Source organism: Dyella sp. (assembly GCF_036746095.1).
Classification (GTDB): domain Bacteria; phylum Pseudomonadota; class Gammaproteobacteria; order Xanthomonadales; family Rhodanobacteraceae; genus Dyella_B.
The window spans coordinates 1-57,671 of record NZ_DAIOEU010000025.1 but is presented as its reverse complement, the minus strand read 5'-3'; the positions used below and the strand labels follow the sequence as shown (position 1 = coordinate 57,671).

41 protein-coding genes (1 of these 41 running past the window's edge) are annotated in these 57,671 nt (G+C 61.5%); 26 read left to right on the top strand and 15 right to left on the bottom strand.

What is annotated here, in order from left to right:
• From V7M64_RS11960 to galU, 3 genes are all read left to right on the top strand, one after another.
• A protein-coding gene (locus tag V7M64_RS11960; protein WP_333679375.1) for a glycosyltransferase family 4 protein crosses the window boundary here: on the top strand, positions 1-60 show its 3' portion. The gene continues 984 nt to the left of window position 1, outside the view; only the last 60 of its 1,044 coding nucleotides appear in the window; its start codon lies off the left edge, out of view; its stop codon occupies positions 58-60.
• Positions 47-1,942, top strand: coding sequence for a nucleoside-diphosphate sugar epimerase/dehydratase (locus tag V7M64_RS11955; RefSeq protein WP_333679374.1), 1,896 nt, complete (start codon positions 47-49; stop codon positions 1,940-1,942). Before V7M64_RS11960 ends, V7M64_RS11955 begins: the two co-directional genes overlap by 14 nt.
• A gap of 152 nt (positions 1,943-2,094) precedes the next feature.
• Positions 2,095-2,973, top strand: a complete 879-nt coding sequence (galU, locus tag V7M64_RS11950; RefSeq protein WP_333679373.1) for a UTP--glucose-1-phosphate uridylyltransferase GalU — start codon at positions 2,095-2,097, stop codon at positions 2,971-2,973.
• Between the two features lie 99 nt (positions 2,974-3,072).
• Here the strand turns inward: galU and V7M64_RS11945 are convergent, their stop codons facing one another.
• Positions 3,073-3,846: a DUF2182 domain-containing protein gene (locus V7M64_RS11945; protein WP_333679372.1), complete on the bottom strand. Its 774-nt coding sequence runs from the start codon at positions 3,844-3,846 to the stop codon at positions 3,073-3,075.
• A gap of 154 nt (positions 3,847-4,000) precedes the next feature.
• Complete coding sequence (locus tag V7M64_RS11940; protein ID WP_333679371.1) at positions 4,001-4,768, bottom strand: DUF899 domain-containing protein; 768 nt, start codon at positions 4,766-4,768, stop codon at positions 4,001-4,003.
• A 284-nt stretch (positions 4,769-5,052) separates the two neighbouring features.
• On the opposite strand from V7M64_RS11940, the gene V7M64_RS11935 reads away from it, so the two are divergent.
• The 6 genes from V7M64_RS11935 to V7M64_RS11910 all read left to right on the top strand — a co-directional run bounded on the left by V7M64_RS11935 (position 5,053) and on the right by V7M64_RS11910 (position 18,124).
• Complete coding sequence (locus V7M64_RS11935) at positions 5,053-6,273, top strand: helix-turn-helix domain-containing protein (RefSeq protein WP_333679370.1); 1,221 nt, start codon at positions 5,053-5,055, stop codon at positions 6,271-6,273.
• Between the two features lie 33 nt (positions 6,274-6,306).
• Positions 6,307-6,939 (top strand): PQQ-binding-like beta-propeller repeat protein, encoded by a 633-nt coding sequence (locus tag V7M64_RS11930; protein ID WP_333679369.1) that lies wholly within the window; start codon positions 6,307-6,309, stop codon positions 6,937-6,939.
• Between the two features lie 284 nt (positions 6,940-7,223).
• The gene (locus tag V7M64_RS11925; protein ID WP_333679368.1) at positions 7,224-13,313 is read left to right on the top strand and encodes an alpha-2-macroglobulin; all 6,090 of its coding nucleotides are present in this window, start codon (positions 7,224-7,226) and stop codon (positions 13,311-13,313) included.
• A gap of 260 nt (positions 13,314-13,573) precedes the next feature.
• The gene (pbpC, locus tag V7M64_RS11920) at positions 13,574-15,931 is read left to right on the top strand and encodes a penicillin-binding protein 1C (RefSeq protein ID WP_333679367.1); all 2,358 of its coding nucleotides are present in this window, start codon (positions 13,574-13,576) and stop codon (positions 15,929-15,931) included.
• 556 nt (positions 15,932-16,487) lie between these two features.
• Positions 16,488-17,777, top strand: a complete 1,290-nt coding sequence (locus tag V7M64_RS11915) for an FAD-binding oxidoreductase (RefSeq protein WP_333679366.1) — start codon at positions 16,488-16,490, stop codon at positions 17,775-17,777.
• Positions 17,774-18,124: a tRNA-binding protein gene (locus V7M64_RS11910; protein WP_333679365.1), complete on the top strand. Its 351-nt coding sequence runs from the start codon at positions 17,774-17,776 to the stop codon at positions 18,122-18,124. The genes V7M64_RS11915 and V7M64_RS11910 overlap by 4 nt, the downstream gene beginning before the upstream one ends.
• A 79-nt stretch (positions 18,125-18,203) precedes the next feature.
• Here V7M64_RS11910 and V7M64_RS11905 read toward each other — a convergent pair whose 3' ends face one another.
• Entirely contained in the window at positions 18,204-19,133 is a 930-nt protein-coding gene (locus tag V7M64_RS11905) for an MBL fold metallo-hydrolase (RefSeq protein ID WP_333679364.1), read from the bottom strand.
• Positions 19,134-19,270: 137 nt separating this feature from the next.
• Here V7M64_RS11905 and V7M64_RS11900 point away from each other — a divergent pair, with 137 nt between their 5' ends.
• The 9 genes from V7M64_RS11900 (at position 19,271) to V7M64_RS11860 (ending at position 27,895) form a co-directional block, all read left to right on the top strand.
• Positions 19,271-19,618: a hypothetical protein gene (locus V7M64_RS11900; RefSeq protein WP_333679363.1), complete on the top strand. Its 348-nt coding sequence runs from the start codon at positions 19,271-19,273 to the stop codon at positions 19,616-19,618.
• A gap of 367 nt (positions 19,619-19,985) precedes the next feature.
• Positions 19,986-20,375, top strand: a complete 390-nt coding sequence (locus V7M64_RS11895; RefSeq protein ID WP_333679362.1) for a hypothetical protein — start codon at positions 19,986-19,988, stop codon at positions 20,373-20,375.
• A gap of 62 nt (positions 20,376-20,437) precedes the next feature.
• Positions 20,438-22,168, top strand: a complete 1,731-nt coding sequence (locus V7M64_RS11890; RefSeq protein WP_333679361.1) for a copper resistance system multicopper oxidase — start codon at positions 20,438-20,440, stop codon at positions 22,166-22,168.
• The gene (locus V7M64_RS11885; RefSeq protein WP_333679360.1) at positions 22,165-22,944 is read left to right on the top strand and encodes a copper resistance protein B; all 780 of its coding nucleotides are present in this window, start codon (positions 22,165-22,167) and stop codon (positions 22,942-22,944) included. Before V7M64_RS11890 ends, V7M64_RS11885 begins: the two co-directional genes overlap by 4 nt.
• Positions 22,945-22,952: 8 nt before the next feature.
• Complete coding sequence (locus V7M64_RS11880) at positions 22,953-23,513, top strand: cytochrome c (RefSeq protein WP_333679359.1); 561 nt, start codon at positions 22,953-22,955, stop codon at positions 23,511-23,513.
• A gap of 310 nt (positions 23,514-23,823) precedes the next feature.
• Complete coding sequence (locus V7M64_RS11875; protein WP_333679358.1) at positions 23,824-24,576, top strand: sulfite exporter TauE/SafE family protein; 753 nt, start codon at positions 23,824-23,826, stop codon at positions 24,574-24,576.
• 432 nt (positions 24,577-25,008) lie between these two features.
• The gene (locus V7M64_RS11870) at positions 25,009-25,377 is read left to right on the top strand and encodes an HU family DNA-binding protein (RefSeq protein WP_188794801.1); all 369 of its coding nucleotides are present in this window, start codon (positions 25,009-25,011) and stop codon (positions 25,375-25,377) included.
• A 545-nt stretch (positions 25,378-25,922) separates the two neighbouring features.
• A complete protein-coding gene (gene aqpZ, locus V7M64_RS11865) occupies positions 25,923-26,666 on the top strand; it encodes an aquaporin Z (protein WP_333679357.1) in 744 nt (247 codons plus the stop codon).
• Positions 26,667-26,905: 239 nt separating this feature from the next.
• Positions 26,906-27,895: a DedA family protein/thiosulfate sulfurtransferase GlpE gene (locus V7M64_RS11860; protein WP_333679356.1), complete on the top strand. Its 990-nt coding sequence runs from the start codon at positions 26,906-26,908 to the stop codon at positions 27,893-27,895.
• A gap of 90 nt (positions 27,896-27,985) precedes the next feature.
• On the opposite strand, the gene V7M64_RS11855 is transcribed toward V7M64_RS11860, so the two are convergent.
• Positions 27,986-29,029 carry a hypothetical protein gene (locus V7M64_RS11855; protein ID WP_333679355.1) on the bottom strand — a complete coding sequence of 348 codons (1,044 nt, stop codon included), beginning with the start codon at positions 29,027-29,029 and terminating at the stop codon, positions 27,986-27,988.
• 381 nt (positions 29,030-29,410) lie between these two features.
• On the opposite strand from V7M64_RS11855, the gene V7M64_RS11850 reads away from it, so the two are divergent.
• The 4 genes from V7M64_RS11850 to pgm all read left to right on the top strand — a co-directional run bounded on the left by V7M64_RS11850 (position 29,411) and on the right by pgm (position 43,082).
• Positions 29,411-31,495 (top strand): S46 family peptidase, encoded by a 2,085-nt coding sequence (locus V7M64_RS11850; RefSeq protein WP_333679354.1) that lies wholly within the window; start codon positions 29,411-29,413, stop codon positions 31,493-31,495.
• Between the two features lie 382 nt (positions 31,496-31,877).
• The gene (locus V7M64_RS11845) at positions 31,878-40,505 is read left to right on the top strand and encodes a glucoamylase family protein (RefSeq protein ID WP_333679353.1); all 8,628 of its coding nucleotides are present in this window, start codon (positions 31,878-31,880) and stop codon (positions 40,503-40,505) included.
• Complete coding sequence (locus V7M64_RS11840) at positions 40,502-41,185, top strand: HAD family hydrolase (RefSeq protein ID WP_333679352.1); 684 nt, start codon at positions 40,502-40,504, stop codon at positions 41,183-41,185. Before V7M64_RS11845 ends, V7M64_RS11840 begins: the two co-directional genes overlap by 4 nt.
• A 247-nt stretch (positions 41,186-41,432) precedes the next feature.
• Positions 41,433-43,082, top strand: coding sequence for a phosphoglucomutase (alpha-D-glucose-1,6-bisphosphate-dependent) (pgm, locus tag V7M64_RS11835; RefSeq protein ID WP_333679351.1), 1,650 nt, complete (start codon positions 41,433-41,435; stop codon positions 43,080-43,082).
• A gap of 105 nt (positions 43,083-43,187) precedes the next feature.
• On the opposite strand, the gene V7M64_RS11830 is transcribed toward pgm, so the two are convergent.
• On the bottom strand, positions 43,188-43,679 hold the full coding sequence (locus V7M64_RS11830; RefSeq protein ID WP_333679350.1) for a DUF6496 domain-containing protein: 492 nt from the start codon (positions 43,677-43,679) through the stop codon (positions 43,188-43,190).
• 175 nt (positions 43,680-43,854) lie between these two features.
• On the opposite strand from V7M64_RS11830, the gene V7M64_RS11825 reads away from it, so the two are divergent.
• Positions 43,855-44,877, top strand: coding sequence for a cupin-like domain-containing protein (locus tag V7M64_RS11825; protein ID WP_333679349.1), 1,023 nt, complete (start codon positions 43,855-43,857; stop codon positions 44,875-44,877).
• Between the two features lie 343 nt (positions 44,878-45,220).
• Here V7M64_RS11825 and V7M64_RS11820 read toward each other — a convergent pair whose 3' ends face one another.
• The 9 genes from V7M64_RS11820 to V7M64_RS11780 form a co-directional block, all read right to left on the bottom strand.
• Complete coding sequence (locus V7M64_RS11820) at positions 45,221-45,823, bottom strand: hypothetical protein (protein ID WP_333679348.1); 603 nt, start codon at positions 45,821-45,823, stop codon at positions 45,221-45,223.
• 108 nt (positions 45,824-45,931) lie between these two features.
• Positions 45,932-46,477, bottom strand: coding sequence for a hypothetical protein (locus tag V7M64_RS11815; protein ID WP_333679347.1), 546 nt, complete (start codon positions 46,475-46,477; stop codon positions 45,932-45,934).
• 42 nt (positions 46,478-46,519) lie between these two features.
• The gene (locus V7M64_RS11810) at positions 46,520-48,100 is read right to left on the bottom strand and encodes a DUF2235 domain-containing protein (protein WP_333679346.1); all 1,581 of its coding nucleotides are present in this window, start codon (positions 48,098-48,100) and stop codon (positions 46,520-46,522) included.
• Positions 48,101-48,117: 17 nt separating this feature from the next.
• Positions 48,118-48,636: a hypothetical protein gene (locus V7M64_RS11805; RefSeq protein WP_333679345.1), complete on the bottom strand. Its 519-nt coding sequence runs from the start codon at positions 48,634-48,636 to the stop codon at positions 48,118-48,120.
• A gap of 131 nt (positions 48,637-48,767) precedes the next feature.
• The gene (locus tag V7M64_RS11800; protein ID WP_333679344.1) at positions 48,768-49,259 is read right to left on the bottom strand and encodes a DUF4189 domain-containing protein; all 492 of its coding nucleotides are present in this window, start codon (positions 49,257-49,259) and stop codon (positions 48,768-48,770) included.
• A gap of 25 nt (positions 49,260-49,284) precedes the next feature.
• Entirely contained in the window at positions 49,285-50,166 is an 882-nt protein-coding gene (locus V7M64_RS11795; RefSeq protein WP_333679379.1) for a type IV secretion system protein, read from the bottom strand.
• 184 nt (positions 50,167-50,350) lie between these two features.
• Positions 50,351-51,082 carry a hypothetical protein gene (locus V7M64_RS11790; RefSeq protein ID WP_333679343.1) on the bottom strand — a complete coding sequence of 244 codons (732 nt, stop codon included), beginning with the start codon at positions 51,080-51,082 and terminating at the stop codon, positions 50,351-50,353.
• A 320-nt stretch (positions 51,083-51,402) separates the two neighbouring features.
• Positions 51,403-51,732 (bottom strand): hypothetical protein, encoded by a 330-nt coding sequence (locus V7M64_RS11785; protein WP_333679342.1) that lies wholly within the window; start codon positions 51,730-51,732, stop codon positions 51,403-51,405.
• A 255-nt stretch (positions 51,733-51,987) separates the two neighbouring features.
• Entirely contained in the window at positions 51,988-52,185 is a 198-nt protein-coding gene (locus tag V7M64_RS11780) for a hypothetical protein (RefSeq protein WP_333679341.1), read from the bottom strand.
• Positions 52,186-52,215: 30 nt separating this feature from the next.
• Here V7M64_RS11780 and V7M64_RS11775 point away from each other — a divergent pair, with 30 nt between their 5' ends.
• Entirely contained in the window at positions 52,216-53,205 is a 990-nt protein-coding gene (locus V7M64_RS11775) for an LLM class flavin-dependent oxidoreductase (protein ID WP_333679340.1), read from the top strand.
• A gap of 347 nt (positions 53,206-53,552) precedes the next feature.
• Here the strand turns inward: V7M64_RS11775 and V7M64_RS11770 are convergent, their stop codons facing one another.
• Positions 53,553-55,025 carry an MFS transporter gene (locus V7M64_RS11770; protein WP_333679339.1) on the bottom strand — a complete coding sequence of 491 codons (1,473 nt, stop codon included), beginning with the start codon at positions 55,023-55,025 and terminating at the stop codon, positions 53,553-53,555.
• A 282-nt stretch (positions 55,026-55,307) separates the two neighbouring features.
• Here V7M64_RS11770 and V7M64_RS11765 point away from each other — a divergent pair, with 282 nt between their 5' ends.
• Entirely contained in the window at positions 55,308-55,967 is a 660-nt protein-coding gene (locus V7M64_RS11765) for a response regulator transcription factor (protein ID WP_324147485.1), read from the top strand.
• Entirely contained in the window at positions 55,964-57,364 is a 1,401-nt protein-coding gene (locus tag V7M64_RS11760) for an ATP-binding protein (protein ID WP_333679338.1), read from the top strand. The genes V7M64_RS11765 and V7M64_RS11760 overlap by 4 nt, the downstream gene beginning before the upstream one ends.
• The last annotated feature ends 307 nt before the right edge of the window (positions 57,365-57,671 follow it).

Here is a 57,671-nt window from a genome sequence, read left to right as displayed (position 1 = left end):
CAAGCCAAGCGCCGTCTGATCAAGCGGGATCGATACAAGGTTCGTCATGTCCATACGTAAATGGGTCGGCACAGTTCATCCGCGGGCGGCAGTGGTTCTGCACGACCTGCTCGTTACGGCTATCGCCTGGTGGGTCGCCAAGGAATTGCGCTACGCGCTTGATCCGAAGCTGATCATCGCGTTCGAACCGTATGAATTTCCGATCGTGCTGGCCGTGCAGGGCATGGTCTACGCCTGGACCGGCCTGTACAAAGGCGTGTGGCGTTTCGCCAGCTTGCCGGATCTATGGAACATCCTGCGTGCAGCCATCGTCGGTACGGTGGCGATCGGTGTTTCCCTATTCCTGTATGGACGTCTGGATGGCGTGCCGCGTTCGGTGCTGCTGCTGTACCCCTTCGTGCTGGCCTTGTTTCTCGGTACGCCGCGCCTGGCCTATCGCTTCTGGAAGGACAGCCGCATCGACCTTTTCATGAACGCCAAGACACAGCGCGTACTTATCGTCGGTGCGGACAGCGCCGGCGAAGCGCTGTCGCGCGACCTGCACCGCGACACCCGTTTCATGGTGGTCGGCTTCGTGGATGATCGGCGGTCGCTGCGCGGCGCACGCATCAACGGCAAGCCGGTGCTGGGTTCGCTGGAACAACTGCCGGATGTGGCGAAAGAAGCCGCCGTGCAAATGCTGCTGATCGCCTTGCCGAGCGCCAGTGCGCGCCAGATGCGACAAGTGGTCGAACTATGTGATCGCACCGGCTTGCCTTATCGCACCGTGCCGAAGCTGGAAGACGTCGTCGCCGGCCGCGCGCAGTTCAACCAGATCAAGGAAGTATCGATCGAAGACCTGCTCGGCCGCGATGCCGTCGAGCTGGACTGGACGCGCATCCGTGAAACCCTGACCAACCGCAGCGTGCTGGTCACCGGTGGCGGTGGCTCGATTGGTTCGGAGCTGTGCCGGCAGGTCGCGCGACTGGGCGTGCAAGCGCTCACGATTGTGGAATCCTGCGAATACAACCTCTATCAAATCTCGCAGGAATTGCGCGCGGCCTATCCGGAGCTGCTGCTCAATAGCGTGCTGGCCGACTGCGGCGATGCCATCGCGATGCGCCGTCTGTTTGCCGAAGCAAAACCGCAAGTGGTTTTCCACGCGGCCGCGTACAAGCATGTGCCGATGCTACAGGGGCAACTGCGTACCGCAGTGCGTAACAACGTGATGGCGACGCGCAACGTGGCAGACCTCTCCAGCGAAAGCGGCGTGGAATGCTTCGTGCTGATCTCCACCGACAAAGCCGTCAACCCGACCAGCGTGATGGGCGCGTGCAAGCGCATCGCGGAAATCTATTGCCAGAACCTCAATGCGCATTCGAACACGCACTTCATTACCGTGCGGTTCGGCAACGTGCTGGATTCGGCCGGTTCCGTCGTACCCTTGTTCCGCCAGCAGATCCAGGGCGGCGGCCCGATTACGGTCACGCATCCGGAAATCTCGCGCTACTTCATGACCATTCCGGAAGCCACCCAGCTGATCCTGCAGGCCGCGGCGATCGGGCAGGGCGGCGAAATCTTCGCGCTGGACATGGGCGAGCCGGTGAAGATCCGCGATCTCGCCGAACAGATGATCCGCCTGGCCGGCAAGAAGCCCGGCACGGAAATCCCCATCGTCTACACCGGCCTGCGCGCGGGCGAAAAATTGTTCGAAGAACTGTTCCATCCGCTGGAAAACTACAGCGCGACGACACACAACAAGATATTCCTAGCGCAGCACCGGCCGGTATCGTGGGACTTGCTGCAGGCACAGATGGCCAAGGCCACGCATGCCGTACACAGTTTCAATGAAGACGAACTGCGCCAGTGCGTATCCAGTTTGCTTCCATCATTCAGCTGGAGCGACGCTGCCCAACCCAGCAACGTGATTCCGCTACGCCGTTCTGACATTGGAGAGAAGTGAGTGAGAAAGAGCCTGTCTTCATATTCCAAGCGCCTCGCGCCGGGTCTGTTTGCCCGCAATCCTGCGTCATCACTCCGTTGCGTATCGACATACGCGCCTTCGTTCTTCCTTGACTTGCGAGCAAACAGCTCCCGGCGTGAGGTGCTCGGAATATGAAGACAGGCTCTGCATTGCGCAAGGTGGTGTTTCCGGTGGCCGGCCTCGGCACCCGTTTTCTTCCGGCCACCAAGGTGGTCGCCAAGGAAATGCTGCCGGTGCTGGACAAGCCCCTGATCCAGTACGCCGTCGATGAAGCCGTCGACGCCGGGGCCGATACGCTGATCTTCGTCACCAACCGCTACAAGCACGCCATCGCCGACTATTTCGACAAGGCCTACGAGCTGGAAGCCAAATTGCAGGAAAAGGGCAAGGACGAATTGCTCGCCCTGGTGCAAGGCACGCTGCCGCGCCATGTGCGCGCCATCTTCGTTACCCAGCCCGAAGCGCTCGGCCTTGGCCATGCCGTGCTGTGCGCCAAGCCGGTGGTGGGCGATGAACCGTTCGGCGTGGTGCTGCCGGACGACCTGATCTGGAACCAAGGCAAAGGCGCGCTGCGCCAGATGGCCGAGCTTGCCCAAGCCGAAAATGCCGGCGTCATCGCGGTGGAAGAAGTGCCGCATGACCAGACCGACAAATACGGCATCGTTGACGCCGAACCGGTCAACGAGCGCAGCGCGCGCATCCGCTACATGGTCGAAAAGCCCAAGCCGGCGGATGCCCCGTCCAACCTCGCCGTGGTCGGCCGCTATGTCTTGCCCGGCCGCATTTTCCAGTTGCTGGAACAGACCACGCCCGGCGCAGGCGGCGAAATCCAGCTCACCGACGCCATCGAGGCCTTGCTGACGGAGCAGGGCAAGGTACTGGCCTATCGCTTCGAAGGCACTCGTTTCGACTGCGGCAACAAGGCCGGCCTGGTACGCGCCACCATGCATATGGCGATGCAGGATCCGGGCCTGGCGAAGGTCGTGCGCGAAGTCGCCAAGTCGTATTGATGGCGTTTGCAGAGGTTGGGGTGAGCGAACGCGAACCCCAACGCTCCCGGTGTACGCGGTACACGTTGGGATTCGGCTGCGCCTCATCCCAACCTGCGATCAAACCAGCAGCACCATTCCCGCACCGATCGCCACGAGCCCAATGGCTTGCGCTACGAGCTTACTTGCAGGCACCAGCCGCTCGGCAGTGATTGCTACCGTCACGAACACCATCGCACGCAAATCCATCACGCCGATCACCAATTGAATCGCGGTCAGATTGGCGCAACTCAGGCAGCAATGAAGCCCCAGATACATGCCTTGCTCCCACGCTGACGTGGCGTGTGCAGGTAACGCAGCCGTGTGGCGTAGCGCTTCCCGGCAACGGGCGAGGCGGCAGGTTTTCCAGTGGGTGAATTGCACGGCGCCGGCGATCAGCACGATCGCACCGGCCATCAGTGGCACGCTGCGCGCCAGTGCTGGCCACTGCATTTCCGCTGCTGTGAGCGTGGCGCCCAAAAGAAAGACCAGCATCCCAAACGCAGTCCACACCACGAAATAGCCCGTACCCACCAACAGAGCAAGCAGCCCCGCTTGCCTGCCATCGGTTGCGCTGACGGCCTGGCGATAGCGCCGCAGCGTAGGGATCAAGGACGGCAACATCATCGCCGCCATCATCACGCACCACATGGCGATGAATGATGCTGCCGCACCACCCCATGTCTGGCCGGGCATGCGCATCCACATCATCGACATCGTCCAGCCGCCAGGCATTGGCGTGGCATCCATGGTGGACATGGACGTGCTCCCGGCAATCGTAAGCGCCGCAGTGATGGCGAAGAGCGCTGCCGAAGTGGCGAAAAAGCAGCGTTCGGATGTCTGCGAGGTGGTCATGGCTGTCTCGATGCAGCAGCTCTCATAGGGATGACGTAGCAGGTGCCGCGTTTTCGACATTCGGAGGAAGCCGTCGGGCAAACGCCGGCGAGCCATGGTCCGAAAGTCGCGGGGCCCCGGCGTTCGCCGGGGTGACGGGTTATCCCCGGGTGCCTTACCGCTTGCCGTACTCATCGTGGCGGCGCCACCAGACACCGCTTTCATTGCGGCCCTTCGGCGCACGATCCAGCCACTGGAACATGCCCCACAGCCCATCCAAGCCGCGCGCGAAAGTCGAATAGGTGTGATAGACAACGCCGTCTTCCAGCACGAACGCGCTTACGCCCGGCCTTTCACGCACATAGGTCAGCGCATCCGTTCCAGTCGCCTTGGCTTGGTCGAGCACGACTTTCGGGAACTCAGTGGTGGCATCCATCGCATGGCCACCGCGTTCGTAGTTGTATTCATGCGTGCCTTCGCGCTGTTGCTCTTCGGTGATGGAGACAGTGAAATCAAAATTGAAATCGCTACCCTGCGACGACGCCCACGGGAACGTCCATCCCAGCCGCCGCTTGTAAGCCTGTAATTTTCCCAACGGTGCGCGCGATACCGCCCACAACATCACGTCGTGGTTGGCCAGATGCGTGGCGATGCCATTGAAACCATCGGCAATCGCCGAGCAGGACGGGCAACCCGCCGCAAAATCCGGCCCGAACATGAAGTGGTAAACCAGCAATTGCGAGCGCCCGCGGAACAGGTCAGCCAGCGAAGCGCCACCCTCGTCGGTATCGAAGCGATAGCCCTTGTTGACGGGCACCCACGGCAGCGCTTGGCGCTGGCGTGCCAGCTCGTCACCCCGCTGCGTGTGTTCTTTCTCCACCTTGAGCAGCTCGATGCGCGCTGCCAGCCATTCTTCGCGTGTGCCAATCGTATGCGTGGTCATGGTCTGCTCCGTTCTCTCAGATGCGTTGGTCGTGGGTCTAGCCAGGTGCCTCGTGGCCATGGGCTATAGTTGACGCTCAGGTCCCGAACGGGCGGGAGTGACAAGTGTGGCGCGATTTTTAGAACCTGTTCACGACCTCCTCGCGGCTCGTGTTGAGCCTGAGCAGCCGACATGCGGCCGCGCGCGGCTTGACCAGGCCGTCAGTCTGGCGCTGCGCCGCGCACGACCACCTGACGGCTGCTCAGGCTCAACCCAAACCACGCCGAGCTCGTGAACAGGTTCTAATGGACTCACTGATCACAGCGGCCGCGCGCGCACTCGCTACCGGTGATCCCCTTGGCGCCCTCAAGCGGGTTGCCCTGCGTGACGACGCCCCCGCCCTTGCACTGCGAGGCATCGCCATGGCGCAGCTCGGCGATTTCGTTCGCGCCAAGGCGCTGCTGCGAAGTGCTGCACGCGGCTTCGGCTCGAAAGAGGCGGTAGCGCGAGCCCGATGCATCGTCGCCGAAGCTGAAATTGCACTCGTTTCGCGCGATTTGAACTGGCCGGTGAAGGCGCTCGAAACCGCCCGTGCCACGCTGCAATCGCATGGCGACCGCATCAATGCCGCGCATGCGCGCAATATCGAAATTCGGCGCTTGCTCCTGCTTGGCCGCATCGATGACGCGGAACACATGCTCGCGGAACTCGATCCCACCCCCTTTCCTCCGGCATCGCGCGCCGCGCACGAACTTGTCGTGGCAGGTATGGCGATTCGGCGCCTGCAAACCCAGCGTGCACGCGCTGCGTTGGCGAGGGCAGGGCTTGCTGCGCACATGGCGAAGATTCCCGCGTTGATGGCGGAAGTCGAAAGCGCATCGCGGCTTTTGGATGCCCCGGCCGCCCGCCTGATCGCAGGCGGCGAAGAACGCTTGCTGCGGCTGGAGGAAGCCGAAACGCTGCTGGCATCACCCACCTTCGTGGTGGATGCATGCCGTCGTGTCGTGCATGGCGACAACACCGTCATCTCGTTGGCAACACGCCCGGTCTTGTTCGCGCTGTTGCGTCACCTCGCGCAAGCCTGGCCAGCCGACGTATCGAGAAGCTTGCTTATCGCCGGTGCCTTTCGCGCCAGACACGCCGATGAATCGCATCGCGCACGCTTGCGCGTCGAAATGGGACGATTGCGTGCCATGTTGCGACCGATGGCCGAGGTAAGCGCAACTGCGCATGGCTTTGCACTGGTACCGCGTCGCGCCAGCGACGTCGTCGTGCTGGCGCCGCCCACCGAAGAGCGGCACGCCGCGGTGCTCGCGTTGCTCGCAGATGGTGAATCCTGGTCGAGTTCCGCCTTGTCCCTGGTATTGGGCGCCAGCCCGCGCACCGTGCAGCGGGCGCTCGAATCGCTAGCCGCAACCGGCAAGGTGCAGTCGTTCGGCCGTGGACCGGCACGTCGCTGGATGGCGCCGCCGGTACCGGATGTTCTGTCGATTTTGTTACTCCCCGGTCCGTTGCCCGGCGACTAGGATGACTGTCATCCATCGATCAGGACTCACGACATGAAACGATCCCCTGCCAAGGTCATCCATGAGTATGGCCCGTACCCCGGCATCGATCGGGTGGCCGGCGTGACCTATGACGGCGAGCACCTCTGGTTCGCCTCTGGCGACAAGCTCAACGCGCTCGATCCCGACAACGGAACGCTGGTGCGATCCATGGATGTCGCCTCGCATGCAGGCACGGCGTTCGATGGCCGGTACCTGTTTCAGATCGCCGAAGACCGCATCCAGAAAATCGATCCCAACAGCGGCCAGGTGCTCACCACCATCCCGGCGCCCGGTGGCGGCGGTGACTCCGGCCTCGCCTGGGCAGAAGGCTCGCTATGGGTTGGCGAATACCGGGAACGGAAGATCCATCGCATCGATCCGGACACCGGCGCCGTGCTCGACACCATCCAGTTCAATCGCTTCGTTACCGGCGTTACCTGGAGCGACGGCGAGTTGTGGCATGCCACGTGGGAAGGCGATGAGAGCGAAGTGCTGCGCGTCGATCCGCAAACCGGCGAAGTGCTGGAACAGCTCGACATGCCAGCCGGCATGGGCGTGTCGGGGCTGGAATCCGACGGCAGCGACCGATTTTTCTGTGGTGGCGGGAAAAGCGGAAAAGTAAGGGTTATCGCCAAACCCAAATGATGCACGTAATTCCATGGCCGTCATTCCCACGAAAACGGGAGCGAGGACCATGAGGTTGCGGTTGGTCCAGCTGTCTGCCATCGCGCCGCTGGACTGCCACGCCATCACCGAATCGTGCCAGAATCCTGACCGCAAGCTGCCATCTCCTTACGGCAGCCTATGCATGGGGAAATCCTGTTTCTCACCCGCTTTATGCGTACGGCATAAGGCCTCCCCGCGAATTTAAGAACGCCCGGCGGGCATGTCCGCCGGGTTGCCTAACGGATTGAACATGGGATGGCATTATGGATTTGCTGCGGTTTCTGCTTTTACTCCCGGTGCGTCTGCTGCGCGGTATCGTGATCGCGCTGGGATGGCTGCTCAGCCCGCTGGTCGGCCAGGTGAACTGGTCAGCGCCCGGATGGATGCATGCGGTGCGGCGCCGGCCGCTGCACTCGCTTGGCATCGTGGCCGCGGTTGCGATCGTCGCAGGCGCTGGATGGTTCGGCTGGCAGTGGTACAAGCATCGGCCGCGTCCGCATGAACCGGTGCGGATCACATGGACGGTCAATGCGCCGGAGATCACCGACTACACCAGGCAACCGCCAAGCATCCGTCCGCTGGAGCTGGTCTTTTCCGCCTCTGCCGCGCCGATCGAGCTGGTCGGCAAGCAGGTAACTGATGGCATCACCATGCAACCGCAGGCGAATGGCCAGTGGACGTGGGTGGATGACAAGACGCTGCGCTTCACACCTGCCACCGACTGGCCGGTTGGGCAGCACTACAAAATTCGCTTCGATATCCCGAAAGCCTTCGCCCATCACGTGCTGATGGCGGACGACCAGGTCCAATTCGATACCCAGCCGTTCAAGGCGCAGTTGGGCAAAGGCGAGTTCTATCAGGATCCGCAGGATCCCACCGCCAAGAAAACCATCATCCAGGTGGATTTCAATTATCCGGTGGACCCCGCCCAATTTGAAAAGCGTATCGCGCTGAGCCTGGCCGGGCGGGGCGATACCTCATCGACACCACTGAAATTCAGCGTTACCTACGATCCCAACAAGCTGCATGCATGGATTCACTCGCAGCCGCTCGCGTTGCCGCGCGATGACGGTGCGGTGTCGCTTGCGCTCGACAGCGGCGTGCGCAGCTCGCGCGGCGGCAACGGTACGGACGACAAGCTGCAAACCAGCGTGCGCGTGCCGGGCCTGTACAGCCTTGCCGTCAACGACGTCAGTCCCACCCTGGTCGACAACGACAAATACGAACCCGAACAGGTGATGGTGATCAATCTCAGCGGCGCGGTGCGCGATAGCGACGTGGCGTCGCTGGTGCATGCCTGGGTGTTGCCGGCGCGCAAGCCGCACGTCGCCAAGCAAGAAGGCGACGACGACAACAACGAAAGCGACGACAACCCGGATCAAGGCAATTATCCCTGGAGTGCAGATGAGGTCGGTGAAGACACTCTGCGCAGCGCCAAGCCGTTGCCGCTCGAAATGGTGCCGACGGAAAACGACTATCAGGAACTGCAAAGCTTCAAGTTCCACGCCGATCCCGGCCAGCGCATCTACGTACGCATCGGCAAGGGCCTGAAATCCTTCGGCGGCTACGTATTGGGCAAACCGGCGAGCGCGGTGGTCACCGTGCCGGATTACCCGAAGCTGCTCCGTTTCATGGCCGATGGCTCGCTGCTTTCCATGAGCGGCAGCAAGCGCGTTTCCGTGGTATCGCGCAACATGACGGGCATGCGCCTGGTGATTGGCCGCGTGCTGCCGGATCAACTGCAGCATCTGGTCAGCCTCAACCAGGGCGATTACAAGCATCCGCAATTGCCGTATGACTTCGGCGAAGAACATATCGTCGATCGCTTCGAAATGAAGCGTGCCTTCCCCTCCGGCGATCCCGCGCATGCCCACTACGAAGGCGTCGACCTCGGGCAGTACCTGCAATCCGGCAAGCGCGGCGTGTTCCTGCTGCATCTGTATGGCTTCGATCCGGCCCAGGCCAAGAAGCAGGCCGAGCAGGAAGCCAAGGCCAAGGCGCTGGCAAAACAGGGCATCGCGCCGCCGCCGGCCGGTGCAAAGCCGGATGACGATGCCGACAACAGCTCTTCCAGCGACGGTTCGAACGATGCATCCGACAGCGAAGATGTCTCCAACGCGCAAGACAGCCGCCTGATCGTCGTCACCGACCTGGGCATGCTGGTGAAGCGCGCACTGGACGGCAGCCAGGACGTGTTCGTGCAGTCGATCCGCACCGGCCAGCCGGTGGCGGGCGCCACCGTGTCCGTATTGGCGGTCAATGGCCAGACGCTGTTTACGCAGGACACCGGCGCCGACGGCGCCGTGCATTTCCCCACCTTCAAGGGATTGGATCGCGACAAGCGCCCCGCTATGTACGTGGTGAGGAAGGCGGATGATCTGTCGTTCCTGCCGATCGGTGGCAGCGACCGGCAACTGGACTACTCGCGCTTCGATATCGGTGGCGATGCCAGTTCGGTCAATCCCGGCACGCTTTCCGCTTATCTGTTCTCCGATCGGGGTATTTATCGTCCGGGCGACGATATCCATATCGGCCTGATCGTGAGGGCGGCAAGCTGGCTGCGCAACGTCGCAGGCATCCCGCTGCAGGCCCAGGTGGTCGATCCGCGCGGCGTGACGGTGAAGCAGCTGCCGTTGACGATGGACAATTCCGGCTTCGGCGAACTCACCTATACGACGGCGGAAACCGCACCGACCGGCACGTGGACGGTGAACCTCTACATCGTGCGCGACGGCAACGCCGATACGCAGATCGGCAGCACCACCGTGCAAGTGAAGGAATTCCAGCCAGACCGCATGAAGGTCAGCGCCAAGCTGTCCAGCCAGGTCGCCGAAGGTTGGGTGAAGCCTGATGGCCTCAAAGGCCTGGTCGATGCGCAGAACCTGTTCGGCACGCCAGCCGCAGACCGCCGCGTGGAAGCTTCGCTTACCTTGCGTCCTGCGTGGCCCTCATTCCATAGCTGGCCCGACTATCACTTCTACGACGTCCGCCGCGCCAAGGACGGCTATGAGGAAAACCTGCAGGACGGCAAGACCGACGACAAAGGCCATACCGAATTCGACCTGGATCTGAAGAAATACGCCGATGCCACCTATCAGCTGTACTTCCTGGTCAAGGCGCATGAGCCCGAAGGCGGCCGCAGCGTGGCTGCTGCCACCCAATCGCTGGTATCGAGCAATGACTGGCTGATCGGCTATCGCAGCGACGACGACCTGGATTACGTCAGCCGCAACGCGGTGCGCAAAGTGCGCCTGGTGGCGATCGATCCACAAGCCAAATCGATCAAGCTCGATGGCCTCAAGGCGCAGTTGATCGAACGGCGCTACGTCTCCGTGCTGACCAAGCAGGATTCAGGCGTCTACAAATACGAATCCAAGCTCAAGGAAATTCCGATCACCGAGCAGCCGCTGAGCATTGCTAGTGGCGGCATGGATTACACGCTGCCCACCGACAAGCCGGGCAATTACGCGTTGGTGATCCTGCGCGGCAGTGATCGCGTGGAAGTCAATCGCGTCAGTTACTCCGTGGCCGGCGACGCCAACGTGTCGCGCTCGCTCGATCGCAACGCGGAACTGCAACTCACGCTGGACAAGCCCGACTACAACCCCGGCGACACGGTCAGCATTTCCGTGCATGCGCCGTACGTGGGCAGCGGCCTGATCACCATCGAGCGCGACAAGGTGTACGCGCATGCATGGTTCCATGCCGACACCACCAGCTCGGTGCAGCAGATCACCATTCCGAAGGACTTCGAAGGCAACGGCTACATCAACGTGCAATTCATCCGCGACCCCTCGTCGGATGAAATCTTCATGAGCCCGCTGAGCTATGGCGTGGTGCCATTCTCGGTCAACCTGGATGCGCGCCGCGATGCGATCAAGGTCGACTCGCCCGCGCTGGTGAAACCCGGCGACAACGTCACCTTCCACCTGCACGCCGACCATCCCGCCAAGGCGGTGGTGTTTGCGGTGGACGAAGGCATTCTGCAGGTGGCGCGCTACAAGCTGGGCGATCCGCTGAAGTTCTTCTTCCGCAAGAAGATGCTTGAGGTGCAGACCTCGCAGATTCTCGACCTGATCCTGCCGGATTTCGAGAAGCTCATGGCCTTGGCGGCAGCACCGGGTGGCGATGCGGATGCGGCGATCAGCCGCCAGCTCAATCCGTTCAAGCGAAAGCGCGACAAGCCGGTGGTGTATTGGTCGGGCATTGTCGACGTCGACGGCGACAAGGACTTCACCTATACCGTGCCCGATTACTTCAACGGCAAGCTGCGCGTGATGGCGGTGGCGGTGTCGCCGGATCGCGTCGGCACGTTTGAAGGCGCCACCACGGTGCGCGGCGATTTCGTGCTCTCGCCCAACGTGCCCACTACGTTGGCGCCCGGCGACGAAGTGGAAGTGAGCGTCGGTGTTGCCAACAACCTCACCGGCCTGGGCGGCAAGCAAGTGCCGATAGCGGTGAGCCTTGAGACTGGTCCGCAACTGCAAGTGGTTGGCGCGGCGACACAGAACATCAACTTGGCGGACATGCACGAAGGCGTGGTGAAGTTCCGCGTCAAGGCGACCGACAAGCTGGGCTCCGGCCATCTCGCGTTCACCGCCGCGTATGCCGGTAAATCGGCGCATCAGGCCGTCGATGTATCGGTGCGGCCGGCCGCGGCGTATCGCACCCAGGTCGACGTCGGCCAGGTGTTCACGCGCAGCCGGGCGGAGGTCTCGCCCTTGCGGCAGATGTTCGATGCCTATGCGGCGCGTGATGCGGCGATCTCGCCGTTGCCGATCGTGCTTGCGCAGGGCATCACCAGCTACCTGGTCAACTACCAGCACTACTGCAGCGAGCAGGTGGTGAGCATGGCCATGCCGCGCCTGATCGTCAGCAAGTGGCCGCAGGTGCCAGTGTTCGCGCATGCCTTGCAACCGGCCTTCGGCGGCGAGGATGCGAAGAAGATCAGCAACCAGGATGCGCTCGGCAAATGGGTGGACGTGCTGCACTCGCGCCAGAACAGCGAAGGCGGTTTCGGCCGGTGGGCGGCCACGCCTGATTCGCAGCCGTTCGTTTCCGCTTACGCGATGAACTTCCTGCTCGAAGCGCGTGACCGTGGCACCGCCGTGCCGCAGGACATGCTCGATGCCGGCAACAAGTACCTGCAGCAGCTGGCCGCCAACGACGGCATGGATTCGCTGGAGCTGCTGCGCCAGCGCGCCTATGCGGCGTACCTGCTGACGCGCCAGGGCAACGTCACCACCAATGCCCTCGCCGCGATCCAGAAGCGCCTGCAGGAGGCATATCCCAAGGCATGGAAGAACGACCTCGCCGCGGCGTGGCTGGCTGCGTCGTACAAGCTGCTCAAGCAGGACGACGAGGCCAATCGCTTGATGGCCGGCCCGGAGCAGGTACTGACGCGCTCCAAGCCTGACCAGGCTTTCAGCTACGGCTATTACTACGATCCGCTGGTGCGCGATGCGAGCGTGCTGTACCTGCTGTCCAAGCACTTCCCCGAACGCGCCAAGGCGTTGCCGGCGCGCGTGTTCGAGAACATCGCCTGGCCGCTGGCGCACGACGACTACAACACGCTGTCGTCGTCGATGACGATCCTGGCATTGGACAGCTACGCCGGCCAAACCGGCGGCGAGCTGGATAAGCTGGGCATCCAGGAAGTGCATGCCGATGGCAGCGTCAAGGCCATCTCCAGCATCCAGGGCAACCTGCTGCAGGCCGGCAGCTGGGATGCCGCCGCCACCAAGCTGCGCTTCGTCAACCAGAGTGACCTGCCGGCATGGCGCGTCGCCAGCCAGAGCGGCTACGACCGCGTGCAGCCGGACAAGGCGATCGCCAACGGCCTGGAAATCATTCGCGAGTACACCGATGCGCAAGGCAAGCCGCTCGACACGGTGAACCTCGGCGAAGAGATCGACGTGCACGTGAAGATCCGCGCCACCGGCAGCGATGCCGTCGGCAACGTCGCGATCGTGGATCTGCTACCCGGCGGCTTCGAGCCGGTAATCGAACCGCCGCCGGCCGTGGACGCTGCACAGAACAGCGACAGTTCCGGCGCCGACAATGCCAGCGACGACAACAGCCAGGACAGCAACACCAGCGCGCCGCCGGCCTGGCGTTCGCCGATCGGTCTGTCGCAATCGACCTGGCAACCGGAGTACGCGGATATTCGCGAGGATCGCGTGGTGATCTATGGCGAAGCCACGCCGGACGTGCGCGAGTTCGTGTATCGCATCCGGGCCACCAATGCGGGTACGTTCGTGGTGCCGCCGGCGTATGCCGAGTCGATGTACGAGCGCACGTTGCAGGCGCGCTCGGCGGGCGGGAAGTCGGTGAAGGTGGTGGAGACGCCTTGACGGCACAGAGCATGTCCCACTTCCGCGATATCGCTCCCTCTCCCCTCCGGGGAGAGGGCCGGGGTGAGGGGAAAGGCTTGCCGGAAAACTCATTGATGCGTGCAAAACATTCTTTGGTTTTTGCCCTGAATAGGCATTACGCGAGATTCGCCCCTCACCCCAACCCTCTCCCCGGAGGGGAGAGGGAGCTGGTCTTCGCGGTTGCATAGCTCCTTTTTTTATTCGTGAATCAAAAATTTTCCAATGTTCGCATCGCACTGTTGCACTGGCTCCACCGCTGGCAGAACTGGCTCGTCGCCGCCGCACTCTTGTTGATTGTGCTGTTCGGCTGTCGGCTGTGGCCACACCCGCCATTGCGCAGCTGGCAGCCTTCCTCCACCGCCGTCTACGACAGCAAAGGCCATCTGCTGCGCCTCACCCTCGCCAGCGACCAGCAATATCGCCTGTGGGTGCCGCTGAAAGACATTTCCCCGCAACTGGTCGATGGCGTGCTGCTGCACGAGGATCGCTGGTATGCGTGGCATCCCGGCTTCAATCCCTATGGATTGTTGCGCGGCGCCTGGATCACCTATGCAAGGCGCGGCTCGCCGCAAGGCGGTTCCACCGTCACGATGCAATTGGCGCGCCTGCTGTGGAAGCTCAACACACGCACGCCGCTGGGCAAGCTGCGCCAGATCGCGCGCGCGGTGCAGTTGGAGCTGTTCTATTCCAAGCACGACATTCTCGAGGCGTATCTCAACTTCGCGCCGTATGGTGCCAACGTGCAGGGCGTCGCCACCGCGAGCCTGGTGTATTTCGGTAAGCCGGCCAGCCAACTTACCTTGCCCGAAGCCTTGACGCTGGCGGTCATTCCGCAAAACCCCTCGCGCCGCTTGCTTACCGGCGAGGGAGCAAACAACACCTTGATCAGCCATGGTCTGGCGGATGCACGCAATCGCCTGTACCGGGCATGGCTGTCCAAGCACCCGCAGGACGCCAGCCTGACATCACTGTTCGCACTGCCGCTTGCACTTCGCCCGCGCAGTCGTTTGCCGTTCGAAGCGCCGCATGCCGTCGACCAGATCCTGGCCGCGCAACAGTTGAACGACAACACGCGCAGCGCGGTGGTAACCACCACGCTCGATCTCGGTCTGCAACGCATCCTGGAACGGCAGATCGCGCTGTACGTGCAGCGCAAGGCATCCGTCGGCATCACCAACGCGGCGGCGGTGCTGGTCGATACCCGCGACATGGGTATCAAGGCCATGGTCGGTTCGGCCGACTACCGCAATGCCGCCATTCAAGGGCAGGTCAACGGCACCTTGGCGAAACGCTCGCCGGGTTCCACACTGAAGCCTTTCATCTACGCGTTGGGTTTCGATCAAAGCGTGCTGCATCCGCAAACCGTGCTGCGCGACGTGCCGACCTCATTCGGTCCCTATACACCGGAAAACTTCGACGGCAATTTCCTAGGTCCGATCACGGCCACGCAAGCGTTGATCCGCAGCCGCAACATCCCAGCCGTGTGGGTCGCTTCGCAATTACACCAGCCCACCCTCTACGATTTCCTGCAGCAGGCAGGCGTCAGCCGCCTGGCCAGCGAGCAGCATTACGGCCTGTCGCTGGTGCTTGGCGGCGGCGAGGTCAGCATGCAGGAGCTGGCCGGTCTTTACGCCATGCTCGCCAATCGCGGCGTGCTGCGTCCCTTGCGCCTGCGCACCGACGATCCGCAGCAAGAAGGCACGCGGTTATTGAGTGATGCAGCCAGCTACATGGTCACGGATATCCTGCGCCAGAATCCGCGGCCGGACGAGGTGATCGGATCGCAAGCACTGCGCATGCCGGTGGCGTGGAAAACCGGTACCTCATGGGCCTTTCGCGATGCGTGGACGGCCGGCAATGTCGGACCGTACGTGCTGGTGGTATGGATCGGCAATTTCGACGGCAGCGGCAATCCCGCGTTCGTCGGCGTGGAAGCGGCCGCGCCGTTGTTTTTCCAGATCATCGACGCGCTGCGTGCCGAGCACGTGCCGCTGAACGAACCGATCCGCGCCATGCCGGCCAACCTCAAGCGCGTGCAGATCTGCCTGGCCAGCGGCAACCTGCCGACGCAATGGTGCCCGCAAACCGGCATGACCTGGTTCATTCCCGGCAAATCGCCCATCCGGGTCGACAGCATCTATCGCCCCGTAGTGATGGACGATGCGACCGGCAAGCCGGCTTGCCCGCCGTTCGACGAAAAGCACACGCACGTCGAGGTCTACGAGTTCTGGCCCTCCGATCTGCAGCGCGTATTCGAACAAGCCGGCATGCCACGCCGCCGCCCACCGGTAAATCCCGAATGCAACGGCAGCGAACGCATCAGCGGCTTGCCGCCAAGCATCACATCACCCTTGCGCAGCAGCGCCTACACCTTGCGCCTGAAACAACTCGCCGAAGAGCGCATTCCGTTTACCGCGACCAATGATGCGGACGTGCGTGGTTTGTACTGGTTCGTGGACGATGCGTATGTCGGCCGCAGCACGCCCGGCGAGCCGTTGTATTGGCAGCCGCATGGAGCAGGACGCTACACCGTGCGCGTAGTGGACGATCATGGGCAGGCGGATCAGCGCATCCTGGATATAACGCTGGTCGAATAGCGCCGTACGTAACCTCTTGGCCGTCATTCCCGCGAAAGCGGGAATCCATTTGCCCTGATGCAAGAGCGAAGATGGATTCCCGCTTTCGCGGGAATGACGGCCATGGAGTTACATGCTTGGTTTGGAGTAATCCTGCCGACGCAGCAACTTGGCGTCGCTAAGGCGTCAAAATTTCTTGTCGATGCCCGCTTGCTTGAGAATGCCGTTGGCGGTGTGCAGCCGCATGGTCGCAACATCAATGCCTGGTTGGTTGTGTTTCGCCAATTCCGGAGGCAATTTCCCAAACGCGCTCGATCAGGCCGTCGTAGCTGGAATGCTCAGTAACCAAATGCAAGCCATCGCATATTGCCACCTACATGGTCTGCTCGTTTTCGTCTTGAGCGAGTGCATGAATGACCTCGACATGGAACACCGCATTTGGGCGTTTGGCTTGGATGACGTTTGGCATAGAGTTAACCTACCACAGGCCATTTTCAGTGCGTAAATCCGCAAGTCCCAGGACAGCTGTCAAACTGCGTTATCCTCAACGCCTTAACCGCCCGGTTTTTCATCACTCATGAAGCAACGCCCGGTGCAGTCCTACTACCGCGCCACGGCCACGCCGTATGAACCTTATGCGCCGCTGCAAGGGCGCGAAGAAACGCGCGTGGCGATCATCGGCGGCGGTTTTGCCGGCCTGAATACCGCGCTTGGGCTGGCCGAGCGCGGCGTGCGCGACGTGGTGCTATTGGAACGCGAGCAGATCGGTTTCGGTGCATCGGGACGCAATGGCGGTTTCGTATTCGGCGGTTATTCGCTGGGCGAGGAGGCTTTGCACCAGCAACTGGGTGCGGAGCGCGCCAGGCGCATCTTCGATCTCACCACCGCCGCAGTGCAGCGCATACGCGAACGCGTCGCCCGTTATGCCGTCGACTGCGACATGGTCGATCAGGGTGTGATCTGGGCCAACTGGTTTCGCGATCCCAGCGTATTGCGCAAACGGCAGCGCCTGTTGGCCGAGCACTACGGCGTGCACTGGGAGTGGCTGCCGCAGGAAGAGCTGCGCGAAATCGTGCGCAGCGAGCGCTATTACGACGGACTTTACGAACGCAATGCACTGCACCTGCATCCCCTGAATTACGCCATCGGGCTCGCGGCGGCGGCAACCGGGCAGGGCGTGCGCATACACGAAAACAGCGATGTCTGGCGACTGCGGCGCGAAGGCAGCCATTGGCAGATCAGCACGCCGCAAGGCGAGTTGCAGGCGGAGCACGTGGTGCTTGCCTGCGGTGGCTACCTCGCCGGCTTGCACCGGCCGATCGATCGTGCCGTGTTGCCCATCGCCACCTACGTAATGGTGACCGAGCCCTTGGGCGACAGATTGGACGAATGCCTGCAAACACGCGCCGCCATCTATGACTCCCGCTTTGCTTTCGATTACTACCGGCCCTTGCGCGATACGCGATTGCTGTGGGGCGGACGCATATCGATCCGCAACCGTTCCGCTTCCGCCGTGCAGCGCGTGCTGACGCGCGACCTGCTACGCGTTTTCCCGGCCGTCAAAGGCACCCGCGTCGACTACGCCTGGTCTGGCTTGATGAGCTATGCCCGCCACCAGATGCCGCAGATCGGCACCGATGGCGAGGGCTTATGGTGGGCGCAGGCATTCGGCGGCCACGGCTTGGCCCCTACCTGCGCCGCGGGCGAATTGCTGGCGGCGGCCGTCGCCGAAAGTAGTGAAGATTGGCAGCAGTTTGCCGTCTATGGGCTTGCGCATGCCTACAAGCCCTTCGGTTTACTGGCAGCGCAAGCCAGCTATTGGTGGCAGGAATTCAACGATTGGTTCAAGACGAGTCTGGAAGGATGAGCGAACAAGCAGCCGCGCAAGACATCAGCTGGGCAGATTTTGAAAAAGTGCTGATCGTGGCAGGCACGATCACCCGCGTCGAACCTTTCCCTGAAGCACGCAAACCGGCGCTTAAAGTGTGGGCGGATTTCGGCCCCTATGGCGAGCGTAAAACCAGTGCGCAAATTGCGGCGCTCTACACACCGGAAGAGCTGGTCGGCCGGCAGATCGTGGGCGTGATCAATTTTCCGGAAAAGCAGATCGGACCATTTCGTTCGCAGTTCCTGCTGACCGGATTTCACACCGAACAGGGTGTAGTGATTACCAGCATCGAGCGCCCGGTGCCCAATGGTACGAGGCTGGCCTGAAGCGATCGCGTACGGGGTGATATGCAGCTGAACCTCAACGTGGCCTGCAAGCACCTGCAATGTCGGGTGCGCGTTCCGCTCACCCGGACCTGCGATCCAACCAAACACCCAAGCCCTGCGCATTGAGCTCAATATCCGTCCCCAGCCAATGCACCAGCGCCTCGCGATCGCCCTGCCAGCCATGTTCCGCCGTACGCTCCGCATACAGCTGCGTCAATGCATGCACCAGTTGCGCATGCCGATCGGTTGACTCCCGCGCATCAAGCGCAATCGCCACCATCGCGTCGATCATCGCGTGCAGCTTGCCGGCAAGTCGTTCGACATGTTCGACCCGCCCGAAGTGCGTGAGATACATCGCTTGTGGCTTCAGCGCCAGCAACCGATCGATTGATGCATGCAAGGCTTGCGGGTCAAACTGCACCGGCGTGGTGGTGGGAAGGATGAACGGACCTTGCGGTGTATCGAATTCGCGATAGGAGAGACCAAACGTATCGCCGGTAAAACACACGTTGGCCTGCTCGTCGTACATCGCCATGTGATGCCTGGCATGTCCCGGCGTATCCAGGCAGCGCAATGGGCGTCCCCGCAAATCCACGATGTGCCCATCCGGCGCTTCCACGATGCGTTCTGCCGGCACCGGACGGAGTCGCCCGTACGCCCGCTCCATGACCTCCTCGCCATACACCGCCATCGCGCCGGCCCACAACTGCGACGGGTCGGCCATATGCCGCGCGCCGCGTGGATGCACCACCAGCCTGGCCTTCGGCAACCGCGCCATCAGTTCACCCGCGCCGCCCGCGTGATCCAGATGCACGTGGGTAAGAATGAGCCAGTCGACGTGCGACGCATCCAGTTCGGCATCAGCAAGCGCGCCCAGCAGGCGCGGCACGGAATGGTTGGTGCCGCAGTCGATAAAGGCGCCATGGCCGTTGTGAACCAGCAAATAGGCCGCGTCGAACTTTGGCCGCACAAAACCGGTGTCGATGGTATGGATGCCGTGGGAAGTCATGATGGGCGTTGAAGTCGAAAGGCCAACTATACGGCGCTTGCGCTCAAGCCATGGCGCGAAACCGGAATTTCAGTTTCCCTGAACGTTCTCGTTCGGATAATGGCAAGGCCAGGTAGCCGCCATGAGGAGAAACCATCATGCATGCGAGTTCGATCCTGCTTTCAGCCTGTTTGTTGAGCATGGGTGGCATGGCCACCGCCACGGCGCAAGATCAGCCGCCGCCTGGTTCGACGCCTGGCCAAGGGCAGGATGCCGGCGTCAGCATGACGCATGCCGCCAAGACCCATGACATGGTCAACATGCATGGCATGCACAATATGCCGGCGACGGTCACGCATGCCGATCCCAAGACCGGCATCGTGGATGTGACGGCTGAGGGCATGGCGCTGCGCGTGCATTTTCCGCCGGCGTCGATGGTGAATCTGAAAGCGGGCGACAAGATCGGGCTGTACATGGGCTACAGCCAGGCGAATGTCGTGAAGTAGAGGATCCATACCCATGGCCGTCATTCCCGCGAAAGAGCACCGCTGTCCGGGGAAAATGAAGTTCTTCAGAAATGCGCGGGCATAGCACCCTGCATCGAAAATTTCCCATGGAAATTCAGTGCCATCAGCTCGTCATTCCAGCGAAAGCTGGAATCCAGTGCCTTTGCAGATTTTCAAGTCGCTGGATTCCAGCTTTCGCTGGAATGACGTCGTTTTTAGGTTTCCCGCAAGAACGGTGAAAAATTTCCCCGGACAGCAGTGCGCGAAAGCGGGAATGACGGCCATGGGTTACGAGAACAACACCAAGCGAAGCCCGGACCTGCTCCAGAGTTGCAGCCGCCAACGTGCCAACCCTAAGCTTGCACCCATGTCCGCATCATTCTGCCTGCACCGCTTCGCCACTTCGCGCCTTTTGCGCGTCGTGGCCATGTTCGCATGGTTGCTGATGGCGATATCCTTGCCAGCCGTGTCGGCGCACACGATGGCTGGCGAAGGCAACAACGCAGCAGCCATGGCATCGATGATGGCGGACCACGACATGCATGCCGACGCAACGGACGGCCATCACGCTGATCAGTGCTGCGGTAACACCACGCATGCTACATGCCATTGCGATGCCATGTGCAGCGCCGCGTTGCTTCCTGGCGTGCCAGCATTGCATGGCCCGGCGCGATTGGCTGCACTTCCCATTCCTCTGCGCGGCAGTGCCGCGCCCACGCTCCAATTCGCTCCTCCCTTGCGGCCACCCGCGGTCTGACGGCGTTGATGCCATCGCTTGGCGCATGCGCCGGGCCGTCTTATTAGCTTGGGAGTCATCACATGAACAGGTATTACCCGCCGCCAGCGGTCGACGTAGCGCGGCGCCGATTCGTCCAGGGCCTCGCCGTGGGAGGCGCCGCGGCTGCGTTGGGCGTGCTGCGGCCCGCACGCGCGACGGTTGCCGACTCCGCAGTGCTGGCCGGCACGGACTTCGCCTTGCACGTCGGCGAGATGCCGGTGAACTTCACCGGCACGCGCAGCATCGCCACGACCGTCAACGGCAGCCTGCCGGGGCCGATCCTGCGCTGGAAAGAAGGCAGCCAGGTTCGCCTGCGCGTGACCAACCGTCTGCGCGTGCCAACGTCCATCCATTGGCACGGCATCATTCTGCCGTTCGACATGGACGGTGTGCCGGGCATCAGTTTCGACGGCATTGCGCCGGGCGAAACCTTCGTCTATCGCTTCGACGTGCGGCAGTCCGGTACGTACTGGTATCACGCGCATTCGGGCTACCAGGAGCAAACCGGCCTGCTGGGTGCGCTGATCATCGATCCCGCCGGCGGCGAACGTTTCCCTGCCGACCGTGAGCACGTCATCGTGCTCAACGACTGGAGCGACGATGACCCCGCCAGCATCTACGCGCGCCTTAAGAAAAGCAGCGACTACTACAACACTGCCCAGCCAACCGTGGCGGACCTGATTCGCGACGCGCAGCACATGGGCCTGCGCGAAGCCTTGGCCAAGCGCCGCATGTGGAATGCGATGCGCATGAATCCTTCCGATCTCAGCGACGTCACCGCCTACACCTATACGTATCTGATGAACGGGCAGGCGCCGGCCGGCAACTGGACTGGCTTGTTCCGTCCCGGTGAAAAAGTGCGGCTGCGCATCATCAACGGCTCGGGCATGACGATCTTCGACGTGCGCATTCCCGGCCTGAAAATGACCGTAGTCAGCGCCGATGGGCAGGACGTGGAGCCGGTGCCGGTCGACGAATTCCGCATCGCTCCCGCCGAAACCTACGACGTGATCGTCGAACCGCATGCAGACCGGGCCTACACCGTCTTCGCGCAAAGCATCGACCGCAGCGGCTATGCGCGCGGCACGCTGGCGCCGCGTCCCGGCATGGAAGGCGAGCTACCGGCGATGGACCGGCGAGTGTGGCTGGGCATGCAAGACATGATGGGTGACATGTCATCGCATGATGACCACGCGAATCACGACATGCAGGGCATGGATCACATGCAGGACATGCCGGGCATGGCCATGCATGATCAGCCCCAAGGCAAGCTGAAAACCGGACCCGGCGTCGACATGCGCGTACCCACGCCACGCACCAACCTGGACGATCCCGGCGTTGGCCTGCGCAACAACGGCCGGCGAGTACTGACCTATGCCGACCTGCACACCATTGGCGGCCCGATCGACCAGCGCGAACCGGAACGCGACATCACGCTGCGCCTGACCGGCAACATGGAACGCTACATGTGGTCGTTCGATGGCGTGAAGTTCTCGGATGCCAGGCCGATCCGCTTCAACCATGGCGAAAGGCTGCGCATCGTATTGATCAACGACACCATGATGCATCACCCGATCCATCTGCATGGCATGTGGAGCGAGGTGGAAAATGCCGATGGCGATTTCCAGGTGCGCAAGCACACGGTGTCCGTGCAGCCCGCGCAGCAGATCAGTTATGCGGTCACGGCCGATAATCCGGGGCGCTGGGCCTATCACTGCCACATGCTGTTCCACATGGAATCGGGCATGTTCCGCGAGGTGGTGGTGGCATGAACGCGCGCGCATCCATCAGCAAGCGAGCGGCATGGCTGGCATGCGTGGCGCTCGCCATGCCGGGCATCGGCAAGGCGCAGGATGCCTTGTCGATGGCCCACCACGACGAGCCGTCGCCGACCATGCAGGACATGGACATGAACGACAGCGCCAGCTACGGCATGCTGCTGGTCGACCAGCTGGAATACACGCACGGTCGTGGCGGTAATGGTCTCCAATGGGAAGCCGAGGCGTGGTATGGCAATGACAGCGACAAACTGTGGCTGCGCAGCGAAGGGGAGGGCAGCCGTAGGCGCATCGAGCAAGGCGACCTGGAAGCGTTATGGAGCCATGCGGCGTCCGCCTTCTGGAATACGCAACTCGGCATCCGCCACGACCTGGGCGTGGGCCCGCAGCGCAACTGGGCGGCGTTCGGCGTGGAAGGGCTGGCGCCTTACTGGCTTGAGCTGGAAGCCACCGGCTATGCCAGCGACGGGGGCCGCCTTGCGGGACGCCTGCGCGCAGAGTACACCTTGCGCTTCACCCAGCGCCTCATGGTGCAACCGGAGTTCGAGGTCAATCTCTACAGCAAGGCCGACCCCGCACGACACCTCGGCAGCGGCGTGTCGGATACGCAACTTGGGCTACGCCTTCGCTACGAGATAACGCGGCAATTTGCACCGTATGCCGGTGTAGTGTGGTCCCGCCGCTTCGGTACTACGGCTGGGTTCGCCCGCATGGAACGCGAGCCTGTGTTCGACCGGCAATTCGTGGCCGGCATCCGTTTCTGGTTTTAGGAATCTCCATGAAAACAGCCATCAGCACGTTTATCGTCCTCGTGATTCTGGCCCTGCTGGCGTACGCCTATGCCTGGTCCGGCCACTACGACATCGGCGCGGATGTGCCGCATTCGCCGGCGACTTACCGCTTTTTGAGCATGGCAAGAAACCGGTCAATAGCGCAGCACGCGCAATCGATCAGCGTGCCCAACCTGGACGACCAGGCGTTGATCCTCAAAGGCGCCGGCCAGTACGCCGCCATGTGTACCGAGTGCCATCTAGCGCCAGGCATGAGCCACTCGGAACTGCGTGCAGGCCTTTATCCGCAACCGCCGGTGCTCGGCAAGGAGCCGATCGATCCGCGCGAGGCGTTCTGGATCATCAAGCACGGCATCAAGCTGACCGCGATGCCGGCGTGGGGCGCCACGCACGATGATCAAACCCTCTGGAGCATTGTGGCTTTCGTGCGCAAGCTGCATGGCATGACGCCGGCGCAATACAAGGACATCGTAGCCAAGGCGCCACCGGATGAAGACATGGACATGGACCACGACAAGGGCGACATGCAGGACATGCATGCGCATTGACGCATTTGCAGACTCGGTTACCTGGGACTTGGTTCCTGCCTCCTGATCACTTTTTTGCGCGCTGCCGGTGCCACGCAGGAGAGCCAGCAAACCCGTGGAGCCAGTTCCCTCTCCCCTTCGGGGAGGGGGCTAGGGTGAGGGGACGTGCAGCCCTCTTCCCGAAAGGGAGAGGGGGCTGTCTTCAGCGGGCATGACATTACGAAAAAAAATGTAATCAAGAGACAGGACTTGATCCGGGGGCAATCCAACGTTGTCGAGCAGCATGGTTGGGTTACGCTGCGCCAACCCAATCTACGGGATGAGGTCCGCCTTGTTACTTCCGCACGACGTGCTTGCCGTGGCATGCGGATCGCTGGTCGGCTTTTCGCTCGCCTTGGTCGGCGGTGGCGGTTCGATTATCGCCATGCCGCTGCTGCTTTACGTGGTTGGCCTCAAGGATCCGCATCTGGCAATCGGTACCAGTGCGCTGGCGGTGTCGCTCAACGCTTTCGCCAACCTGATTCCGCATGCCCGTGCGGGCCATGTGCGTTGGCGCATCGCCTTTGCGTTTGCGGCGGCGGGCGTGATTGGCGCCTATCTGGGTTCGAGCCTGGGCAAGATCATCGATGGGCGGCGCTTGCTCATCCTGTTTGCCTTGCTGATGCTGGCGATCGCAGCGCTGATGCTGCGTGGCAGGCATCGCTACGACAGCGCCAGCCAACCGCGTCGCCACATGTTCCAGCGCCTGGGCGCGATCGGTTTTGGCGCCGGTGGGCTGGCCGGCTTCTTCGGCATTGGCGGTGGTTTTCTGATCGTGCCGGGACTGTTGTTCGGCAGCGGCATATCCATCCTCGAAGCCGTCGGCACGTCGCTGTTCTGCGTGGGTGCGTTCGGCATGACGGCTGCTTTGAACTATGCCTTGTCCGGATGGGTGGCGTGGCCGGTCGCATGGGAATTCGTTGCCGGAGGCATCGCCGGTGGATGGCTTGGCTCGTGGGGTGCGCATAAATTGGCCAGCATGCGCGGTGCGCTTAGCATGCTTTTTGCCCTCGTGATCGTGGCGGTGGCCATAGGGATGCTCTGATCTATTCCACGTACCCGTCCCGCACTGTATGCGCGCCTCGGTTTGCCGCGACGTGGTTGTATGTCTAGACGGCGTGGCAAACCGAGGCGCATACAGTGCGGCCCCAACGTTTTGAATTTGATGATGGGGTGACGTCCAGAAGGCCCGCAGGGCGTGCCGCGTGGCTTGCCAAGACAGTCAGCCTTCCCTGCGCCACGCAGCACGTCCTGCGAGCCTTCTGGACGTCATGCCGGGCACGTGGAATAGATCAGAGCATCCCTACATGCTGGCAAAAAGCTTGCTTCTATAGGCGTTTTGCGCTGGGCGGACTGACCGGAAGCATCTTTTTGGGCTTTTTTTGCGCTTGCTAGTTGGCGAGAGCGAAAATTTCGCCTACATTTCGCTCGCCGAGAGGCAAACATTTCAACAACTCAATAAACGATGGGGTAGTCCATGGCAAAGAAGGCAGCAAAAGGCAAGTCGGCGTCCAAGGCCGCCGCCGCTCCGAAGCCGATCAAGGATGCGCTGAGCAAGTCGGGTCTGGTTGCTCACCTGGCAGAAACCACCGGCCTCGCTTCGAAGGACGTGCGTGGCGTTCTGTCCGCACTGGAAGGTGTGGTGCACGCCTCGGTTCACAAGAAGGGCGCCGGCATGTTCACCCTGCCTGGCCTGCTGAAGATCACCGCTGTCAATGTGCCGGCCAAGCCGCGGCGCAAGGGTGTCAACCCCTTCACGAAGGAAGAGCAGTGGTTCGCGGCCAAGCCCGCCACGGTGAAGGTGAAGATCCGTCCGCTGAAGAAGCTCAAGGACGCGGCGCTCTGATCCACGCCTGAAAGCCGTTGTGCCAAGCAGCGGCTTCGTAAACCAACGGGATGCGTTGCTGCGAAGTGGCGCATCCCGTTTTACGTTTGGCCTTCCGAAACGCCGTGGCGTTCCGCGATGAAAACCACGGATACCGGCCGCCCGGTTTGCGGATGCACGGGCTCGTGCAGTTCGCACACGCGCCCACCATCCTAATGAACCATCCAGCACGGCACCGATGATGGCCTGGCCGGTGACCCGCCGCAGGCTTTCCAGCAACCCATCGCGCACCACGTGCGTCCAGCCTCGGCATTGCGATGCCAGTTGTGCAAAAGCCGTGCTTCGTCGGATTCATGCATGTTCGGTGGACTCACGGGAAGCAATGCGCAGGCAGCGCCATCGCAGAGTGGATATCAACGGTGTCTTTCATTCAACCGGGATGCATGGTATTTACGCGCTATCCACGTTGAAAGCAGGGATGTGCTTGCGGGGAAGCAGGGGACGTAAGGCGTCGCAAAAAACCGGTGGCAATGTTGCTGCCGTTTCATTCATGGGAGACGACGATTATGTTCAAACGACTTTGCGCGGAATTGTTCGGCACATTCTGGCTGGTGTTCGGGGGATGTGGCAGTGCGGTACTGGCCGCGGCGTTTCCGAATCTGGGTATTGGTTTCGCCGGCGTGGCGCTGGCGTTCGGTCTTACCGTGGTCACCATGGCCTATGCCGTGGGCGGTATTTCCGGCGGGCATTTCAATCCCGCCATCACCGTGGGCTTGTTCTTCGGCGGGCGTTTCAGCGGCAAGGATGTGGTGCCTTACATCGTCGCGCAGCTGATCGGCGCCATTGCCGCTGCCGCGGTGCTGTACGTCATCGCCAGCGGCAAGCCGGGGTTCGATGCCACGGCCAGCGGTTTTGCGTCCAATGGCTACGGCGAGCATTCACCGGGCGGCTATTCGCTGCATGCCTGCATCGTGAGCGAGTTCGTGCTCACCGCGATGTTCCTGATCGTGATCCACGGCGCTACCGACCGCCGCGCCCCCGCCGGCTTCGGCCCGCTCGCGATCGGCCTGGCGCTGACGCTGATCCACCTGATCAGCATCCCGGTCACCAATACTTCGGTGAACCCCGCGCGCAGCACCGGCGTGGCGATTTTCCAGGGCACCTGGGCGCTGCACCAGCTGTGGATGTTCTGGGTGGTGCCGTTGCTCGGCGGCGCAGCAGGCGGCCTGATCTTCCGCTTCCTGCTGGGTGAGGAAGTGGCCAAGCCAAGCCTGACCGCGGGTGCACAGCCGGGTGTGAGCAACGCCTGATTCGTTTCCGGCGCAGGCACGCAACCCTATTCACGGTCGTCATCTCCCGAAAGCGGGAATCCAAGTTTGCGTCTCGCATCAGAGCAAATGGATTCCCGCTTTCGCGGGAATGACGGCCATGGGATTGCGCTCCGTTCGCGTCAAAATCCCATTTTTTGGCCGCAATACCCCCGCTCGCCACCTTGCATTTCACCCCGCCAACCCCAACGATGCGTGCATCCGACCCGAGGTGATTTCCGGTGACGCACGCAATCATCGAACTGATTGCCGAATACGGCTTGCTGCTGGTTTTCATCAACGTGTTGGTGGAACAGGCAGGATTGCCGTTGCCGGCCGTGCCGACCCTGGTCGTAGCCGGCGCATTGTCTTCGCTTGGCAGGCTTCCGCTCACCGCCGTGGTCTTGGTCGCCTTGCTTGCCTGCCTGGTCAGCGACTTCGCCTGGTACCTTGCGGGCCGCCGGTACGGCGCGTCCGTCATGCGCACGCTATGCCGCATTTCGCTGTCGCCGGATTCCTGCGTCAAGCAATCGGAACTGCGCTTCCAGCGCTGGCGCGGGCAGATCCTCCTGATCGCGAAATTCGTGCCCGGCCTTTCCACCATCGCCCCGCCATTGATGGGCGCCATGCGATTGCGGCCGCAGATATTCATGCTGCTCGACGCCCTCGGCTCGCTGCTCTGGATCGGCCTGATCGTTGGCTTGGGCTATGCCTTTTCGCAGCAGATCGATCGCGTGTTGTTTGCACTGGCCAGCGCCGGCACCGTCGCGGTGGAAGTGCTGTTCGCGCTGCTGCTTGCCTATGTCGTCGTGAAATGGTGGCAACGCAAGCGGCTGTTGCTGTCGCTACGGCTGGCGCGCATCAGCGTGGATGAACTGCACCAGTTGATGGAAGACGGCAGGCAGCCGGTAGTGGTCGACGTGCGCTCACAAGCGGCGCGCCTGGTCGACAGCCGCATCATTCCCGGTTCGTTGATGGCCAATCTCAGCGGCATCGACCAGGACCTCCACCAGGTGCCGATCGATCAGGAAGTGGTGATCTATTGCAGCTGCCCCAACGAGATCTCCGCCGCCAAGGCGGCGAAGGGGCTGATGATGCAGGGCTACCGCAAAGTGCGCCCGTTGCTCGGCGGACTCGATGCGTGGGCGGATGCGGGATATGAGATCGAGCTTCTGGCAGTGCAGCCCGCAGCGGTTGCCGATGCGGTCGTCGCGTCAGGCCACGCGCACTAGATATGCGGTAATTCAACCGTGGAATGAATTCCCCTGGCCGGCATTCCCGCTTTCGCGGGAATGCCGGCCAGGGGCCATGCGCCTTACCCATTAACCACCGAAATCATCATCACCGCGCACAATGGCAATACCATTCGTCGCCGTGTTGTTGATCGTCACACTGCTCTTCAAATTGAAATTGCCATCGCCATCCACGTTGAAGATGGAAACGTGCGATACCGTGCCGTTCGCATCCACTACCGCCGCAAGACCGTCGCCATAGGTGATATCAGTGGGACTGCCGTTGAAGTTCGCCACCACTGCGGCATCCTGCACGATCTTCTGGCCATACACCGCATAGCGCGACACGGAGTGGCTGGGCGAATTGGCCGAGAACAGGAACGGACCATCCAGCGTCACCCAGCATGGCGCCATCTGCGTGCCCGAGCCGGTCACCGTCAGCACGGCATTGTTGCGCACCAGGCTGATCTCGTTGGCGTGCGCAATCGTCACGTACGCATCGTTGCCGCGCGTGGCGAGCCCGAACGGTGCGTTCACGTTGGCGGGAATATTCGCCACCAGCCTGGTCGCACCGGTCACGACGCCATCGTGCGTCAAACCGATCGTCTCGATCGCGTTGCTCTTTTCCGTGATGACCAACTGGCCATCCAGCACGCCCACTTGTGCCGCCGATCCATCGGCAATCGCCAGCTGCGCTTCGCCATCGGCGCTGGAAGCCACGCCGTAGCGATCGATGCGGTGCGATTCGATATGCGTGGCGGTGAGGATATACAAATGGTCACGCCCGAACGCGACGCTTACTGGATTGGTGATGGCCGGCACCAGTTTTTCCAGTTGCAGGCCTTCGCGTGATTTCCTGAAGACCGAGACATTGCCCGAACCGAAATTCACCACCGCAAGCAGACGGTGGTTCTGGGCGATGCCGCCGGCGTTACCGCTGACCCCGCCCGCTCCGTTCGTATGAATTTGCTCGACCAGCGCGCCGTGCGTGTTGTAGACCAGCAACTGATTGCTGGCCGTATTGGATGCCGTGACGATCAGGTCATCGTCATGCCAGCCGGCATTGCCCTGTGCCTGGACCGCACCTGCCACCATCAGCGCCAGCAGCGCTGAACCATAGACTGCCTTTTTCATGCGTATTCCTCGAAGGGTAGGTAGGAATCACGGCACCCCTGCATGCCGGACAGTCGTCGACGACCCGCACACGTTACGGGCGTGGAAGCGCGGCCACTATGTCCGCCTATCCGGCATTTGTTGCCGTGCGTCGGGTGGCTGAAAACGGGCGCTAAGCCGCGTTGTATCCAACAAGTAAGGCCAGATGCAGTCCCTCCCCTGCGCCGGTAGGGGAGGGCTAGGGTGGGGTGCGAGCGGCGGGAGCCGAATGACGTCGCAAATGGGTATGCCCGCATGCCAGCGGGCGAGCCCCAAACATGCCAACGGTCCTATTGTTGGCCCATCCCTACACTCCGATACTCGCCATCTCGGGCGCCGTGCGCCTGCATCGGGGAGCGGACCGTGAAGCGAATACTCGGTGTGGCATTGACCGGCCTGCTCGTTGCCGTTGCAGGTACGGCGATGGCGGACGAAGGCATGTGGACGCTGGATCATCTGCCGGTCAAGCAGATGCAGCAGCGCTACGGCTTTACGCCCAGCCCGCAATGGACGGACCTGGTGCAGCACGCCGCGCTGCGCCTGGCCGAAGGCTGTACCGGCTCGTTCGTGTCGGCCAATGGCCTGGTGATGACCAACCACCACTGCGCCAACAGCTGCCTCTCGCAGCTCTCCAAGGGCCACGAAGATTACATGTCCAACGGCTACATGGCGCTCAAGCAGGAAGACGAGCCCAAGTGCCCCGACGTCGAACTCAATCAACTTGAAACCATCAGCGACGTCACCGCGCAGGTGAATGCGGCGACAACTGGCAAGAGCGGTGCAGACCGGGTGAAAGCCGAGCGCGCCATCGACAGCAAGCTGGAGCAGGCCTGCGTCAACGGCGATGCCAAAACCTGGCGTTGCGACGTGGTCACGCTCTACAACGGCGGCCGCTACGCGCTCTATAAATACCGGCGCTACCAGGATGTACGCCTGGTGTTCGCGCCCGAACAGAGCATCGCTTTTTTCGGTGGTGATCCGGACAACTTCAACTTCCCGCGCTACGACCTGGACGTCACGTTCTTCCGCGCCTACGTCAACGACAAGCCGGCGAGCACGCCGCAGTTCTTCAGGTTCTCGCCGACGGGACCCAAGGCTGGCGACATGACCTTCGTCATCGGCAATCCAGGGTCGACCCAGCGCGGTATTCCATGGATTCAATTGGCAGCCATGCGCGATGTGCGCCTGGTGCCGTTCTTCGGCCTGCTATCCGAGCTGCGCGGCGTGCTGTGGCAATACGGCCGCGCCGGTGCCGAGGAAACGAAAGAAGCCCAGGAACCGCGCTTCTACATCGAAAACAGCATCAAGGTCTTCAATGGATGGCTGCAGACCTTGGCCGATGAAACCTTCATCGAGCATAAGAAAAAACAGGACGCAGCCCTGCGCGACTGGATGGCGGCCACGCCGGAACGCCGCAGCAAATACGGCGATCCCTGGGCAGACTTGCAACGCGCACAAACCCGCAGCAAAGAATTGAGAACGCGCTACGACATGCTCGAAGGCGGTTACGGCTTTGCCGAGCGAACCGGCGAACTGTTCGGCTATGCACGCACCCTGGTGCGCGCCGCGGCCGAGCGCAGCAAGCCCGACGCCGAGCGCTTGCCGCCATACCGCGATGCGAATCTCCCCGCCGTGCAGCAGACCGTGGAATCGAACGCACCGGTCTATCCGCACTACGAACAGACCATGCTGTCGTGGTCGCTGGAAAAACTGCGGCAAGTGCTTGGCGCAGACGATGCCACCGTGCATGAAGTGCTCGGCAAGCAATCGCCCGACCAGCTCGCGCAACAACTGGTGAGCGGCAGCAAACTGGCCGATCCCGCCGTGCGCAAGCAATTGTGGGATGGCGGCGAAAAGGCGATACAAGCATCCAGCGATCCCTTGATCAAACTCGCCATCCAGGTCGATCCGGAATCGCGCCAGGTACGCAAGGCATACGAGGACGACGTCACCGCACCCACCCAGAAAGCCGACGAAACCATCGCCAAGGCACGCTTCGACCGCGACGGCATGTCCAGCTACCCCGATGCCACGTTCACCCTGCGGCTTTCCTACGGCAAGGTGGTCGGCTGGAACGAGAACGGCAAACCCGTTCCGCCCTTTACCTACGTCCGCGGACTGTACAAACGTGCCACCGGCGCCGACCCATTCAAGCTGCCCGACAGCTGGGCCAATGCGCAAAACAAGCTCGATGCAAACACACCGATGAACTTCGTCACCGACAACGACATCATCGGCGGCAACTCCGGCAGCGCCGTGATCGATCGCGAAGGCCACGCCGTGGGATTGATCTTCGACGGCAACATCCACTCGCTCGGCGGCGATTTCGTCTACGACGGCAGCAACAACCGCGCCGTTGCCGTCGACACCGCCGTGTTGCTCGAATCCATTCGCAAGGTCTACAACCTGCCACGTCTGGCGGATGAATTGACGCAAGGCCACCTGTAAGCGCCGCACATTCCTTGCCGTAAATTTGGCTCTCGCGATGACCGCTCCCTCCCCTACGACAGTAGGGGAGGGCTGGGGTGGGGTTGCTTGGGCTTTAGCGCGCTGCCAAATGTCGCCAGTTTGTAGGCTGGAATGACAATCCCAGCATCAGGACCCATGAAGAATGTTGGGATTGCATCCTAAGCTGCGAACCTGCAAACGGCACGAGGCGCTTTGCGGCAAGCCATGTAACGCCCACATACGCCTCCGCGTACCAGAATTTCACGCTTCGCCAGCTATTTTTTAATTTCAGCGCACCGTGACGCATGCCTCGTCGGCCTGCGAAAAACGCTTGGGGCTACCAGGCTCCGGCGGAGGTCGTGACCTAGCCGGAGCGGGAGCGATGTACAAGACCAGCCCATCCACGCTGTTGCAGGCGGCACTTCATACCCATGCGGCGGCGCAGTACGCCGAATCGCTGGCGGCGGGTGGGACGTCGATGGAGCCGGCGCTGCGGGCTGAGTTGTTCAGTGCCGAGCAGATGGAGCAGCACGGCATGGCGCTGGCCAGGCAGCACAAGCTCAGCCCACGCTCGTCGTCGGACCGGCTGCTCAAGCGGCTGGACGAAAACGCGACCCTGCTGCTGCAGGCGTGCGAAGCGTTGACAGCGGTGGCCAAGAGCAACCGGCGTATTTCGCCGGCGGCCGAATGGCTGCTCGACAACTATTACCTGATCGAAGAGCAGATCCGCATTGCGCGCAAGCACTTGCCGCGGCAGTACAACCGCGAGTTGCCGTGCCTGGTGCAGGAAGGCGAGGGCAAGGGCCTGCCGCGCGTGTACGTGCTGGCGCTGGAGACCATTTCGCACGGCGATGGCCGCGTGGATGATGAAAGCCTGAGCCGCTTCATGACTGCCTACCAGAACGTGCAGCCGCTGAAGCTGGGCGAGCTGTGGGCGATTCCGATCATGCTGCGCCTGGCGCTGATCGAGAACCTGCGCCGCGCCGCGGTACGTGTGTTGTCGGATTGGCGTTACCGCGACCAGGCCAGCAAGTGGGCCGATCTGCTGGTGGAGATCGCCGAGCACGATCCGAAGAGCGTGGTGATCGGCGTGGCCGACATGGCGCGTTCCGATCCGCCGATGACCAGTGCTTTCGTGGCGGAACTTGCGCGCCGCCTGCAAGGGCAAAGCCCGATACTGGCGATGCCGTTGACGTGGGTGGAGCAACGCCTGGCCGAAACCGGCTCCAGCATCGAGCACGAGTTGCAGCGCGAAGCACAGGAGCAGGCGGCCAACCAGGTTTCAGTCGGCAACAGCATCGGCAGCCTGCGTCATCTTTCGGCGATCGACTGGCATGCGTTCGTCGAGCGCCTGAGCATCGTCGAGCAGACACTGCAGAACGATCCAGCCGGCGTGCATCCGCGCATGGATTTCGCCACGCGCGATCAATATCGCCACGTGATCGAACGGCTGGCCCGTTCCAGCAAGTTGACGGAAGGGGAGATCGCGCAGCAAGCCATCGAATTGGCGACGACCCATGCGACGGAACATGTAATTACCGGCATCGGCGCGCACGTGGGCTATTACCTGATCGACGAGGGCCTGCCTGCGCTGGAGCGAAAGGCCGGCTACCGCTATCACGCATGGGCGAACCTGCGGCGCGTATTGCTGCGTCACGCGCTGGCGTTGTACCTGGGCATGATGGTGTTGCTGACGCTGCTGTTGGCCGCGCCGATCGTACGCGCCGCAAGTATCAGCGGTTTTCCGGATTGGGCCTTGGCGCTGGTCGCCGTCCCGGCCTTGCTTGCCGCCAGCCAATTCGCGCTGGGGCTGGTGAACTGGATCGTCACCGTTACTACCTCGCCCAGCATGTTGCCGCGCATGGATTACACGCTCGGCGTAGCGCCTGCCGCGCGCACGCTGGTGGCAGTGCCGACCTTGCTGGGCAGTGTGCAGGATGTGGAAGACATGATCGAGGCGCTGGAGGTGCACTTCCTCGCCAACCGCGACCAGAACGTGCACTTCGCCTTGCTCAGCGATTTCAAGGACGCCGACGAGGAATGGCTGGAAAACGACCAGTCCATCCTGCGGCTTGCACGCCAGCATGTCGAAGCCTTGAACGCCAAGTACGCACCCGGTTCCGGCGATCGTTTCTTCCTGCTGCATCGCCCGCGACGCTTCAACGCGGCAGACAAAGTGTGGATGGGCTACGAGCGTAAGCGTGGCAAGCTCGCCGACCTCAACAACCTGTTGCGCACCGGCCATGCGGAAGCGTTCATGCTTACCGTGGGGCCATTGGAATCGTTGCGCGGCATCCGTTACGTGATTACGTTGGATGCGGATACACAGCTGCCACGCGACGCTGCGCAGGCGTTGGCCAGCGTGATGGCGCATCCGCTCAATCAACCTGTTTACGACGCCTCGACGGGCCGCGTGTTGCGCGGTCACGGCATCCTGCAGCCGCGGCTCGGCATCAGCTTGCCCAGCAGCGGGCGTTCGCGCTACGCCATGTTGTTTGGCAGCGAAGTGGGCATCGATCCGTACACGCGCATGGTGTCGGACGTCTATCAGGATCTGTTCGGCGAAGGCTCGTTCATCGGCAAGGGCATCTATGACGTGGAAGCCATTGCGCAGTCGCTGGATAACCGCTTTCCCGACAATACGATTCTCAGCCACGACCTGATCGAAGGCTGCTATGCGCGCTCGGGCCTGCTCAGCGACGTGCCGCTGTATGAGGAATATCCCGCCGGCTACGTCGGCGATTACCAGCGCCGCCATCGCTGGCTGCGTGGCGATTGGCAGTTGCTGCCATGGATCTTGCCGCGCGTACCCAATGCCCAAGGCGCGCGCGTAAAGAACACGCTGGATGGTCTGTCGCGCTGGAAGATTTTCGACAATCTGCGCCGCAGCCTGGTGCCGCCTTCGTTCGTCGCCTTGTTGCTGATCGCCTGGATCGGCTTCGCGCAGCCGATTACCTGGACCATCGCGGTGCTGGCCTTGTTGTTCACGCTGCCGCTGTTGTCCGCGCTGCTGGCGATCGTGCAGAAGCAGGAAGACATCGCGTTGACGTCGCACCTGAAATCCGCATTGAGCCCGGCCAGCCAGCATCTTGCGCGTGCACTGTTCAACCTGGCCACCTTGCCGCATGAGGCGTACTACACGCTGGATGCCATTGCGCGCACGCGCTGGCGCATGCTGGTGAGCCGCCGCAACCTGCTGCAGTGGCGCACCTCGCGCGACGTGGCGCAGGAAGGCACGCAATCGGTCGCGCGCACCTATCGCATGATGTGGATCAATCCGCTGCTGGCCGTGGTGGGCGCCGTGGCGGTGTGGTCGCAACAGCCGCTGGCGCTCGCGCCGGCCGTGCCGATTCTGTTGCTGTGGTTCGTCGGTCCGGTGGTGGTGCGTTGGTCGAGCGAGCGGCGCAAGGACGCGTCGTTTGCACCGTCGCGGCGACAGAAGCGCTTCCTGCGTGCGCTGTCGCGCCGCATCTGGGCTTTCTTCGAAACCTACGTGGGCGCGGAGGACAACTGGCTGCCACCGGATAACGTGCAGGAAGTGCCGGCCACGGTGGTGGCGCATCGCACCTCGCCGACCAATATCGGCTTGTCGTTATTGTCTTGCCTGGCCGCCTATGATTTTGGCTATATCACGGCCGGCCGAATGCTGGAGCGCGTGGCAAAAACCGTGCAGACCCTGCAAGGCATGTCACGCTATCGCGGCCATCTGTACAACTGGTACGACACGGTCACGCTGCAACCGTTGGCGCCTCATTACGTGTCTTCGGTCGACAGCGGCAACCTTGCCGCGCATCTGCTGGTGTTGCGTCCCGGCCTGCTCGCCTTGTTCGACGAGCCGGTGTTCCATCCACGGTTGCTGGAAGGCTTGCGCGACTCGCTTACGCTGATGCGCGATGCCATGCCGGACGGCCATGCCAACGCCGCCATCTCCAGTCTGCGCCAATTGCTGCGCGACCACGTGCAGCAACCGCCGGCATCGTTGGATCGTGTGCTGGTTCACCTGGTGGACCTGCAGATGCGCTTGGACAATCTCGGCACCGTGGTCCCGCATGACGATGCCGGCGAAGCACAGTTCTGGTATCAGCGCTTGCGCGAGCAACTGGCCGATATCCGTCGCGAGGTGGACCAAGTCTCCGCATGGATGGCGCATTTGCCGGAGCAGGAAGGCATTCCCAGTTTGCGCCAGGCGTTGCTCGCATCGAACAACAACGGCGATAGCGATGCATCCAGCCCCAAGGCGCGCCGCGATGACATCCTGCGCCTGGCTGCGGCCATTTCAGAGCTGGCGACGATGGATTTCCGCTTTCTGTTCGATCCGCGCAAGAAGCTATTGTCCATCGGTTACAACGTCGACGAACGACGGCTGGATGCCAGTTGCTATGACCTGCTTGCCTCCGAAGCGCGCCTGGCGAGCTACCTCGCCATCGCCCAAGGCCAGTTGCCGCAAGAGAGCTGGTTCGCGCTCGGTCGACTGCTCACCAGCGCGGGCGGCAAGCCGGTGCTGCTGTCGTGGTCCGGCTCGATGTTCGAATACCTGATGCCGATGCTGGTGATGCCTACCTACGAAGGCACGCTGCTGGACCAGACGTGCCGCGCCGCCGTGCAGCGTCAGATCCAATACGGCCAGCAGACTGGCGTGCCGTGGGGCGTTTCCGAATCCGGCTACAACACCGTCGACGTGCATCTGAATTACCAGTACCGCGCGTTCGGCGTGCCGGGTCTGGGACTGAAACGCGGGCTCGGCGAGGATGTGGTGATCGCGCCGTATGCCAGCGTGATGGCCTTGATGGTGGCGCCGTCCGAGGCCTACACCAATCTGGAACGATTGGCAGCGGAGGGCAGGCGCGGGCGGTTCGGTTTTTTCGAAGCGGTCGACTACACCCCGGCACGCGTGCCGCATGGGCAAAATGCCGTGACGGTGTCCTCGTTCATGGCGCATCACCAGGGCATGAGCCTGCTGTCGCTCGCTTATCTGCTGCTCGATCAACCGATGCAGAAGCGCTTCGACAACGATCCGCAATTCCGCGCCGTGTCGCTGCTGTTGCAGGAACGCGTGCCGAAGAACGCCACCGAGTATCTGCACAGCATCGGCTTCGAGACCTGGCAGACCGGCCTGGCCACGGCTGACAATCCGCTGCGCGTGTTCACCGACCCGAACATGCCGCGCCCCGCGGTGCAACTGCTGTCGAACGGCCGCTACCACGTGATGATGAGCAGCGCGGGCGGCGGCTACAGCCGATGTCGCGATCTATCCGTGCATCGCTGGCATGAAGACATCACGCGCGACAACTGGGGGCAGTTCTGCTACCTGCGCGATGTTGAAACCGGTGAATACTGGTCCACCGCCTACCAGCCCACCTTGGCCAAGCCCGATCACTACGAGGCGATCTTCTCCGATGCGCGCGCGGAATTCCGCGTGCGCAAGCATCACTACGATGCGCATACCGAGATCGTGGTGTCGCCGGAAGACGATATCGAATTGCGCCGCGTGCGCCTGACCAATCGCGGCCGGCGTCCGCGTACCATCGAAATCACCACCTTCGCCGAACTGGTGATCGCGCCGCCGATGGCCGACGCCTCGCACCCGGCTTTCAGCAACCTGTTCGTGCAGACCGAATGGGTCGCCGCGACACAAGCCTTGATCGGTACGCGCCGCCCGCGTGCGAATGACGAACGCGTGCCATGGATGTGCCATGTGATGGCTGTGCACGATGCGGCGATCGATGAGATTTCCTACGAGACCGACCGCGCAAGATTTATTGGCCGCGGCCGCAACATCATGCGACCGCTGGCGTTGAGCAAGCTGGTATCGAATGCGCAGCTTTCCAATACGGCCGGTTCGGTGCTCGATCCGATCGTCTCGATTCGCGTGCGCATCACCCTGCCGCCGGAAGCGTCGGCCACCGTCGACGTGGTGACTGGCGTGGCGGAAAACCGTGACGCCTGCCTGCATCTGGCCGACAAGTACCGCGACCGCCACCTGGCCGATCGCGTGTTCGACCTGGCATGGACGCATAGCCAGGTATTGCTGCAGCAACTCAACGCGACGCATGCCGATGCGCGGCTGTACGAGCGCATGGCCGCGTCCATTTTGTACGCCAACACCTTGCTGCGCGCCGAGGCGAGCGTGCTGCTGGCCAATCGGCGCGGGCAATCGGGATTGTGGGGACAGGCGATTTCAGGCGATCTGCCGATCGTGCTGTTGCGCATCGGCGACATCGCCAATATCGAACTGGTGCGCCAGTTGGTGCAGGCGCATGCATATTGGCGCTTGAAAGGCTTGGCGGTGGACCTGGTGATCTGGAACGAAGACCAGGCTGGCTATCGCCAGGAGTTGCAGGACCTGATCCTGGGCTTGATCGCTTCCGGCACGGAGGCGAGCCTGATCGATCGCCCCGGTGGCATTTTTGTGCGTCCCTTGCAGCAGTTGTCGGCGGAAGATCGGGTGCTGGTGCAATCGGTGGCGCGCATCGTGCTTCACGACAGCCGCGGTACGCTGGGCGAACAGATCGAGCGCCGGCGGGTGGAATCGCAGTTGCCGGCGCTATCGATCAGCAGGCAGGGCGGGGCGGAAACGGCCACGATCGAAGATGGCACGCAGGAGCTGTTCGATACGCTGCAGTTGAGCAATCGCTACGGCGGTTTCTCGCCCGACCTCAGCGAGTACGTGATCATCCAGCGCCCCGGCCGGCACACGCCGGCGCCATGGGCCAACGTATTGGCCAATCCCGATTTCGGTTGTGTGGTATCCGAAGCAGGCAGCGCCTACACCTGGGCCGAGAACTCGCATGAGTACCGCCTGACACCCTGGCACAACGATCCGGTCAGTGACAGTTGCGGCGAAGCACTATACGTGCGCGACGAGGAAACCGGCCGCTATTGGTCGCCCACGCCGCTGCCGCATCGTGGCAGGGGTGCGTATGTCACGCGGCATGGTTTTGGCTATTCGGTGTTCGAGCACGTCGAGGATGGCATCCATACCGAGTTGTGGATGTACGTGGCCTTGCATGCGCCGGTGAAATTCTGGGTGCTGCGCATGCGCAATCGCTCGGGACGTACGCGGCGCCTGTCGGCCACGGGCTATGTGGAATGGGTGCTGGGCGACATGCGCAACAAGTACGCCATGCATATCGTCTCCGAATCCGATCCCGTCACGGGCGCCTTGCTCGCGCGCAATGCGTACAACACCGAGTTCCAGGGTCGCGTGGCGTTCTTCGACACCGACGCCACCGCGCGCAGCGTGACCTGCGACCGCATGGAATTCATCGGCCGCAACGGCCATCCGCGCGCGCCCGCGGCGATGAGCCGTGCCGGTTTGTCCGGACGCATCGGTGCCGGCCTTGATCCGTGTGCTGCGATCCAGGTGCCGTTCGAACTGGGCAAGGACGAAACGCGCGAAGTGATCTTCCGTCTAGGCGCCGCGCACGATGCCAAGGGCGCGAGCGATCTGGCGCATCGCCATCGCGGTTCAAACGTGGCGATGTCGGCGCTGGAAGAAGTGCGCATGCATTGGCGCTGGACGCTTGGCCGCGTGCAGGTGAAAACGCCGGACATGGCGGTGAACGCGCTCGCCAACGGCTGGTTGATGTACCAGGTGATCGCCGCACGCTTCTGGGGCCGCAGCGGCTATTACCAATCCGGCGGTGCGTTCGGTTTCCGCGACCAGTTGCAGGATTCCATGGCGATGGTGCACGCTAGCGGTTACAGCGCGCGGCAGCATCTGTTGCTGTGCGCGGCGCATCAATTTGTGGAGGGCGATGTGCAGCACTGGTGGCATCCGCCTTCCGACCGCGGCGTGCGCACGCATTGCTCGGATGATTACCTGTGGCTGCCCTTGGCGCTGAGCCGCTATGTGCACACCACCCACGACACCGGCGTGATGGATGAGCAGATCGGCTTTATCGAAGGCCGGCCTGTGCGGCCGGATGAGGAATCCTATTACGACCTGCCGATACGTTCGCAGCAGGGCGGCACGCTGTACGAGCACTGCGTGCAGGCGATCGAGCGCGGCATCAAGGCGCGCGGCCCGCACGGCTTGCCATTGATCGGCACCGGCGACTGGAACGACGGCATGAACAAGGTCGGCGAGAAAGGCACCGGCGAAAGCGTGTGGCTGGGCTTTTTCATGTATCAGGTGCTGACCTCGTTCGCCGAGACCGCGCGGCGCCACGATGACGAAGCCTATGCCAGGCGCTGCGAAGAAGAGGCTCGCAAGCTGGCCGATGCACTCAACGAACATGCCTGGGACGGCGAATGGTATCGCCGCGCATATTTCGACGATGGCACGCCGCTGGGCTCCAGGCAGAACGAAGAGTGCCGCATCGATTCCATCGCGCAGAGCTGGTCGGTGCTGTCGGGCGCCGCGCCGATGGAACGCCGCCAGCAGGCGCTGGAATCGCTGGACAAGCATCTGGTGAAGCGCGATGCCGGCATCATCCAATTGCTCGATCCGCCGTTCGACCGCTCGTCGCTGGACCCGGGTTACATCAAGGGCTATGTGCCCGGCGTGCGCGAAAATGGCGGCCAGTACACGCATGCGGCGATCTGGGCGACGATGGCCTTTGCCGCGATGGGCGATGCGCGTCGCGCCTGGGACATGCTGCGCATGATCAACCCGATCAGCCATGGCAGCGGCGAGCGCATCGACGTGTACAAGGTAGAGCCCTATGTGGTTGCTGCCGATGTGTATTACGGCGGCGTGCACGACGGCCGCGGCGGCTGGACCTGGTACACCGGTTCGGCCGGGTGGATGTACCGCCTGATCGTGGAGTCCCTGCTGGGCCTGCGCGTGGAAGGCGAAAGCCTGTACATCGACCCCGTGCTTCCGCCAGACTGGCCGGACTATCGCCTGAGCTACCGGCATCGCGAGACCGATTACCAGATCGTGGTGCACGCGGCGCAGGGCAGGGCGGAACCGCGCCGCATCCTGTTCAACGGCCAACCGGTCCAAGGCGACCGTTTGGCATTGATCGACGATGGCGGCGAGCACCAAGTGGATGTTTATTTGTGAACCAAGCCAACGCTTCGCACATCTTTTTGCTGGACGTCGACAACACCCTGCTCGACAACGACCGCTTCGGCGCCGACCTGCGCGCGCACCTTACGCGTGAATTCGGGCAGGAGGAATGTGACCGCTATTGGGCGATCTACGAACAGCTGCGCGATTCGCTGGGCTATGTCGATTATCTCGGGGCACTGCAGCATTTCCGCCTGGAAAACGATACGCGTCCCGGCATCTTCACCTTGTCGTACTGGCTGCTCGATTACCCGTTCGAGCAGCGGCTGTATGCCGGTGCGCTGGAAACCATCGACCAGCTCAACCAGCTCGGTCGCGCGGTGATTCTTTCCGATGGCGACGTGGTGTTCCAGCCGCACAAGATCGAGCGCGCAGGCATCCGCGGCGCGGTGCGTGGCGAGGTGTTGATCTTCGTGCACAAGGAACTGGCGCTGGATGAAATGCTGGCGCGCTATCCCGCCGCGCACTACGTGATGACGGACGACAAGCCCAACCTCTTGACCAAGATGAAGCGCAAGCTCGGCGACCGCCTTACCACCGTGTTCGTGCGCCAGGGCCATTACGCTTCGATCGCCAACCTGGATGAGCTTGATCCCGCACCGGACTACATCATCGATGCCATTGGCGAGCTGCCGGCGCTGGCGGCCGAGTTGGTCGGGGCGGCTGCGGCCTGAATGGACCGCGACTGCTGACGCGGCGCAGACGAAGGATTGATGCTTCGTCGCCGATAATTCGCCGCTGCCTTGAACCAGCCCCGCCCTGAATCATTCCAGGGCCCAAAGGTCGTCATTCCCGCGCAAGCGGGAATCCATTTTCAAGGGAGCATCAAAGCAAGATGGATTCCCGCGTGCGCGGGAATGACGGCCCGGGGCGGGCAACAGGCGTTTATTCCCATCGTTCTCCTTCGAGGAACCTCCATCCGTGAGCCCCAACATCGACGCGCTTGCCGGAAAACCCGCCCCGGAATCCATGCTGGTAGACGTAGCCAAGCTGCTGGACGCCTATACGGCGCTGCGCCCCGACCCCGCCGAACCCACCCAGCGCGTGAGCTTCGGTACCTCCGGCCACCGCGGCTCCTCGCTCGACCGCAGTTTCAATGAATGGCACGTGCTGGCTATCACCCAGGCCATCTGCGATTACCGCCGCCAGAAGAACATCACCGGCCCGCTCTACATCGGCATCGACACGCATGCGCTGTCCCAGCCGGCGTTCCAAAGCGCGGTCGAAGTGCTGGTGGCCAACGAGGTGGCGGTGGCCGTTTCCGCCGGCGGCGAATTCACGCCGACGCCTGCGGTGTCGCACGCCATCCTCACCTACAACCGCCAGCGCGTGGATGGGCTGGCCGACGGCATCGTGGTGACGCCGTCGCACAATCCGCCGGCCGACGGTGGCTTCAAGTACAACCCGCCCAACGGCGGCCCGGCCGACACCGACGTCACCAGCTGGATCCAGCAGCGCGCCAATGCCTTGCTCGAAAGCCGCCTGGATGGCGTGAAGCGAGTCGGCTATCCCACGGCGCGGCGTTCCAGCCTGGTGCAGGAATACGACTATCTCGGCCGCTATGTCGACGACCTAAAAAACATCATCGACTTCGACGTGATCCGCAGCGCCGGCGTGCGCATGGCGGTCGATCCGCTCGGTGGCGCCGGCGTGCATTACTGGCAGCCGATTGCACAGCGCTATGGCATCGACCTGGCTGTCGTCAGCGACGCGGTCGATCCCACTTTTCGCTTCATGTCGGTCGATTGGGACGGCAAGATCCGCATGGATCCTTCGTCGCAATACGCCATGCAGCGCCTGATCGGCTTGAAGGACCGCTACGACGTGGCGTTCGCCTGCGATACCGACCACGACCGCCATGGCGTCGTCTCGCGCAGTGCCGGCTTGATGCCGTCGAATCATTACCTGTCGGTGATGGTGGATTATCTGTTCCGCCATCGCCCCCAGTGGAACGACAAGGCCAGCGTCGGCAAGACGGTAGTGAGCAGTTCGCTGATCGACCGCGTGACGGAGCGCCTGGGGCGCCGCCTCTACGAGGTACCCGTCGGTTTCAAATGGTTCGCCGACGGCCTGTTCAATGGCGTGCTCGGCTTCGGCTGCGAGGAAAGTGCCGGCGCCTCCATGCTGCGCCACGACGGCAAGGTGTGGACCACCGACAAGGACGGCATCGTCCCCTCGCTGCTCGCCGCGGAAATGACCGCGCGCATGGGCAAGGACCCCGGCGTGCTGTATGCCGACCTCACCGAAGCACTGGGCAAGCCATATTCCAGCCGCGTCGACGCCGTCGCCAACGCACAGCAGAAGGCCAGGCTGGCCAAGCTCTCCCCGCAGCAATTGCAGAGCAAGGAGCTGGCCGGCGAGAAGATCACCGAAGTGCTCGACCGCGCGCCCGGCAACAACGCACCCATCGGCGGCATCAAGGTGATGTCGGAAAGCGGCTGGTTCGCGGCGCGCCCGTCGGGTACCGAGGAGATCTACAAGATCTACGGCGAGAGCTTCCGCAGCGAGGAACACCTCAAGGCGATTTTGCGCGAGGCGCAGGGCATCGTGGATGCCGCGCTGGCCGGCTAACGCCAACCACGCAATCACGCGTAGGTTCGGGTGAGCTGAACGCGAACCCCAACATTCCTGCATTCCTGCAGGCCACGTTGGCGTTCGGCAGCGCCTCACCCGAGCCTACGATTTTCGCGCTCTGGTCCTGGCGGCTTTCTTCGCCGCTGCCGACCGCTTGCTCGCCCCTTTGGTGCGCGCCGCCTTCTTGGCGGCAGCCGAACGCGCGCCACTGCTGCGCTTTGCCGCTGCCTTCTTCGCCTGCTTCGACAGCGCGCTCTTCGATACCGGCTCCCGGCTCTCTCGCTTCAAGGCATTCTCGGTGGCGCGTGCGCGCCGTGGTGATTTGCGGCGGTGGCTCGCGCCCGCTTCCAGATCCTGCTCGGCTTTTTTCTGTACGCGCTTGCTGGCGTTCTTCTTCGGTGCCGGCAATTCAACGCCGGCGCGGCGGGCCTTGGACAAGCCGATGGCAATGGCCTGCCTGGTCGAGCGCACGCCGTGCTTGCCTTCGCGGACGTGCTCGATTTCCTCTTTCACGAATTCGCCGGCCTGCGTGCTGGGCGATTTGCCTTCGCGCCGATCCTCTTCAGCCGCGCGGAGAGTGCGTTCGTCGGGCATGGCGATGCTCCTGGCCGGGATGGATTTGGCACCATGTTCCACCTGGCGGGTCGACCCGGCGTCAAAAGGACTAGACATCGTTGTCATTTCGTCGACACAATCGCATTGCTGCAGGCGGGCCTGCGCTAGGCTCGCTTTCCGATGGCTGCTGCCGCGCAACGCGTGAGGGGATGTCATGGCGAACGTCGAGTTGAGGCCGGTGGTCCACGTCGACAACGAGTGGCGCCGATGGATAGCCGAAAACCTGTTATTGGACGGTCCACCGCAGAGCATCTACGAACAGATGCTGCGCGCAGGCATTGCGCACGACGAAGCCCTGCAGGAAATCCAGCAGGCCATGACCAGCCCCTACATCGCCGGCGCGCAGCGCCTGCGCAATCGCCTGGCGAAACATGATTGGGTGCTGGAAACGCAGCGCCGCATGAATCGCCTGCGCGATACGGAAGTGCCGCGCCGGCACAAGCTGTCGCGTGATGAATTCCTCGATGCGTACTACAGCGCCGGTCGCCCGGTGATCATCACCGGCATGTTGGACGACTGGCCCGCGAGACGTAAATGGAGCCTGGATTACTTCAAACAACGCTGCGGCGAGCGCGAAGTGGAAATCCAGTTCGGCCGCGACGCGGATGCGCAATACGAACTGCGCAAGACCGCGCATCGCAAGACGATGCTGTTCGGCGATTACGTCGAGATGGTGCGCCACGCCGAACGTAGCAACGATTTCTACATGACCGCCTACAACGAGGGCAAGAATCGCGCGGCGCTCGATGCGTTGTGGCAGGACATCGTGCAGATTCCCGAGTACCTGGATGGCAACGGATCCACGCAAGGTTTTCTATGGTTCGGGCCGGCGGGCACCATCACGCCGTTCCATCACGACCTCACCAACAATTTCATGGCGCAGGTGCTCGGCCGCAAGCGCATCCTGTTGATGCCCGCGTGCGAGATCGCGCACGTCTACAACCACGAACACTGCTTCACTCACGTGGATGGCCGTACCATCGATCTGCAGCGCTATCCGCGCATGGCGGGCGTGCAGGTGCTGTCGTGCACGTTGAACCCTGGCGAAGTGCTGTTCCTGCCGGTGGGTTGCTGGCACTTCGTGGAAGGCTTGGATATCTCGGTAACGGTGTCTTTTACCAATTTTCTTTGGGATAACGATTTTACCGGCGAGTATCCGCAACAGCAGGTGTTTTGATTCGGCAGCCGTCGTCGGTTGGGTTGCTCCGGACTTGATCACATCTTTCCTGCGCCCCTTGCAAGCCAATCACCGCAAGTCGCGCCAAATGCGCTTCCTCCTCTGCTTGCAGGGGAGCGTTTTGGCTGAGGTATCCCCACGTTTTTTGCTCTGAAATTTCAAAGAAATGGGAACGCTAGCCACTTTGCGGTGATCGTCTACGTTACTTGGCCGTCATTCCCGCGAAAGCGGGAATCCATCTTCGCGAAGCCTGGTTCTGACGCCGCGTCGGATTTTGTGATTGAGAGACAGGCATCAAGTCCGGGCTAACCCAACCTGCGCATCAGCCTGGCTATGCACAGGTTCATACCTTGCAGTGCAGCTCGGTCAGAATGGTCCGCCAAGTCTGCTTTGGATCGAAGTCGGTTTTGAGCAAAGGGCCGTTCGCCCGGGTGGAATCAGGGAGACGGAAATGAGACAGATAGTGGGGATAGTACGTTGGTGGTCCGATGTGATTCATTTTCATACAAAATGCTTGCCACATCCCTGGCTCGCTTCTCAGTGCATTTTGGCTGGCGGCGTACTGCATGCGTTGTTCTTCGCTCATCAACCGCTGAAACCAGCGCAGTGAATCGATGGCGATATAGGCTTCCTTGGAGCCATCCTGCAGACGATATGCGTCGAAGCTGAGATAGGCAGCGGCCATAATCGCGATGGGCACAGCATCGTCGGGACGCTGTTCGGCCATGCAGCTAAAGGCATCCCATAGCAGGACGTGGGGCGTGGTAATGGTGTCGGCCGCGCCTATCGGCTTGCAGTGATTCTTGGCAATCGTCGTAGCGATGCGGTTTATAGCGGGCTGAGGCAAATTCAGGACAATCAGCAATACAGCCATCATGGTGACCGTAAAATAGATTGGCCATATAAAAAAATGCTTCACTGTCGATCTCGTCGTCGATACTTCCATAGGCCACCGTATGCGATTGACAAAGGCCATGCCGTGGCGCGGCCCGAAGAGGTGCGAGCGGGAACATGGCTGCTGCCGGCTCAGGCCCGCGTTTGAGGGGTGGGGTTGCTATTTGCCGTTCAGCCGCACCCATTTGTTGTTCACCTGCACGCAAAGCCCGCCCTCCGGACAGGGCGCCAAGTGCCCGGCCTCGACGGCTGCGTTGATCTGCTGCACCCATTCCGAGCGCTTGATGTCGGCATGCGCCTGAAAGCTGGCGTAGGTAGCCACCGCGATGATCGCAAGGGAGCCGACTGCACTGGCGGTAAAGGTTTTCCAAGCGTGCGCAGTGTTCAATCGCCTGACGGATTGCAAACGCAATTGGAGCTTCGCAAGGGCCTGCTCGAATTGCTGCGTACCTTCCTGCATCGTGCGGCCGATATCCTGCATGGCATCGCGAACGCCCTCGGCGATGGCCTGCCCGGTGCCCTGGCGAATTTCCGCCAAGGCTTGTTGAACCGACTTGTGGGATGTTTCCAGCGATTGCTTCGCCTGCCGATCGAGCGCCTGCGTGGCTTGTAGCGATTGCCGTGTGGCGCGGTCGATGCGTTCTTGAAGCACTTGGATGGCGGAACTGAGTTGTAGTGCGAGTGCTTTGACTTCCAACGCGGACATGGAGGCATTCCTTTGACGTAGAGAGTGGGTGGCGCGGCAAGATCAGCGACTCATCGATGGCCCTCTGCGAACCATCTGCTGTTCAAGAGCCTGCCGCTCCAATTGTTCGTTGTAATCCCGGCCCATCTGCAGCCACGCCTGACCATGGTCCGATTGCAGATATGCCTGCGAGACGACACTGATGGCGTCGTGATCCTTCACGACGCTGGCTTGGTACAAGGCTTCGAACATCTCGTCGATGGAACTGTGCGGGGTGATGGCGGAGACGTCGACGCGCGATGCGGTGGCTGCCTCGCGCTCTTGTACAGGCTGCTCTTGCTCACGTTGTTGCGGCACGGTGTGTTCGGGCATGTACTGGGATTGCAGCCGGTGCAATTGTTCTTGGAGACGTTGCAAGTCTTGCCGAATCTGTTCTTCCAGCGACGGCTCCGCCAAGGTTTGTGTAGATGGCGGTATCGTTGGCGATGGAGCAGGGAGTGACGCAATCGCCACGGGGTGGCGATCCGTCACTTTCGATGCGATGGCGGCATCCACCGGTTCCGGTGGCAAGCAGGCCAAGGTGGCGCGGCAATCGGGGGCGCCGGCTTGTGCACCACGTTCGGCGCGTACGCCGTGTTCGCGTACATAGCGGGTGCTGTAGAAGATCTGGTGATCTTCCGAGCGATGAATCATGTAGCGCTGCAAGTCCTCGGGCTCGGCTTGCTTTTTCAGCAGTGGCGTATCGCTGAGCGCATTGAGGAAATCCACCGCCAGGTTGCGGTTGAGAATCGCCAGGCCGTCATGGTGATAGCTGCCGGCAAGATCGCAATGCGCACCGGGCAAGGTAACGTCGAGAAAGCGACCATCATCGGAAGCGCCCAGGGGAATAATGGGTGTAGAAGGGAACGCAGTGCGCCGTTCGTCGCGCGCGGTGAGCTGAAAGCCGGAAACGACCGAGGGGGGCAGCTGGCGATCACGGCTATGCGGACGACCGGTGCCGACCGGGTCTATCAGCATTACGGCCTGGGGAATTTGGGCGGGAGCCACCAAGGGTGGATTGTTGTAGGTGACGGTGTCGTGGCCGAAGAAGTGATGGTGGATCTTTTCGCCCGCGGGGTCTTGAATGCCGCGCTCGTGAACGACGCGGGTGAAGCCAGCGGCTTGTTCGGCTCCTCGGCTGAAGCCAGTGGCAACGACGCGAATTTGGGCTTCGGGGTCTTCTTGGAGCCATTTATCGGCCTGGCGGACAAACCACGCGTACATGGTTTCGATTCGCTTGTCATAAGTGTAACCAGAGATGCTGTCCGTAGTTCGGGGGACAAAATGGGCTTGAGTGCCGGGACCCGAGATATATTGGGATGCTATGCGGGAATGGTCATAGGAAAGACTATCAAGCTGTTCTTTAAATACACCAATGGTGGTGATGTGTTCGGGGTCATGTTGGGCATCATTTCCGGTGCCATCGAAGTTGGCAATGAACAGGCGCTCATGCGGATTGCCGGTATGTAGAAGCACCGGTACAGAGAGGCGGCTAAGGGACTGCTGCGCCTGATCGTACAAATGAAAATCTTGGCGTGTGACGGGGATTAGTCGGGTGCCATCCTCGAGAACTCCATCGGGACCCACTTTGTGCTTCTCAGACATCCTGGTGTTCCTTGAGGTCAGTAGGTACGGGTGTAGGCCAAGGTCATCTCATGCACTCTCGTGCTGCGAGGATTCGATGGATCGCGCGGCTTTTTGAGGTAAATCGTTGTCTTCATATAAACATTGATGGTGCGGTCATCTACCACGAGAATGATGCTCGCCCCGTCGAATGCTGCCGTTTCCGTTGGAATTTGGTCTTCCGGTACGTGGTGCAAAATGCGCTGATCTTTGAAAATCGCTCCAATATCCACCTTGGCCTCGTGGGGCTTGCCGTCCAATGAGTGCCAAGTGACGACGGCGGCGGGTGGAAAATTGTCAATGCCAATAGTTGAGGCGCTTACCCTATTGAGATAGTCGGGAAGAGGTGGCGGAGAAATCTCATTTTCGTTCTTCCTGACGTGATACATGTTTGCGTAGAGCACCTTGCAACCAACAGCGTTGAAGCAATAGGCGCCAAAGGCGTGACTCTTGAACTTCAGCGGAAATGTGTTGCGAACAACGTCGCCTTCGCCAAGTTTAGAAAGGTGGTTTGTCATGGCGGTTGAGCATCCTGTCATAAGTGTCAATGCGAACAGCACGCTTGGCATGCTCCACGGATGAGTGTGCCGAATGGTCCGAAGTGATTGGGATGAAGATTTGCGCATGGCTTATTTCCTTATCACCAAAATTAATCGCCAGCCCATTTGGCTTGACTGCATTCGACACGAAAGATCTCGCAATTCTTTTCGCCCGCTCTGTTGCATGACTTCATCGCATTTTTTATCACTTTCTCACGTGTTGAATCGCGAGATGAGTAGCCGATGTTGTTGCCATTGACAAGAGCAATACATCCGTTTCGATAGGTGCTCGTAGTTTTGCAATTTTTGCCACCTCGCAATGCGCAATTCTCGACAGCAATCTCTTTTGCGGCGTTTTCGGTGGATTGATTTGAAGACAGACCGATAGTTCCATCCTCGCCGGCTGCAAGCGCCCCCCACTGATCTTGCCAGCGTCCCTGTGGTTGATCGTAATCGGAACGGAGTGGACCACATGATGGAATCCCATTGCGACCTGGGTACTCGCTCATGCCGAGGGGGCAGAGTCCTACCTGAGCTTCTGCAATATTGCAGAAAAACAATAGAGTGACCCCGAGAAGCCAGGTGTTTATTCGCTTTCTCATGGTTACCTCAAACGGTGGTTAATAGTTATTTCCACTTATTTCCCGAGGAGTCGTCTTGACGTTGCTGAAGGTTGCCCGGCATCCCGCCCCCTCCCTTCCGATTATTCCCAAACGCCGAGTAGTGCATAAAACTCCCCACCGCCCGCTGGAAGAAACTTCCAGCCATTGGCGGCACCGTGATGATCAGCATGGTGAGAATCAACCCGATGCCGCCTTGTTCCATGGAGATTTGCATCAAGCCTTGTTTCATCGCGTCGGGCAGGAATCCGCCGAGCAGGTCGACCGCCCATACGCCGGCTGCCACACGGATGCTTATATCCAACACCATGGCGCTGACCACGTTGAGCATGGCCATGGAGAACAAGGTGTTGAGGCAGGACATCAGCCATCCATGGAACAGTGGCTTGGTGGGTTCGTACATCAGGCACAGAATGAAGATGGGGGCCAGGCCGATCACCAGCGCCATGGCGAAGCGGTACATCAGAAGCATGACGGCGGCGGTGATGGGCGGAGCGGCCACGCCGAAGACGGCGTAGTTCTCGGCTTTTTCCTGATGGTTGGCGGTGAGCGGGTCGGCCGCCTCGCCCTTACCCATCTGCACGGCGCTGATGGTGCCCATGACGCCGCCGGTCAAGGCGAGGTTTTTGTCGATGGTGGCGGGAATGCTGGTGTCTTTGCCGCTGATGAGCTGGTTGACGCCCTTGCCCAGATCGTTGCCAATGAGCTGGCTCAGATGGGTGCCGAACAAGGACATGGAGCAGGCGGTGCTGATGATGAACACGATCTTGGCCATATCGATCATCACGGCCATCAACGGCTCGCGCAGCGTCCCGGTGAGGACGCGGTAGCCGATGAACATCAGCCATAGCGTGACCAAGGCATAGGCCACAAGACCGACCCAATCCATGGCGCGGCCCAGGAGGCCGTCGGTGAATGTGTTGATCATCTTGTCGATCTTGACGTAGATATCGACGAAGTAAACGAAACCGCCATCTATGGGCATGAGGCTGGTCCTTTCGGGCGTTGTAGGCGGCAGGGGGCTGAGGGACGTTCGACGTTCGCTGCCATTGGCGCATGGTTGGCCATGACGTTTACAAGCCGCCGAGCACGCTACCTAGAGCGCTGCCGGTTGCGCTGCTGCCGCCGCCATTCAATGCGGTACGCGCCAACATGCTTTGCTGCTCTTCCAGCGTACGGATGATGGCGTCGTCGGCTTCGATTTGCGCCCGCCAGTTGGCCATCTCGGTAGTGAGCGCGTTGCTGTAGGTTTGCGTTTGGGTAGCGGCGCGGCCGGAGTCCGCCAAGGTATTGACGTTGTCGATGATGTCGGAGACTTGATCAAACGCGGAGTGATAGCCCTGCACCTTGTTGAGCATGCCCACGGTGAGGTTGTACTTATTGATCTGGGCCATCACGATCTGCGCGCAGATTTGTTGCTGGCTTTCGCGGATGGAGTGAGAGGCCAGAGAGGACGTCAAAGCGTTCACCGCACTGCCGATGATGCCGCCGTTATTGTTCTGGCAATTCACTTCAACGAGGTTGTCGCGGTCCGCATCGCTGACGGGCTGCAAGGACTGCTTGCCCAGGTCGACGTGGAAGCGCAGGCCGGAGATCTTTGAAATCAGTTGCTCCAGTTGCAGTTTTTCGGTTTCCAGTTGATGGATGGTCTGCTGCAGCTGGCTGTAGAAACCTTCCTTGTTGGCTTCGAGATTCGCCCCGTCGATGACCGCCCATTGCGCGCAAGCGGATGAGGTGGTCAGGGTGAGGGCCAATGCCAGGCCACATCGGCGAAGACGGGTGGAATAGCGGTAAAACGAAAGCATGCGTGATTCTCCTGGTGGGGCGTGCCAACCGCGTGGCGTGCAAGATGGGTTGCTCGCTCGTCTCACCGCACCCCATGCGGCGTGCTTGAGGCGCCGCCATTCGGTGTCGAGCTCAGATCGAGAAGTCAACCCTGACGCGAACTATCCGATGGGAACGCGCGCTTGGTATAGGCGGCATGCGCCGATGGTTTTGTAGCGAATATCTGCGGTTTGTAGGGCGGTGCTGTAAGGCCAAGCCTCACCGCCTTGTCAGCACCCAAAGGCGGCACGCCGTTCCTCAATCGGCATGCCGCGAAGGGACCGTACGTCGCACAAACGCGTTATCCACCCGGTTCCGGGTACAGCGTGTCCGCGTATTGCTGCAGCAGATAGACGGCTGCGTGCAAGCCGGTGGTTTGTACCGGGTTGAGCGGCAGGACGAGCCGTGTGCTGTGCGGGGCACTGGGTTGTTGGCTGGATTCGCTACGCGCCAGCACACCTTGGACCACGTTGATGGCCAGCGAGATGCCAGCGAGTCTTACGGTGTCGTTGTCGAAGTTTTCCAGCCCTACGCCCGGCGGATTGCGCGGGTCGATGAACGGATCGGGAGGGGATTTGGGTTCTTTGCGAACCGATGGGCGTGCGTGTGCCGTATGATCCGTGGAGGTCATAGTCAACTCTCTGCTAGTTGGTTGTGGCTTAGCAGATCGTGGGAGTTGCTGCTCTCACGGTCTGCGCTTCTCCAAGCATTGCTGCATGGGTCGTCGACGTTGCACGGATTAGGATGGCGTCGACGACGGGGCGAACGTAGCAAATGTGTATGGGTCTGTCTGTAAGGATTGCATGACAGGCTATGTGCGCAGGTTGTATGCACGACATCAGGGTCTTTTCAAGTGACTCCCCTCCCCAAAATAAAAAGGGTCTCTTCATGCCGGGGTCTGCAGGGTGGCCGCCAGCGATGAACCGAATTCCTGCAGGCCACCGGTGATGCGCCCTTGTGCCCATGACGTGGGATCGATCGGTACCGGCGTGTCGTAGGCCACGTAGTTGTTTGCATCGATGTGCGAAACAGACAGCCGCGCGGTTGAAGCACGCGCCCTGGCAATGCGCACAACCGTCCCCACCTAGTGAGTTTCCTTGCATGGGGCGTACGCATGATCCCTTTTTCTGTACTCGACCTCGCTCCCGTTACTGAAGGCCATACACCTGCACAAGCCTTCGCCAACACGCTGGATCTCGCACGCTGGGCGGAGCAGCTTGGCTACACGCGTTACTGGCTGGCCGAGCATCACAACATGCCCGGTATCGCCAGTGCGGCCACGGCGGTGTTGATTGGCCACGTGGCGGGTGGCACCTCGACCATCCGCGTCGGGGCGGGGGGCATCATGTTGCCCAATCACGCACCGCTGCAGGTGGCCGAACAATTCGGCACGCTGGCTTCGCTGTATCCGGGGCGCATCGACCTGGGCCTGGGACGTGCGCCCGGCACGGATCAGGCGACTGCGCGCGCACTACGCCGTTATTACGAAGCAGCGGAAACCTTTCCCGCCGACGTGCAGGAATTGCTGGCCTATTTCGAGCCTGCCGCGCCAGCGCAAGCGGTGCGTGCCGTGCCTGGCGCGGGTATCGACGTGCCGGTGTGGTTGCTGGGATCAAGCTTGTTCAGCGCGCAACTCGCTGCCGCGCTCGGCCTTCCGTTCGCATTCGCCTCTCACTTTGCACCGGATGCGATGGATGAGGCGTTGGTGCTCTATCGCCGTGACTTCAAGCCCTCTGCGCGCCTGGACAAGCCGTACGCAATGCTTGGCGTCAACGTGGTGGCGGCCCAAACCGATGCCGAAGCACGGCGGTTGTTCACTTCGCAGCAGCAGAGCTTCGTCAACTTGCGTCGTGGACGCCCTGGCTTGATTCCACCGCCGATCGACGACATGGATGCGTATTGGGCGCCGCACGAAAAGGCGATGGTGGAGCGTGCGCTGGCGTGTGCCGTGGTGGGCGATCCGCAGTCGGTGCGGGAAGGTTTGGCGGCGTTTGTCGCGCGGCATCGGCCGGATGAGTTGATGATTACCGCGAACATCTTTGACCACGCCGCGCGCAAGCGTTCATTCGAATGGGCGATGCAGGCGCGCAAGGTATTCCCTTAATGCCGGAACTTGATGTTTGCGGCGGCTAGCTCCCTCCCCTGCGTGGAGTAGGGGAGGGTTGGGGCCGAGCATCCTTTTTTTTGCGAGCTACTCCAGAAAAACCTTGGGGTTACATCAAGCCAATTGCGAAGCGAATCGTCATTCCGGCGAAGGCCGGAATCCAGTGAAATACATGGTGCGCAGCACACATTACTTTTTATGTTGAGTGCTTCGCACATCATATTTCACTGGATTCCGGCCTTCGCCGGAATGACGAGCGAAAAACGCGGGGATACCTCCACCCCAACCCTCCCTCCAGGCAGCAAGATGGCAAGCAGCAAAGCGCGGGCGCTAATCCCGTAGCGCGCTCAATGGCTGATGCGCTCCAATGCGATGCCCTTCGTCGACGGCCCGAACACACCAATCACCGCAATACCCACGACCATCGCAATCGCAATGAAGGTGGCAACAGCAAGCGCACCGCCGAGGTTGAGGAAATACCCAATCGCAAGGCCCGCAAAAGCGGCAGCAAAGCGGCTCCATGAATAAACGAAGCCGACGGCGCGTGCACGTATGCGCGTGGGATACAGCTCGGCCTGATAGCTGTGGTACGCGTAGGACATGATGTTCGCGGCAAGGGTAAACACGACGCCCAGCGCAATCAGCAGCACCGGCGAGGTGGCATGTGCGAAGCCGAGCATCGCCGCACCCATCACGCTCAATCCAAGGATGATCTGCGTTTTCCGTTCCAGGTAGTCGGCGAAATAGGTGCCGACCAAGGGGCCGAACGGATTGGCGATGGCGATGATGAAGGAATACTGCAGGCTGTGCGTGATGTTGATGCCGCGTGCGATCAACAGCGTCGGCACCCATGCTGCGAAGCCGTAGAAGCCGATCACCTGCGCCATGTTGAACACCGACAGCATCACCGTGCGGCGCCCATAGCGCGAAGCGAAGATTTCACGGAACTGGCCTGTGCTTTCTTCCTCCGGCGCTTCCACGTGAAACGCAGGCAGTGCCTTGCCGGTTTCCGCTTCGATCCGGCGTTCGATATCGGTAGTGATGGTATTGGCTTCCTCGGCGCGTCCATGCAGGGCGAGCCAGCGCGGGCTCTCGGGTACTTGACGGATCAACAGCCACGCCAGTACGGCGCCGGCCGAACCGATCAAGACCACCCAGCGCCAGCCATCCAGTCCGAGCGGCGCGGCCGGTACCAGCAGCCAGGCCAGCAAGGCCACTACCGGTACGCTGCAAAACGAGACGAACTGGTTCAGCGAAAAGGCACGCCCGCGCAGCGCGAGTGGCGTGAGCTCGGAAATATAAGCATCGATGGTGACCAGCTGCACACCAAAGCCGACGCCTGCAATGAACCGCCAGATGTTGACCATTTCCCCCGTGTGCTGGAATGCCATGATGGTGGTGCTGCAGGCATACCAGACCAATGAACCGTTGAACACGGGACGGCGGCCATAGCGGTCGGCAAGCTGGCCGAACAACACCACGCCCAGCCAGAGTCCGGCAAAGGTGCTGAACACGAAGGTGCCGAAGCCCGCCACCTTGATGCCGGCGAGGCTGGCGAACAAGCCGAGGGAATCCGGCGTAAACAAACCGGATCTGGCCATGCCCGGTGCGACGTAGCCGGTAAAGAACAGATCGTAATATTCGAACAGTCCACCCAGCGAAATCAGCGCGATGATTTTCCACAGCGCGCGCGATGTCGGCAGTCGATCGAGGCGCGCGGCAATCGTGGCCGAGGCGCCGGCGGCGGGCAGGGTGGTCGGCTGTGCATCCACGCCAGCGGCAGGATCGGTGGGCGTGGATGTGCCTGCAGATAACTTCATGAGGGTCTCGATGCGGTGGTTTGAGGTATCACTGTGCATTAAAAAACATTCCGGGTGGGCGTGGAATTTCAGCATCGTCTTAGGGCCGTGGCTCACCGGGATAAACGCGTACTGCGCCAAGTTACGGTACGACCATAGAACGGCTTCCTGTCGTGCTCATGAAAGCTCCCTTAAAAAATTTTCAGGTAAGCGCGGCTTTCCAAATGAGCTTGTGCGTCGCATCAAGCATGCTTTGTCGTTTGGCGTAGACTCAATCACCGTACGGGGTGGCGGGTCTTGTCCATGAAAGTCCTGATCGTCGAAGACCAGTACAAACTTGGTCAATTCTTGAAGCGTGGTTTCAGCGAGCGCTCCTACACCGCAGAATGGGCGCAGAGTTGCCATGCCGCACGGGACGCGCTGGCGGACGATAACTTCGACGTCATCATTCTCGATCTGGGTCTGCCGGATGGCGATGGCCTGGAACTCCTGTGCGAATGGCGCCGGTGCGGGTTCAACGAGCCGGTATTGATCTTGAGCGCACGCGATACGGTGGACGACCGCATCACCGGCTTGAACCTCGGCGCCGACGATTATCTGCCCAAGCCTTTCAGCTTCGAGGAACTGCTCGCGCACGTGCGTTCGCTGATGCGCAGGCAAAGCGCGGTCAAGCAGACCATGCTGGAGCACAAAAGCATCAAGCTCGATCTGTTGAGCCGCACCGTGCGCCTGCGCGGCCAGCCGGTGGAGTTGACCAGCCGGGAATTCGCCTTGCTGGAGATCTTCATGCAAAACGCAGGGCGTACCTTGACCCGCTCCTACATCTCCGAGCGCATCTGGCCAGGGCTGGTCGAAGACAATCTTTTGGACGTCTACATGAGCCGGCTGCGCACCAAGCTCGAGGATGGCGCCGGCACGTCGCTGTTCAAGACGCTGCGCGGAATAGGCTATCAACTGGTATGAAATCCCTGCGGGCACGCATCAGCCTGTGGTTTGCGCTGAGTGCCACGATCACGCTGGCCGTGCTCTTTGGGGTCGGCTACGTGCTGCTGGAAAGCCACATGCAGGGCGATCTGGACCTTCTCAACAAAACCGAATTCGAGCAGATCCGGGCGCGCCTTGGCACCAATTATGCGGCACTGACGCCGCAAATCGTCGACCAGCGCATTCACGAAACCGCCGACTACGCCTCGGTGCTGTTCTACATCAACATTGATGAGCCGCCGCACGACATGTTGTTCTATTCGAACAACCTGGAAGGCAAGCCGATTCCCGACGTGCCGGGCAAGCACGTCTACAACGCCTTCGTGCCGGGCGTGGGTGAATTGCGCGTCGGCGAATTCATCATGCGGCCGTTCGATGTGACGATCGGTACGCCGATGCGGCAGATGCGGCAGGACCTGACCGCGTATGTCGAAGTGTGTATTGCCTTGCTGGCAATCATGCTGCTGGCCAGCGGCTTGATCGGCATCGTTACCAGCCGCCTGATCCTGCGTCCGGTGCGGTTGATCGGCGAAACCGCAAATCGCATACGCTCGGATAACCTGGCCGAACGTATCGCTGTTCCCGCCGGCAAGGACGAGCTCTTCGATCTGGTGCGGCTACTCAACCAGATGTTCGATCGCCTGGAAGTCTCGTTCAAACAATCGCGCCAGTTTTCCGAAGAGGTATCGCATGAATTGAAGACGCCACTGTCGCTGGTGCGCCTGCATGCCGAACGGTTGCTTGTCGAAGGCAAGCTCGAACGGCGGCAAGAGGACGCCGTGCTGGTGCAACTGGATGAATTGGCGCGCATCAATCAGCTGATCGACGAACTGTTGTTCATATCGCGAGCGGAAGTGAACGGCGTCAAGCTCAGTCTCGTCAACCAACATCCAGGCCATTTCGTGCGCAGCGTCGAACCGGACGTGCATGCCCTGGTCGAACATCGCGGACGGCGCCTGCGTTGCGTGCAGCAAGGCGATGGCGTGGTGGCGATGGATGAGAAATGGCTGCGCCAGGTGGTTTTCAACCTGCTGACCAACGCGCTGCGCGTTTCGCCACCGAACAGCTTGATCACCATGACCTCCACGGTCGCCGATGGCAACTGGTGCCTCAGCATCGAAGACGAAGGCCCTGGCTTGACAAAAGAACAGTGCGAGCGCGCGTTTGACCGTTTCGTGCGCTTCAACGTGCGGGAAGGGGAGGATCAGGGCAGCGGGTTGGGCCTGACCATCTGCCGCAGCATCATCGAGCTGCATGGCGGCAGCATCCGCGCGCACATGCGCGATAGCGGGCAGGGCTTGCGGGTGAGTTTTGCGCTGCCGGTGGCCCCGACGGCGGTGGAGCCGTTGCATGCCGTGGTGCAGCCCGTGCTTTGAACTTGAGGCGTAAGTTGGGGGAGCGGAACGCGAACCCCAACATCCTCCGATGCCTGCAACTTACCGATTCGTCACCCCGGCGAATTAGTGCTCTTCTATCGAGGGCAAGACTCAAAAATCGCCGTATCCCTTAGGGCCGTCATTTCCGCGAAAGCGCACTGCTGTCCGGCATGCGTTTTGCGAAATCCATGGCGACATGATGGATCACAAGCACTTAGCGTCGCCTGTCGATTCCGCGACTCGAAAAGCGCGAGAAGCTCTATGGCCGTCATTCCCGCGAAAGCGGGAATCCATTTTAAGGATGCAT

Bases quoted from the DNA above. Each gene is read 5' to 3' on its own strand.
- V7M64_RS11955 (WP_333679374.1), top strand. From the start codon at position 47: ATGTCCATACGTAAATGGGTCGGCACAGTTCATCCGCGGGCGGCAGTG.
- galU (WP_333679373.1), top strand. From the start codon at position 2,095: ATGAAGACAGGCTCTGCATTGCGCAAGGTGGTGTTTCCGGTGGCCGGC.
- V7M64_RS11945 (WP_333679372.1), bottom strand. From the start codon at position 3,846: ATGACCACCTCGCAGACATCCGAACGCTGCTTTTTCGCCACTTCGGCA.
- V7M64_RS11940 (WP_333679371.1), bottom strand. From the start codon at position 4,768: ATGACCACGCATACGATTGGCACACGCGAAGAATGGCTGGCAGCGCGC.
- V7M64_RS11935 (WP_333679370.1), top strand. From the start codon at position 5,053: ATGGACTCACTGATCACAGCGGCCGCGCGCGCACTCGCTACCGGTGAT.
- V7M64_RS11930 (WP_333679369.1), top strand. From the start codon at position 6,307: ATGAAACGATCCCCTGCCAAGGTCATCCATGAGTATGGCCCGTACCCC.
- V7M64_RS11925 (WP_333679368.1), top strand. From the start codon at position 7,224: ATGGATTTGCTGCGGTTTCTGCTTTTACTCCCGGTGCGTCTGCTGCGC.
- V7M64_RS11915 (WP_333679366.1), top strand. From the start codon at position 16,488: ATGAAGCAACGCCCGGTGCAGTCCTACTACCGCGCCACGGCCACGCCG.
- V7M64_RS11910 (WP_333679365.1), top strand. From the start codon at position 17,774: ATGAGCGAACAAGCAGCCGCGCAAGACATCAGCTGGGCAGATTTTGAA.
- V7M64_RS11905 (WP_333679364.1), bottom strand. From the start codon at position 19,133: ATGACTTCCCACGGCATCCATACCATCGACACCGGTTTTGTGCGGCCA.
- V7M64_RS11900 (WP_333679363.1), top strand. From the start codon at position 19,271: ATGCATGCGAGTTCGATCCTGCTTTCAGCCTGTTTGTTGAGCATGGGT.
- V7M64_RS11895 (WP_333679362.1), top strand. From the start codon at position 19,986: ATGTCCGCATCATTCTGCCTGCACCGCTTCGCCACTTCGCGCCTTTTG.
- V7M64_RS11890 (WP_333679361.1), top strand. From the start codon at position 20,438: ATGAACAGGTATTACCCGCCGCCAGCGGTCGACGTAGCGCGGCGCCGA.
- V7M64_RS11885 (WP_333679360.1), top strand. From the start codon at position 22,165: ATGAACGCGCGCGCATCCATCAGCAAGCGAGCGGCATGGCTGGCATGC.
- V7M64_RS11880 (WP_333679359.1), top strand. From the start codon at position 22,953: ATGAAAACAGCCATCAGCACGTTTATCGTCCTCGTGATTCTGGCCCTG.
- V7M64_RS11870 (WP_188794801.1), top strand. From the start codon at position 25,009: ATGGCAAAGAAGGCAGCAAAAGGCAAGTCGGCGTCCAAGGCCGCCGCC.
- aqpZ (WP_333679357.1), top strand. From the start codon at position 25,923: ATGTTCAAACGACTTTGCGCGGAATTGTTCGGCACATTCTGGCTGGTG.
- V7M64_RS11855 (WP_333679355.1), bottom strand. From the start codon at position 29,029: ATGAAAAAGGCAGTCTATGGTTCAGCGCTGCTGGCGCTGATGGTGGCA.
- V7M64_RS11845 (WP_333679353.1), top strand. From the start codon at position 31,878: ATGTACAAGACCAGCCCATCCACGCTGTTGCAGGCGGCACTTCATACC.
- V7M64_RS11830 (WP_333679350.1), bottom strand. From the start codon at position 43,679: ATGCCCGACGAACGCACTCTCCGCGCGGCTGAAGAGGATCGGCGCGAA.
- V7M64_RS11825 (WP_333679349.1), top strand. From the start codon at position 43,855: ATGGCGAACGTCGAGTTGAGGCCGGTGGTCCACGTCGACAACGAGTGG.
- V7M64_RS11820 (WP_333679348.1), bottom strand. From the start codon at position 45,823: ATGGAAGTATCGACGACGAGATCGACAGTGAAGCATTTTTTTATATGG.
- V7M64_RS11815 (WP_333679347.1), bottom strand. From the start codon at position 46,477: ATGTCCGCGTTGGAAGTCAAAGCACTCGCACTACAACTCAGTTCCGCC.
- V7M64_RS11810 (WP_333679346.1), bottom strand. From the start codon at position 48,100: ATGTCTGAGAAGCACAAAGTGGGTCCCGATGGAGTTCTCGAGGATGGC.
- V7M64_RS11805 (WP_333679345.1), bottom strand. From the start codon at position 48,636: ATGACAAACCACCTTTCTAAACTTGGCGAAGGCGACGTTGTTCGCAAC.
- V7M64_RS11800 (WP_333679344.1), bottom strand. From the start codon at position 49,259: ATGAGAAAGCGAATAAACACCTGGCTTCTCGGGGTCACTCTATTGTTT.
- V7M64_RS11795 (WP_333679379.1), bottom strand. From the start codon at position 50,166: ATGGATTGGGTCGGTCTTGTGGCCTATGCCTTGGTCACGCTATGGCTG.
- V7M64_RS11790 (WP_333679343.1), bottom strand. From the start codon at position 51,082: ATGCTTTCGTTTTACCGCTATTCCACCCGTCTTCGCCGATGTGGCCTG.
- V7M64_RS11785 (WP_333679342.1), bottom strand. From the start codon at position 51,732: ATGACCTCCACGGATCATACGGCACACGCACGCCCATCGGTTCGCAAA.
- V7M64_RS11775 (WP_333679340.1), top strand. From the start codon at position 52,216: ATGATCCCTTTTTCTGTACTCGACCTCGCTCCCGTTACTGAAGGCCAT.
- V7M64_RS11770 (WP_333679339.1), bottom strand. From the start codon at position 55,025: ATGAAGTTATCTGCAGGCACATCCACGCCCACCGATCCTGCCGCTGGC.
- V7M64_RS11765 (WP_324147485.1), top strand. From the start codon at position 55,308: ATGAAAGTCCTGATCGTCGAAGACCAGTACAAACTTGGTCAATTCTTG.
- V7M64_RS11760 (WP_333679338.1), top strand. From the start codon at position 55,964: ATGAAATCCCTGCGGGCACGCATCAGCCTGTGGTTTGCGCTGAGTGCC.